51 protein-coding genes (1 of these 51 only partly in view) are annotated in these 55,938 nt (G+C 74.8%); 29 read left to right on the forward strand and 22 right to left on the reverse strand.

Features of this window, described 5'->3' with window-relative positions; genetic code table 11:
- Positions 1-197: 197 nt before the first annotated feature.
- The 3 genes from IE182_RS25925 to IE182_RS25935 are packed head-to-tail and all read left to right on the forward strand — an operon-like array spanning position 198 to position 2,867.
- Complete coding sequence (locus tag IE182_RS25925; RefSeq protein WP_190112358.1) at positions 198-1,262, forward strand: type III polyketide synthase; 1,065 nt, start codon at positions 198-200, stop codon at positions 1,260-1,262.
- A 46-nt stretch (positions 1,263-1,308) separates the two neighbouring features.
- A complete protein-coding gene (locus IE182_RS25930; protein WP_190112359.1) occupies positions 1,309-1,854 on the forward strand; it encodes an isoprenylcysteine carboxyl methyltransferase family protein in 546 nt (181 codons plus the stop codon).
- Positions 1,851-2,867 carry an NAD(P)/FAD-dependent oxidoreductase gene (locus tag IE182_RS25935; RefSeq protein WP_190112360.1) on the forward strand — a complete coding sequence of 339 codons (1,017 nt, stop codon included), beginning with the start codon at positions 1,851-1,853 and terminating at the stop codon, positions 2,865-2,867. Before IE182_RS25930 ends, IE182_RS25935 begins: the two co-directional genes overlap by 4 nt.
- Before the next feature lie 61 nt (positions 2,868-2,928).
- Here the strand turns inward: IE182_RS25935 and IE182_RS25940 are convergent, their stop codons facing one another.
- The 3 genes from IE182_RS25940 to IE182_RS25950 all read right to left on the reverse strand — a co-directional run bounded on the left by IE182_RS25940 (position 2,929) and on the right by IE182_RS25950 (position 8,442).
- Positions 2,929-5,400 (reverse strand): SpoIIE family protein phosphatase, encoded by a 2,472-nt coding sequence (locus tag IE182_RS25940; protein ID WP_190112361.1) that lies wholly within the window; start codon positions 5,398-5,400, stop codon positions 2,929-2,931.
- A gap of 633 nt (positions 5,401-6,033) precedes the next feature.
- Positions 6,034-6,219 carry a CsbD family protein gene (locus IE182_RS25945; protein ID WP_190112362.1) on the reverse strand — a complete coding sequence of 62 codons (186 nt, stop codon included), beginning with the start codon at positions 6,217-6,219 and terminating at the stop codon, positions 6,034-6,036.
- Between the two features lie 99 nt (positions 6,220-6,318).
- Positions 6,319-8,442 carry a catalase gene (locus IE182_RS25950; RefSeq protein ID WP_190112363.1) on the reverse strand — a complete coding sequence of 708 codons (2,124 nt, stop codon included), beginning with the start codon at positions 8,440-8,442 and terminating at the stop codon, positions 6,319-6,321.
- A gap of 440 nt (positions 8,443-8,882) precedes the next feature.
- On the opposite strand from IE182_RS25950, the gene IE182_RS25955 reads away from it, so the two are divergent.
- The 11 genes from IE182_RS25955 to IE182_RS26005 are packed head-to-tail and all read left to right on the forward strand — an operon-like array spanning position 8,883 to position 19,695.
- On the forward strand, positions 8,883-9,845 hold the full coding sequence (locus IE182_RS25955; protein WP_190112364.1) for a UDP-glucuronic acid decarboxylase family protein: 963 nt from the start codon (positions 8,883-8,885) through the stop codon (positions 9,843-9,845).
- 51 nt (positions 9,846-9,896) lie between these two features.
- Positions 9,897-11,552, forward strand: coding sequence for a carbamoyltransferase family protein (locus IE182_RS25960; protein ID WP_190112365.1), 1,656 nt, complete (start codon positions 9,897-9,899; stop codon positions 11,550-11,552).
- A complete protein-coding gene (locus IE182_RS25965; RefSeq protein WP_190112366.1) occupies positions 11,549-12,619 on the forward strand; it encodes a glycosyltransferase family 2 protein in 1,071 nt (356 codons plus the stop codon). The genes IE182_RS25960 and IE182_RS25965 overlap by 4 nt, the downstream gene beginning before the upstream one ends.
- Positions 12,616-13,173, forward strand: coding sequence for a D-glycero-alpha-D-manno-heptose-1,7-bisphosphate 7-phosphatase (locus IE182_RS25970; RefSeq protein WP_190112367.1), 558 nt, complete (start codon positions 12,616-12,618; stop codon positions 13,171-13,173). Before IE182_RS25965 ends, IE182_RS25970 begins: the two co-directional genes overlap by 4 nt.
- On the forward strand, positions 13,170-14,207 hold the full coding sequence (locus IE182_RS25975) for a glycosyltransferase family 9 protein (protein ID WP_190112368.1): 1,038 nt from the start codon (positions 13,170-13,172) through the stop codon (positions 14,205-14,207). The genes IE182_RS25970 and IE182_RS25975 overlap by 4 nt, the downstream gene beginning before the upstream one ends.
- Positions 14,204-15,166 carry a glycosyltransferase gene (locus IE182_RS25980; protein WP_190112369.1) on the forward strand — a complete coding sequence of 321 codons (963 nt, stop codon included), beginning with the start codon at positions 14,204-14,206 and terminating at the stop codon, positions 15,164-15,166. Before IE182_RS25975 ends, IE182_RS25980 begins: the two co-directional genes overlap by 4 nt.
- Positions 15,163-16,383, forward strand: a complete 1,221-nt coding sequence (locus IE182_RS25985; protein ID WP_190112370.1) for a glycosyltransferase — start codon at positions 15,163-15,165, stop codon at positions 16,381-16,383. Before IE182_RS25980 ends, IE182_RS25985 begins: the two co-directional genes overlap by 4 nt.
- Positions 16,380-16,982, forward strand: coding sequence for a D-sedoheptulose-7-phosphate isomerase (locus IE182_RS25990; RefSeq protein WP_190112371.1), 603 nt, complete (start codon positions 16,380-16,382; stop codon positions 16,980-16,982). The genes IE182_RS25985 and IE182_RS25990 overlap by 4 nt, the downstream gene beginning before the upstream one ends.
- A 28-nt stretch (positions 16,983-17,010) precedes the next feature.
- The gene (locus IE182_RS25995) at positions 17,011-18,441 is read left to right on the forward strand and encodes a PfkB family carbohydrate kinase (RefSeq protein WP_190112372.1); all 1,431 of its coding nucleotides are present in this window, start codon (positions 17,011-17,013) and stop codon (positions 18,439-18,441) included.
- Positions 18,438-19,418 carry a glycosyltransferase family 9 protein gene (locus tag IE182_RS26000; protein WP_190112373.1) on the forward strand — a complete coding sequence of 327 codons (981 nt, stop codon included), beginning with the start codon at positions 18,438-18,440 and terminating at the stop codon, positions 19,416-19,418. The genes IE182_RS25995 and IE182_RS26000 overlap by 4 nt, the downstream gene beginning before the upstream one ends.
- Before the next feature lie 49 nt (positions 19,419-19,467).
- A complete protein-coding gene (locus IE182_RS26005) occupies positions 19,468-19,695 on the forward strand; it encodes a DUF6480 family protein (protein WP_190112374.1) in 228 nt (75 codons plus the stop codon).
- Positions 19,696-19,705: 10 nt separating this feature from the next.
- Here the strand turns inward: IE182_RS26005 and IE182_RS26010 are convergent, their stop codons facing one another.
- From IE182_RS26010 to IE182_RS26020, 3 genes are all read right to left on the reverse strand, one after another.
- Positions 19,706-21,085, reverse strand: coding sequence for an MFS transporter (locus IE182_RS26010; RefSeq protein WP_373303617.1), 1,380 nt, complete (start codon positions 21,083-21,085; stop codon positions 19,706-19,708).
- A gap of 326 nt (positions 21,086-21,411) precedes the next feature.
- Positions 21,412-22,377 (reverse strand): SDR family NAD(P)-dependent oxidoreductase, encoded by a 966-nt coding sequence (locus tag IE182_RS26015; RefSeq protein WP_190112375.1) that lies wholly within the window; start codon positions 22,375-22,377, stop codon positions 21,412-21,414.
- 99 nt (positions 22,378-22,476) lie between these two features.
- A complete protein-coding gene (locus IE182_RS26020; protein ID WP_190112376.1) occupies positions 22,477-23,007 on the reverse strand; it encodes a DUF1360 domain-containing protein in 531 nt (176 codons plus the stop codon).
- A gap of 210 nt (positions 23,008-23,217) precedes the next feature.
- Here IE182_RS26020 and IE182_RS26025 point away from each other — a divergent pair, with 210 nt between their 5' ends.
- From IE182_RS26025 to IE182_RS26035, 3 genes are all read left to right on the forward strand, one after another.
- Complete coding sequence (locus tag IE182_RS26025; protein ID WP_190112377.1) at positions 23,218-23,799, forward strand: hemerythrin domain-containing protein; 582 nt, start codon at positions 23,218-23,220, stop codon at positions 23,797-23,799.
- Between the two features lie 51 nt (positions 23,800-23,850).
- Positions 23,851-24,270, forward strand: a complete 420-nt coding sequence (locus IE182_RS26030) for a CBS domain-containing protein (RefSeq protein ID WP_190112378.1) — start codon at positions 23,851-23,853, stop codon at positions 24,268-24,270.
- Between the two features lie 246 nt (positions 24,271-24,516).
- On the forward strand, positions 24,517-25,293 hold the full coding sequence (locus IE182_RS26035) for a SigB/SigF/SigG family RNA polymerase sigma factor (RefSeq protein ID WP_190112379.1): 777 nt from the start codon (positions 24,517-24,519) through the stop codon (positions 25,291-25,293).
- On the opposite strand, the gene IE182_RS26040 is transcribed toward IE182_RS26035, so the two are convergent.
- Entirely contained in the window at positions 25,277-26,464 is a 1,188-nt protein-coding gene (locus IE182_RS26040; RefSeq protein WP_190112380.1) for a PAS domain-containing protein, read from the reverse strand. The genes IE182_RS26035 and IE182_RS26040 overlap by 17 nt on opposite strands.
- A 165-nt stretch (positions 26,465-26,629) precedes the next feature.
- Positions 26,630-26,884, reverse strand: a complete 255-nt coding sequence (locus IE182_RS26045; protein ID WP_190112381.1) for a WhiB family transcriptional regulator — start codon at positions 26,882-26,884, stop codon at positions 26,630-26,632.
- 166 nt (positions 26,885-27,050) lie between these two features.
- On the opposite strand from IE182_RS26045, the gene IE182_RS26050 reads away from it, so the two are divergent.
- The 3 genes from IE182_RS26050 to IE182_RS26060 all read left to right on the forward strand — a co-directional run bounded on the left by IE182_RS26050 (position 27,051) and on the right by IE182_RS26060 (position 30,013).
- On the forward strand, positions 27,051-27,836 hold the full coding sequence (locus IE182_RS26050) for an ANTAR domain-containing response regulator (protein ID WP_229845099.1): 786 nt from the start codon (positions 27,051-27,053) through the stop codon (positions 27,834-27,836).
- A gap of 75 nt (positions 27,837-27,911) precedes the next feature.
- The gene (gene ctaD, locus IE182_RS26055) at positions 27,912-29,627 is read left to right on the forward strand and encodes an aa3-type cytochrome oxidase subunit I (protein WP_190112382.1); all 1,716 of its coding nucleotides are present in this window, start codon (positions 27,912-27,914) and stop codon (positions 29,625-29,627) included.
- Entirely contained in the window at positions 29,624-30,013 is a 390-nt protein-coding gene (locus IE182_RS26060) for a cytochrome c oxidase subunit 4 (protein WP_190112383.1), read from the forward strand. The genes ctaD and IE182_RS26060 overlap by 4 nt, the downstream gene beginning before the upstream one ends.
- Positions 30,014-30,019: 6 nt before the next feature.
- Here the strand turns inward: IE182_RS26060 and qcrB are convergent, their stop codons facing one another.
- Positions 30,020-31,663 (reverse strand): cytochrome bc1 complex cytochrome b subunit, encoded by a 1,644-nt coding sequence (gene qcrB, locus IE182_RS26065; RefSeq protein ID WP_190112384.1) that lies wholly within the window; start codon positions 31,661-31,663, stop codon positions 30,020-30,022.
- Positions 31,664-31,778: 115 nt separating this feature from the next.
- Here qcrB and IE182_RS32545 point away from each other — a divergent pair, with 115 nt between their 5' ends.
- The 3 genes from IE182_RS32545 (at position 31,779) to IE182_RS26075 (ending at position 34,049) form a co-directional block, all read left to right on the forward strand.
- A complete protein-coding gene (locus IE182_RS32545; RefSeq protein ID WP_268249639.1) occupies positions 31,779-31,913 on the forward strand; it encodes a hypothetical protein in 135 nt (44 codons plus the stop codon).
- A 117-nt stretch (positions 31,914-32,030) separates the two neighbouring features.
- The gene (locus IE182_RS26070) at positions 32,031-33,260 is read left to right on the forward strand and encodes an alginate lyase family protein (protein WP_373303618.1); all 1,230 of its coding nucleotides are present in this window, start codon (positions 32,031-32,033) and stop codon (positions 33,258-33,260) included.
- Positions 33,261-33,368: 108 nt separating this feature from the next.
- A complete protein-coding gene (locus IE182_RS26075) occupies positions 33,369-34,049 on the forward strand; it encodes a CBS domain-containing protein (RefSeq protein ID WP_190112446.1) in 681 nt (226 codons plus the stop codon).
- Between the two features lie 12 nt (positions 34,050-34,061).
- Here IE182_RS26075 and IE182_RS26080 read toward each other — a convergent pair whose 3' ends face one another.
- The 5 genes from IE182_RS26080 to IE182_RS26100 form a co-directional block, all read right to left on the reverse strand.
- Complete coding sequence (locus IE182_RS26080; RefSeq protein ID WP_229845100.1) at positions 34,062-35,333, reverse strand: globin domain-containing protein; 1,272 nt, start codon at positions 35,331-35,333, stop codon at positions 34,062-34,064.
- A 146-nt stretch (positions 35,334-35,479) separates the two neighbouring features.
- A complete protein-coding gene (locus tag IE182_RS26085) occupies positions 35,480-36,772 on the reverse strand; it encodes an MFS transporter (RefSeq protein WP_190112385.1) in 1,293 nt (430 codons plus the stop codon).
- 31 nt (positions 36,773-36,803) lie between these two features.
- Positions 36,804-37,325, reverse strand: a complete 522-nt coding sequence (locus tag IE182_RS26090) for a UCP032817 domain-containing protein (protein ID WP_190112386.1) — start codon at positions 37,323-37,325, stop codon at positions 36,804-36,806.
- A gap of 22 nt (positions 37,326-37,347) precedes the next feature.
- The gene (locus IE182_RS26095) at positions 37,348-38,586 is read right to left on the reverse strand and encodes a phenylacetate--CoA ligase family protein (RefSeq protein WP_190112387.1); all 1,239 of its coding nucleotides are present in this window, start codon (positions 38,584-38,586) and stop codon (positions 37,348-37,350) included.
- 139 nt (positions 38,587-38,725) lie between these two features.
- A complete protein-coding gene (locus tag IE182_RS26100; protein WP_190112388.1) occupies positions 38,726-38,875 on the reverse strand; it encodes a hypothetical protein in 150 nt (49 codons plus the stop codon).
- A gap of 302 nt (positions 38,876-39,177) precedes the next feature.
- Here IE182_RS26100 and IE182_RS26105 point away from each other — a divergent pair, with 302 nt between their 5' ends.
- On the forward strand, positions 39,178-39,948 hold the full coding sequence (locus tag IE182_RS26105; RefSeq protein WP_308432160.1) for an ATP-binding protein: 771 nt from the start codon (positions 39,178-39,180) through the stop codon (positions 39,946-39,948).
- Positions 39,949-40,353: 405 nt separating this feature from the next.
- Entirely contained in the window at positions 40,354-40,653 is a 300-nt protein-coding gene (locus IE182_RS26110; RefSeq protein ID WP_190112389.1) for a hypothetical protein, read from the forward strand.
- A 45-nt stretch (positions 40,654-40,698) separates the two neighbouring features.
- On the opposite strand, the gene IE182_RS26115 is transcribed toward IE182_RS26110, so the two are convergent.
- Positions 40,699-41,847 carry a baeRF3 domain-containing protein gene (locus IE182_RS26115; protein WP_190112390.1) on the reverse strand — a complete coding sequence of 383 codons (1,149 nt, stop codon included), beginning with the start codon at positions 41,845-41,847 and terminating at the stop codon, positions 40,699-40,701.
- Positions 41,848-42,091: 244 nt separating this feature from the next.
- On the opposite strand from IE182_RS26115, the gene IE182_RS26120 reads away from it, so the two are divergent.
- Both IE182_RS26120 and IE182_RS26125 read left to right on the forward strand, forming a co-directional pair.
- Positions 42,092-45,925, forward strand: a complete 3,834-nt coding sequence (locus tag IE182_RS26120; RefSeq protein WP_190112391.1) for an nSTAND1 domain-containing NTPase — start codon at positions 42,092-42,094, stop codon at positions 45,923-45,925.
- A 209-nt stretch (positions 45,926-46,134) separates the two neighbouring features.
- Positions 46,135-46,329 carry a hypothetical protein gene (locus IE182_RS26125; RefSeq protein WP_190112392.1) on the forward strand — a complete coding sequence of 65 codons (195 nt, stop codon included), beginning with the start codon at positions 46,135-46,137 and terminating at the stop codon, positions 46,327-46,329.
- A 35-nt stretch (positions 46,330-46,364) separates the two neighbouring features.
- Here IE182_RS26125 and IE182_RS26130 read toward each other — a convergent pair whose 3' ends face one another.
- Together IE182_RS26130 and IE182_RS26135 are read right to left on the reverse strand one after the other, a co-directional pair.
- Complete coding sequence (locus IE182_RS26130) at positions 46,365-47,888, reverse strand: M28 family metallopeptidase (RefSeq protein WP_229845102.1); 1,524 nt, start codon at positions 47,886-47,888, stop codon at positions 46,365-46,367.
- Positions 47,889-48,118: 230 nt separating this feature from the next.
- Complete coding sequence (locus tag IE182_RS26135; protein ID WP_190112393.1) at positions 48,119-48,907, reverse strand: VOC family protein; 789 nt, start codon at positions 48,905-48,907, stop codon at positions 48,119-48,121.
- Positions 48,908-49,047: 140 nt separating this feature from the next.
- Between IE182_RS26135 and polX the strand changes: the two genes are divergently transcribed.
- Positions 49,048-50,781, forward strand: coding sequence for a DNA polymerase/3'-5' exonuclease PolX (gene polX / locus IE182_RS26140; protein ID WP_190112394.1), 1,734 nt, complete (start codon positions 49,048-49,050; stop codon positions 50,779-50,781).
- Positions 50,782-50,794: 13 nt separating this feature from the next.
- On the opposite strand, the gene IE182_RS26145 is transcribed toward polX, so the two are convergent.
- From IE182_RS26145 to IE182_RS26165, 5 genes are all read right to left on the reverse strand, one after another.
- On the reverse strand, positions 50,795-51,676 hold the full coding sequence (locus IE182_RS26145) for a polyphosphate polymerase domain-containing protein (protein WP_190112395.1): 882 nt from the start codon (positions 51,674-51,676) through the stop codon (positions 50,795-50,797).
- A complete protein-coding gene (locus IE182_RS26150; protein WP_190112396.1) occupies positions 51,673-52,311 on the reverse strand; it encodes a DUF4956 domain-containing protein in 639 nt (212 codons plus the stop codon). Before IE182_RS26150 ends, IE182_RS26145 begins: the two co-directional genes overlap by 4 nt.
- A 169-nt stretch (positions 52,312-52,480) precedes the next feature.
- On the reverse strand, positions 52,481-53,185 hold the full coding sequence (locus tag IE182_RS26155) for a VC0807 family protein (RefSeq protein WP_190112397.1): 705 nt from the start codon (positions 53,183-53,185) through the stop codon (positions 52,481-52,483).
- A gap of 122 nt (positions 53,186-53,307) precedes the next feature.
- Positions 53,308-53,550: a hypothetical protein gene (locus IE182_RS26160; protein ID WP_190112398.1), complete on the reverse strand. Its 243-nt coding sequence runs from the start codon at positions 53,548-53,550 to the stop codon at positions 53,308-53,310.
- Positions 53,551-53,624: 74 nt separating this feature from the next.
- The gene (locus tag IE182_RS26165) at positions 53,625-54,287 is read right to left on the reverse strand and encodes a pyridoxamine 5'-phosphate oxidase family protein (protein WP_229845104.1); all 663 of its coding nucleotides are present in this window, start codon (positions 54,285-54,287) and stop codon (positions 53,625-53,627) included.
- Between the two features lie 305 nt (positions 54,288-54,592).
- On the opposite strand from IE182_RS26165, the gene IE182_RS26170 reads away from it, so the two are divergent.
- A protein-coding gene (locus tag IE182_RS26170; protein WP_190112399.1) for a terpene synthase family protein crosses the window boundary here: on the forward strand, positions 54,593-55,938 show its 5' portion. 901 nt of this gene lie beyond the right edge of the window; 1,346 of the gene's 2,247 nt are visible here — the first part of the coding sequence; its start codon is at positions 54,593-54,595; the stop codon falls past the right edge of the window.

Here is a 55,938-nt window from a genome sequence, read left to right on the forward strand (position 1 = left end):
CAACCACCACCGATGCCACACCGCGCTCAGGGGCGAGCCACCCATCACCCGCGTCAACAACCCTGCGGGTCAATACACCTAGGGCGTGTCCGATGGGTCGGCGCGGGCAGCGGAACACGCGAACGGCCCAACCTGTGCGGTGTGGTGGGACGGACGGGGAACACGGGAGAAAACCGACTCTCACGGCGGGAAGAGGCATGACGAGCCGGATCGCAGCCGTTCACGGTGTCCTCGCGCCGCACCGCCACGCCCAGCACGAGATCACCGACATGGTCGCCGGAATGTGTCTGCCGCCCGGGGCCGACCGGCGGGTCCTGGACCGCTTGCACCGCAGCGTCCGGGTCCGCTCCCGCCACCTGGTGCTGCCGCTGGAGCGGTACGCGCACCTGGACGGCTTCGGCGCGGCCAACGACGTCTTCGTCGAGGCCGCAACCGAGCTCGGCGCACGCGCGGTCCGGGGCGCACTGCGGGAGGCCGGGATCGGGCCCGCCGACGTCGACATGCTGATGTTCGCCTCCGTCACCGGCCTCGCCACCCCCTCCATCGACGCCCGGCTCGTCGGCCGGCTCGGCCTGCGGCCGGACGTCAAACGCCTGCCGGTCTTCGGCCTGGGCTGCGTGGCGGGGGCCGCCGGCATCGCCCGGGTGCACGACTACCTGCGCGGCTGGCCCGGGCACGTGGCCGTGCTGCTGTCGGTCGAACTGTGCTCGCTCACCTTCCAGCGCGCCGACGCCTCCACGGCCAACCTGATCGCCACCGGCCTGTTCGGCGACGGCGCCGCGGCCCTCGTCGCGTGCGGCGAACGATGGCGGGGCCGGCCCGCCGCCGGGCCCGCGGTCCTGGCCACCCGCAGCCACCTCTACCCGGACACCGAGCGCACCATGGGCTGGGACATCGGCAGCTCCGGCTTCCAGGTCGTCCTCGACCGGAGCGTCCCCGAGGTGGTGCGCCGTCACCTGGCCGCCGACGTCCACGGCTTCCTGGGCGAACACGGCCTCAAGCCCAAGGACGTGACGGCCTGGGTCTGCCACCCCGGCGGGCCCCGGGTCCTGCGGACGGTGGCCGAGGTCCTCGGACTGACCGGAGGCGCCCTCGACGTCACCTGGCGCTCGCTGGCGGAGGTCGGCAACCTCTCCTCGGCGTCGGTCCTGCACGTGCTGCGGGACACCCTGGCCGGGCGCCGGCCCCCGCCGGGCTCGCCCGGACTGCTGCTGGCGATGGGCCCGGGCTTCTGCTCCGAACTCGTCCTGCTGCGCTGGTAGGCGGCCGCTCCATGACCGCACGCCCGACCGAGCCCCCGGGGGACGCATGACCTGGTACGCGATGCTGGTGCTGGCCGTCGCGGCCGAGCGCGCCGCCGAGCTCGTCGTGGCGCTGCGCAACGCCCGCTGGAGCCGTGCCCGCGGCGGGGTGGAGTCCGGCGGCGGCCACTATCCGCCCATGGTCGCGCTGCACACCGGCCTGCTCGCCGGCTGCCTGCTCGAAGCGGGCCTCGGCGAACGGCCGTTCCTGCCCGCGCTCGGATGGCCGATGCTGGGCGTGCTCCTGTGCGCCCAGGCGCTGCGCTGGTGGTGCGTGCACGCCCTGGGGCGGCAGTGGAACACCCGGGTCATCGTCGTCCCCGGCCTGCCCCTGGCAACCGGCGGGCCCTACCGGTGGCTGCGCCACCCCAACTACGTCGCCGTGGTGGCCGAGGGGCTCGCCCTGCCCCTCGTGCACACCGCCTGGGTGACCGCCCTGGTCTTCACCGGCCTCAACGCGGCGCTGCTGGCCGTGCGCGTCCGCTGCGAGGAGGCGGCCCTGGACGCGGCCCGGGCCGACGGGCCGGCGGTGCCCGCGCGGGTGCGGCCGTGATCGACGTACTGGTGGCGGGCGGCGGCCCGGCGGGCCTGGCGGCCGCCGCCCACGCGGCGCTGGCGGGCATGGAGGCCGTCGTCGTCGAGCCGCGCGAGCGCCCGGTGGACAAGGCGTGCGGCGAGGGCGTCATGCCCGGCGGGGTGGCGGCGCTGCGCGCGCTCGGCGCCGAGGTCACCGGGCGTCCCCTGCGCGGCATCCGCTACGTGGAGGGCGGGCGCAGCGTCGAGGCGGGGTTCCGCGGGCACGGCGGGCTGGGCGTGCGCCGCACCGAGCTGCATGCGGCCCTGCACCGGCGGGCGGCGGAGCTGGGGGTGCGGACCGTACCGGGCAGGGTCGCCTCGGTCCGGCAGGACGCGGACGGCGTCCGTGCCGCCGGACTGAGGGCCCGGTGGCTGATCGCCGCGGACGGCCTGCACTCCCCCGTCCGCCGCTCCCTCGGCCTGGAGCCGGCGCCCGGCCCCGGGCCCGCCCGCTACGGGCTGCGCCGGCACTACGGGGTCCGCCCGTGGAGCGACTGCGTCGAGGTCCACTGGTCGCCGCACGGGGAGGCGTACGTGACGCCGGTCGGCGACCGGCTGGTGGGGGTGGCCGTGCTGGGCCACGGGGGCGCCGGGTACGACGACCTGCTGGCGGCGTTCCCGGGCCTGACGCCGCTGCTGCGGGGGCCGGTGGCGTCCGCCGTGCGCGGTGCCGGACCGCTGCGCCGGCGGGTCCGGCGGCGGGTGGCCGGCCGGGTGCTGCTCGTGGGCGACGCGGCGGGCTACGTGGACGCACTCACCGGGGAGGGCATCGCCCTCGCGCTGGTCACGGCCGAAGCGGCCGTGCGGGCCCTGGCCTCGGGCCGCCCGCAGGACTACGAGGCGGCGTGGCGCCGCCTGACCCGCACGCACCGGCTGCTGACGGAGGGGCTGCTGCGCGCGCGGGAACACCCGCGCACCGCCGGCCTGATCGTCCCGGCGGCGTGCCGGCTGCCCCGGTTGTTCGCGGCGGCGGTGCACGCCTTGCAGTGACGGGCCCGGGCCGCGTCCCTTCCGGACTCCTGCGGCCCGGGGCCGCGGGGCCACCGGGCGCTCACGGGCCCAGGTCGCCCAGGAGGCCGGGGAAGGCCGGCGGGGTGGCGGCCATGGACTGTTCGGTCCAGACCGTCTTCCCCTCGCGCCCGTAGCGGGTGCCCCAGCGCTCGGTGAGCTGGGCGATCAGGAACAGCCCGCGGCCGCCCTCGTCGGTGCTGCGGGCGCGGCGCAGGTGGGGCGAGGTGCTGCTGGTGTCGGAGACCTCGCAGATGAGGCAGGGGCCGCGGATGAGCCGCAGGGTGACCGGCCCGCCGGCGTAGCGGTAGGCGTTGGTGACGAGCTCGCTGACGATCAGTTCGGTGGTGAAGGTCATCTCGTCCAGCCCCCACGCGCTCAGCTGCTCGGTCAGCAGCTTGCGGGCGCGGGAGGCGGCGCCGGCCTCGGCGGGCAGCGTCCAGGTGGCCACCCGTTCGGCCTCCAGGACGCGGGTGCGGGCCAGCAGCAGGGCGACGTCGTCGGTGGGGCGGGCGGGCAGCAGGGTGTCCACCACCCGCTTGGCGGTCTCCGCCAGGGGGCGGGCGGTGTCGGACAGTTCCTCGCCCAGGAGGGCCAGGGCCTCGTCGACGTCGTGGCCGGTGGACTGGATGAGCCCGTTGGTGAAGAGGGCCAGCAGACTGCCCTCCGCCAGGTCGAGCTCGGTGGCCTCGAAGGGGAGTCCGCCGAGGCCGAGGGGCGGCCCGGCGGGCAGTTCCGGGAAGCTCACCCGGCCGTCGGGGGTGACGACGGCGGGCGGCGGGTGGCCTGCGCGGGCCAGGCAGCAGCTTCGGGACACCGGGTCGTACACGGCGTACAGGCAGCTGGCGCCGGTGACCTGGTCGTTGGGGAAGTCCCGGCTGTTGGCCTCCTGTTCGGCGGCGAGCCGGTGGACGAGGTCGTCGAGGTGGGAGAGGACCTCTTCGGGTTCGAGGTCGAGGTCGGCGAGGGTGTGCACGGCGGTGCGCAGCCGGCCCATGGTGGCGGCCGCGTCGACGCCGTGGCCGATCACGTCGCCGACGACGAGGGCGACGCGGGCGCCGGAGAGCGGGATGACGTCGAACCAGTCGCCGCCGACGCCCGCCACGGCTCCTGCGGGGATGTACCGGTGGGCGACGTCGACGGCGGGCAGGTCGGGGAGTTCGGCGGGGAGCAGCCGGCACTGCAGGTTCAGCGCCGCCTGGTGCTCGCGGGTGTAGCGGCGGGCGTTGTCGATGCACACGGCCGCGCGGGCGGCGAACTCCCCGGCGAGGGTGAGGTCGTCCTCCTCGAAGGGTTCCGGGCACCGGGCCCGCCACAGGGTGACGAGTCCGAGGACCAGGCCCCGGGCGGCGAGGGGCACCATCATCACCGAGTGGACGCCGATGGCCTGGGCCTGCCGGGCCTTCTCGTGCGCCACGGCCGAGAGGCCGGTGATCCCCTCGACCCGGGAGACAAGGACGGGCCGCACGTCGGCCATGCACCGGCCCTGGGGCGTCTCCGGGCCGAAGTCGATCAGCTCGCCCTCCGGGTACTGCACCTGTCCGGACCCGGCGACGACGGACTTGGTGGCGGCCCTGCGCACGGGCCCGAAGGCGTCCTGGGAGGGTTCCTCGCCCCGGCTGACGGGTTCCAGGAGGTCGACGGAGACGCAGTCGGCGAGGGCGGGGACGACGACCTCGGCCAGTTCGCGCGCGGTCGTGGCCACGTCCAGGGTGGTGCCGATGCGGGCGCCGGCGTCGTCGAGGAGGGCGAGCCGGACGCGGGCCCGGTGGCGTTCGGTGACGTCTTCGACCAACTGGGTGACGCCGAGCACTTCTCCGGCCGAGTCCTCCATGCGGAAGGCGGACACGGAGACGTACCGCTCGTGCGTGGGATCGCTGAGCAGCCGGCAGGGCTGCTCGGTGAAGATCATGGGGCGTCCGGTGGCCAGCACCTCCCGCAGCCGCTCGTCGATGGTCCGTGCGTCCTCGGGCACGAGGAAGTCGCCGATGCAGTGCCCGCGGATCTCCTCGGCGGGGACGCCGCCGATGCGGGCGATGGGCCGGTTGACGCGCAGCACGGTGAGGTCGGGGGCGTGCACGGCGAGGCCGATCGGGGAGCGCCGGAAGAGTCCGTCGAGGACGGAGCGGTCGGTCTCCCACTGGATGAGGTCGGCGGCGGGGGCGGCGACGAGGAACCATTCGCACTCCGGGGCCGAGCGGGTGACGCAGCGGGCCCGCACGCCCACCAGGATGTGCCGGCCGTCGCGGGCGAGGGCGGGCACGACGCCGAACCAGCCGCGGGCCGCCCGGCAGGCCGCCGCCGCGTCCGCGACGTGCGCGCGGTCGCCGGGGGGCACCAGGACGTCGGCGGCGAAGCGCCCGATCACCTCGTCGGCCCGGTAGCCCAGCAGCTTCTCGGCCCGCTCTCCCCAGCCGACGACCACTCCGCGGTGGTCCAGTACCGCGGAGGCCGCGCCGGTCACCGAGAAGGGGTCCTCGGGGCTCTCCCGGAAGAACGTCACCGGTCCGTTCATCACACCGCCTTCCTTCCGGCAGCCTGCCACGCCCGGGCCGGGGCCACATGTCGACGGCGGTGCCGCGGGCGCCGTGCGGCACCCGGCCGGCGGCCCGCCTGCCGGCGCACCGGGCAGGAGCCCAACACGCGCCGTGCACACGGGTCTTGCGCAGACCCTCCGGCCGATGCCCTGCCCGGGCCCGAGACGTGCGGCCGATGCCCTGCCCGGGCCCGAGACGTGCCCGAGGGGTCGGTGCAGCCCCCGGGAGCCGGCGCTGGGGGCAGGCTTCCGGCGGTGGCGGGGAGCGTCTCCCGCGGCCGGGCGGGGCGGGGCCGGGTCATCCCCGGGCCTCGCCTTCGGGCTTCGGCCCCGGCGTCCGCCGCGGGCGGACGCACCACGGGCCCCGGACGCGGCGTGCGCCCGGGGCCGGGCCCTGGGGCGTGTCCGACCGCAGCACCGGACGCCGCGGGGGCCGCACCGGCCCATCGGACACCCCTAGGGGTGTTGTCCGGGCAAGTTGGTGACACAGCCGGCGGGTGTTCGGCCCCGTGGGCCCCGCCCTTCGGGCGTACGGCGCTCCTGTGCGGACACGGCTCACGGCCGTGCGCGCGCGGTGCGGGCCGGAGCCGGCCGCACCGCGGCGGGCGGCGGCTAGCGGCCGCGCTTGCGCTTGAGGGCGTCCCGGCCCTTGTCCGCGGCCTCGCGGACGTCACCCTTGGCCTTCTCGGCGCGTCCCTCGGCCTCCATGCTCCGGTCGCCGGTGGCCTTGCCGGTGGTCTCCTTGAGCCGGCCCTTGGCCTGCTCGGCCTTCGCCTTGGCCTTGTTCTTGGCACTCATACCAGGGCACTCGCTTTCGATAGAGGTGAGATGGATCCCCCGTCGTGTTCAAGTCTTGCGCGCAGCCCCACGGGCTGCATGTCCGTGCGGTCGCACGGCTCAGTTGAGCAGGCCCGGCCGCCGGGGGAAGCGGTGCAGCTCCAGGGCGGTGACGAGGGCGTCGGCGATGTCCTGCGGCGATGCGGTGCCGTTGCTGGTGAGGACGCCGAACTCCGGCGCGGCCTCGCCGAGGACGACGTCCTCGGGCAGCCTGGCCTCCGCGAGCAGGCGGATGCCCTCCCCGAGGACCGCGAGGGGCTTGCCGTGGCGGTACGCCTCCTCGACGAACCGCACGGCCGCCGGGTCCGCCGCCAGCACGGCGACCGCCTCCTTGCCGTCCGGGACGAGCACGGCGTCGTAGAGGACGGAGGCCATGGTCGGCAGCGCGCGGTCCACGGTGAGGCTGCCGCCGTCGGCGCTGCGGACGCTGCCGTCCAGGGCGGCGAGCACCTCGACGATCGCGCCCTGGGCGGTGAGCCGCTCCCGCACGGCGTCCACCTGGCCGGCGTCCGTGCCGTCGGCGACGAGGACGGCGACCTTGCGGGTGCGGATGCCCTCGCCGTGCAGGTTCTCCTGGCTGAGGGCGGGCGAGGAGGCGGTGTTGACGCCCGGCACCGAGGGCGGGGCGGCCACGCCGACGCCCTCGGCGACCATCGCCGCGAGGTCGGCGTTCACATGGGCGAGGTTGCCGACCATGCGCTCGCGCACGGCGACGGAGCCGACCTTGCCGAGCTCGAAGCGGAACGCCTCGACGATGTGGCGCCGCTCCCAGTCCGCCATGCTGTTCCAGAACAGCGCGGCCTGGCTGTAGTGGTCCTGGAAGCTCTCGCTGCGCACCCGGATCTTCTCGCCGTCGACGCGCTCGGCGTAGTGCCGGAAGACGCCCGCTCCGCCGCCCGCGCCGGCGTGGGCCGGGCAGCCGCCGCCCAGGGAGTTGGGGAAGTAGTTGGTGCCCGGGTGGATGACCTGCTGGCCGAAGCCGTCGCGGTGGTTGTGGTGCACGTCGGCGACGGGCCGGTTGACCGGCAGCTGGCTGAAGTTCGGGCCGCCGAGGCGGATCAGCTGGGTGTCCAGGTAGGAGAAGTTGCGGCCCTGGAGCAGCGGGTCGTTGGTGAAGTCGATGCCGGGCACGACGTTCGCGGTGTGGAAGGCGACCTGCTCGGTCTCGGCGAAGAAGTTCTGCGGGTTGCGGTCGAGGACGAGCCGGCCGACCGGCCGGACCGGCACCTGCTCCTCGGGGATGATCTTCGTGGCGTCGAGCAGGTCGAAGTCGAAGGAGAACTCGTCGCTCTCGGGAACGAGCTGCACACCGAGCTCCCATTCGGGGTACTCCCCGGCCTCGATGGCCTCCCACAGGTCCCGCCGGTGGTAGTCGGGGTCCCGTCCGGCGGTGATCTGCGCCTCGTCCCACACCTGGGAGTGCACGCCCAGCTTCGGCTTCCAGTGGAACTTCACGAACGTGCCGCGCCCCTCGGCGGTGACGAACCGGAAGGTGTGCACGCCGAAGCCCTGCATCATCCGGAAGCTGCGCGGGATGGCCCGGTCGGACATCGCCCACATGAGCATGTGGGTGGTCTCCGGCTGCAGGGAGGCGAAGTCCCAGAACGTGTCGTGCGCGGTGCCGCCGGTGGGCATCTCGTGCTGCGGCTCCATCTTCACCGCGTGCACGAAGTCGGGGAACTTGATGGCGTCCTGGATGAAGAACACCGGGATGTTGTTGCCGACCAGGTCGTAATTGCCCTCGCGCGTGTAGAACTTGGTGGCGAAGCCGCGCACGTCGCGCACCGTGTCGGCGGAGCCGCGCGGGCCCTGCACGGTGGAGAAGCGCACGAAGACGGGCGTGCGCCGGCCGGCCTCGGAGAGGAACTCGGCGCAGGTGTACTCGGTGAGCGGCTCGTACGCCTCGAAGTAGCCGTAGGCGCCGGCGCCGCGGGCGTGGACGACGCGCTCGGGGATGCGCTCGTGGTCGAAGTGGGTGAGCTTCTCCCGGTTGTGGAAGTCCTCCAGGAGGGTGGGGCCGCGCGTGCCGGCCCGCAGCGCGTTGTCGGTGTCGTCGACCCGCACGCCCTGGTCGGTGGTGAGCGCGTCGTGCTCGGGTGCGGCGCGGAACCGGTCGAGTTGCCGGTCCTTCTCGTCCTGCGCCGCCGGGTCGCCCCGGCCTGCTGACTGGTGGTGGGCGGACACGCGTGCACTTCCTTCCGCATGGGGAGCACTCGGGGGAGGGACGGCGTCCGTCGGCAGGCGCCGCTGGCCTCCCCAGGCTCACCCGGGTTCCCGGGACGGGCAAGCCGAAACCGGGCGGCGCCCGGTGACGTTCCCCGCCCGGACCGCTTCGAGTGGAGGCACGGACGGCTCTGTGCGACGCTGCTGCTTGAGTCGTTTCGACCACGGATGGTCATGGTGCGGCCCGCCACCGGGCCCGGCACGAGAGGTGCCGGCGCACCCCCTGCCGCGTCCGCGGCGGCAGTCGCCCCCAAGACGCCGAGTGCACGGAGGCGGTTGCCGCTCTCCCGCGGCACCACGCCTTTTCCCCTCCCGCAGCCGGTCTCCGGCCCCCGCGCACCGGACGCCCGGCGTCATCCGTCACCCCCGGCCGGGGCCCGCCCACGCGAAGGAGTGTGATCATGGACGAACGACGCTGGAAGCGTGCGGTGGTCACCGGAGGGGCCGGCTTCATCGGATCGCACCTGTGCGAGCGTCTGCTGGCCGAGGGGTGCGAGGTGGCCTGCGTCGACAACCTGGCCACGGGGTCCCGGGCCAACGTCGCGCACCTGGAAGCGCACCCGGGCTTCCGCTTCGTCGAGGGCGACGTCTCGCGCCCCGACACCCTGGCCGGCATACCCGGGCGGGTCGGCCTGGTGCTCCACCTGGCGTGCCCGGCCTCGCCCGCCGACTACCTCCGGCTGCCGATCGAGACGCTCGACGTGGGCAGCATCGGCACCCGCGCCGCCCTGGAGCTGGCGCACCGCGACGACGCGCGCTTCCTGCTGGCCTCGACCTCCGAGGTGTACGGGGACCCGTTGGAGCACCCCCAGCACGAGCAGTACTGGGGCAACGTCAATCCGATCGGGCCGCGGAGCGTCTACGACGAGTCCAAGCGGTTCGCCGAGGCGCTCGTCACCGCCTTCCGGCGCACCCACGGCACCGACACCTCGATCGTGCGCATCTTCAACACCTACGGCCCCCGGATGCGCGCGGGCGACGGCCGCGCCGTGCCCACGTTCATCCGGCAGGCCCTGGACGGCGAGCCGCTGACGGTGGCGGGCGACGGCAGCCAGACCCGGTCGCTGACCTACGTCGACGACACGATCGACGGCATCGTCGCGCTCGCCGCGAGCGGGCGTCCGGGCCCGGTGAACATCGGCGGCGGGGAGGAGACGACGATGCTCGACCTGGCCCGGCGCATCGTCGACCTGACCGGCTCGGCCTCCACCGTCCGCTTCGTCGACCGGCCGGCCGACGACCCCGCCAGGCGCCGCCCCGACACCACCAAGGCCCACCGTGAGCTGGGCTGGGAGCCGCACGTCGGCTGCGAGGAGGGCCTCAAACGGACCGTGGAGTGGTTCGCGCGCTCCGCCCTCCCCTGATTCCTGTGGTGTGGCGGTTCTACGGGTCCCCGACGGAACACGGAGCACGGCATGCGCATCCTCGGTATCAACGCCCTCTTCCACGATCCGGCGGCCGCGCTGGTCGTCGACGGGCGGATCGTCGCGGCCGCGGAGGAGGAACGGTTCTCCCGGCGGAAGCACGGCAAACGCCCCGTGCCGTTCGCGGCCTGGGAACTGCCGCGGCTGTCGGCCGCGTGGTGCCTGCAGCACGCGGGCCTCACGCCCGCCGACCTGGACGCCGTCGGGTACTCCTACGACCCCTCGCTGGCCCGCCCGGCGCCGGAGATGGGCCTCGACGACCCGTGGGACCACCTGCGGCAGACCTACGCCCGCGAGGCGCCCGGCTTCCTGGCCGAGGCACTGCCCGGCCTGGACCCGGCCAAGGTCCGCTTCGTCCCCCACCACGTGGCGCACGCGGCGTCCGCGGGCCTGGCGAGCCCGCACCCCGACAGCGCGGTGCTGGTGCTCGACGGGCGCGGGGAGTGCGCCTCCCACCTGGCGGGCCGGTACGCGGGCGCCACACTGGACGTGCTCGCCACCCAGGTCCTGCCCCAGTCGCTGGGCCTGGTGTACGAGGAGCTGACGGAGCATCTGGGGTTCCTGCGCAGCAGCGACGAGTACAAGGTGATGGCGCTGGCCGCGTACGGCAAACCGCGCTTCCTGACCGAGCTGCGGGAGCACATGCACGCCACGGGCGACGGCGGTTTCCACGCGCACGCGGTGCCGTGGGCGGCGCTGACGGAGCCGCGCGGGGCGGGGCAGGAGTGGACCCAGGACCACGCCGACCTGGCCGCGAGCACCCAGGCGTGCCTGGAGGAGCTGCTGCTGGACCTGGTGCGGTGGCTGCACGGGCGGACCGGGGCCGAGTCGTTGGCCATGGCCGGCGGGGTGGCGCTCAACTGCGTGGCCAATGCGCGGATCGCGGTCGAGGGCCCCTTCCGCCGGGTGTGGGTGCAGCCCGCCGCCGGTGACGCGGGCACGGCCCTGGGGGCGGCGCTGCACCTGGCCGCGGCCCACGGCCGGCCCGCCGCCCCGATGGAGGGCGCCGACCTGGGCCGGGGCTGGTCGGACGAGGAGCTGCGCGGCCGGCTGGAGCAGGCCCGGGTGCCCTACGAGCGGCCACCGGACATCGCGGTGACGGTGGCGGAGGAACTGGCCCGCGACGGCATCGTCGCCTGGTTCCAGGGCCGCAGCGAGTTCGGGCCCCGGGCGCTGGGCCACCGGTCGCTGCTGGCCCACCCGGGCCGCGCGGAGAACCTGGAGCGCCTCAACCACGTCAAGGGGCGGGAGGAGTTCCGGCCGGTGGCGCCGATGGTGCTCGCCGACCGGGCGGCGGAGGTCTTCGAAGGGCCGCTGCCGAGCCCGTACATGCTGTTCGTGCACGGCGTGGTCCGGCCCTGGCGCGAACGGATCCCGGCCGTCGTCCATGTGGACGGCACCGCCCGCATCCAGACCGTGGACCCGGCGCGGGAGCCGCTCGTGGCCCGCATGCTGGCCGCGTTCGAGCAGCGCACGGGGCTGCCGGTGGTCGTCAACACCAGCCTGAACACGGCCGGCCGGCCGATGGTCGACGATCCGCGGGACGCCCTGGAGTGCTTCGGCTCCGCCCCGGTGGACCTGCTGGCCATCGGCCCGTACGCGGTCCGCCGCGGCCGTGCCTACGCCGGGGGGAAGGAGACGCCATGAGCACGATGGACCCCCTGGACTACGCGGTCGTCATCCCCACCGTCGGCCGCCCCTGCCTCGCCGACTGCCTCCGGGCGCTGGCCGCGGCGGCGGGACCGGCGCCCCGCGAGGTGGTCGTCGTCGACGACCGGCCGGGGCCGCGTCACACCCGTGCCCCGCTGCCGCTGGGCGCGCTCGGCGAGCTGCGCACCCGGGCCCGGGCGGTGAGCACCGGCGGGCGGGGCCCCGCCGCCGCGCGCAACGCCGGGTGGCGTGCGGTGGGCGCCCCCTGGGTGGTCTTCCTCGACGACGACGTGCGGGTCGGCCCGGTGTGGCGGGCCGAGCTGACCGCCGAACTCGCCTGGGCGGCGCCCGACGTGGGCGGGGTGCAGGGCGTCATCGAGGTGCCGCTGCCGGCCGGGCGCAGGCCCACGGACTGGGAGCGCAACACCGCCGGCCTGGCGGGGGCCCGCTGGGCGACCGCCGACATGGCCTACCGGCGCCCTGTCCTGGCGGCCGTCTCCGGCTTCGACGAACGCTTCCCCCGGGCCTTCCGGGAGGACGCCGACCTGGCACTGCGGGTCCTGGCCGCCGGCTGGCGGCTGGAGTGCGGCACCCGCACCACCCGGCACCCGGTGCGGCCGGCCGGCCCCTGGGTGTCGCTGCGCACCCAGGCGGGCAACGCCGACGACGCGCTGATGGTGCGTCTGCACGGCCGCGACTGGTGGCGGCGGGCCGGCGCACCGCGCGGCCGGCTGCGCGCACATGCGGCGGTCACCGCCGCCGGGGCCGCCGCGGTGGTCCTCGCCGCGACCGGGCACCGGGGCACGGGCACGGCAGCGGCCCTGGGGTGGGCGCTGGGCACCGCCGAGTTCGCGTGGGCCCGTATCGCGCCCGGGCCGCGCACCGGGCCGGAGGTGGCGGTCATGCTCGCCACCAGCGTCGTCGTTCCGCCGCTGGCGGTCTGCCACCGGCTGCGCGGCCTGTGGCGGCACCGCGGGGCCCGGCCCCTGCCCGACGCCTCGCGCCCGCTCCGCATCGTGCCGGTCCCCGTGCGGTCGCCCCTCAGGAAGGGACCGGTGCCGTGACCTGCGGCCGGCCGCCCGCCCTCGTGCTGTTCGACCGGGACGGCACGCTGGTCGAGGACGTCCCCTACAACGGCGATCCGGGCCTCGTGGTCCCAGTAACCGGCGCCCGTTCCGCCCTGGCGCTGCTGCGGCGGTACGGGGTGCGCACGGGTGTGGTCACCAACCAGTCGGGGGTGGCCCGGGGCCTGCTGACGATGGCCCAGGTGCGCCGGGTCAACGAGCGTGTGGATCGGCTGCTGGGGCCGTTCGACGTGTGGGCGGTGTGCCCGCACGGGCCGGAGGACGGCTGCGGCTGCCGCAAGCCCGCGCCGGGCCTGATCCTGGCCGCCGGCCGGCTGCTGGGCGTCGATCCGGCGCGGTGCGCGGTCGTGGGCGACATCGGCAGCGACATGGCGGCGGCCGGGGCGGCGGGCGCCGTGGGGGTGCTCGTGCCGACGCCGATGACGCGCCCCGAGGAGGTGGCGTGCGCCCCCTGTACGGCCCGCGACCTGCCCGGCGCGGTGCGGACCCTGCTCGGCCTCGGCGTCGCCGTACCGGACGGCGGTGCGCGGTGAGGGCGCTGGTGGCCCGCCTCGACAGCTTCGGCGACGTCCTGCTCGCCGGGCCGGCGGTCCGCGCCGTCGCCGCGCGCGCCGCGCACACGATGCTGCTGTGCGGGCCGCGCGGCGCCCCGGCCGCGCGGATGCTGCCGGGCGTCGACGAGGTGATCGTGTGGGACGCGCCGTGGGTGGGCTTCGACCCGCCGCCCGTGGACCGGGCCGACGTGGGCTCCCTCGTCGAGCGCGTGGCCCGGGCGGCACCGGACGTGGCCCTCGTGCTCACCTCGTACCACCAGAGCCCGCTGCCCGCGGCGCTGCTCCTGCGGATGGCGGGGGTGGCGCGGCTGGCCGCCGACAGCGCCGACCACCCGGGCTCGCTGCTGGACGTGCGGCACCGCCGCGGCCCGCGCCGGCACGAGGTGCAGGCCGCCCTCGACCTCGCGCAGGCGGCGGGGTTCCCGCTGCCCGAGGGCGACGACGGCCGGCTGGCGGTGCGGGACGCGCCCGCGCCCGACGGGCTGGTGGGCGAGGGCGGGTACGTGGTCGTCCACCCGGGCGCGGCGGTGCCCGCCCGGCGCTGGGGCGGCGAGCGGTGCGCGGCGGCCGTACGGGTCCTGGCGCGGGCCGGCTACCGGGTCGTGGTCACCGGGGGGCCGGGCGAGCGGGAGCTGACGGCCGCGGTGGCGGGCCGGGTCGCGCTCGACCTGGGCGGGCGCACCGGGCCGGCCGAGCTGGCCGGGGTGCTCGCGCGGGCGGCCGCCGTCGTCGTCGGCAACACCGGGCCCGCCCACCTGGCGGCCGCCGTGGGCACGCCGGTGGTGTCCTTGTTCGCCCCGGTGGTGCCCGCCGAGCGGTGGGCGCCGTACGGGGTGCCGCACGTGCTGCTCGGCGACGAGCGGGCGCCCTGCGCCGGCAGCCGCGCCCGGATCTGCCCGGTGGCCGGCCACCCCTGCCTGAGCGGGGTGCGGCCCGAGGACGTGCTGGCCGCCGTGGAGAAGCTCACCGGCCGCTCCCCCGGTCTCGACCCCTGCCCGGAGGCGACGTCATGAGGATCCTGCTGTGGCACGTGCACGGTTCGTGGACGACGGCGTTCGTCCAGGGGCCGCACACCTATGTGGTGCCGGTGACGCCCGGCAGGGGGCCCGACGGGCTGGGTCGCGCCGCCACCTTCGACTGGCCGGAGTCGGTGGTGGAGCTGTCCCCGGAGCAGCTGCGCGCCACGGACGTCGACCTGGTCGTGCTGCAGCGGCCGCACGAGGCGGAGCTGGCGCGGCAGTGGCTCGGCCGGCGGCCCGGGCACGACGTGCCCGCCGTCTACCTGGAGCACAACGCGCCCGGCGGCCCCGTCCCGGACGCCCGGCACCCCGCCGCGGACCGGCCGGAACTGACGATCGTGCACGTCACGCACTTCAACCGGCTGATGTGGGACTGCGGTGCCACCCCCGCCACCGTCATCGAGCACGGCATCGTCGACCCGGGGCCGCTGTGGACCGGCCGGCTGCCGCGGGCCGCGGTGGTGGTCAACGAGCCGCTGCGGCGCGGCCGGACCACCGGCACGGACCTGCTGCCGTACTTCAGCGGGGCCGCGCCGCTGGACGTGTTCGGCATGGGTACCGAGGGCCTGGCCGGGCGGCTGGGCATCCCGGCGGAGCGCTGCCACGGGCAGGAGCTCGTCCAGAGCGCCCTGCACCGGGAGATGGCCGAACGCCGCGTCTATCTGCACCCGGTGCGCTGGACGTCCCTGGGGCTGTCCCTGCTGGAGGCCATGCACCTGGGCATGCCCGTGGTGGCCCTGGCCACCACCGAGGTGGCCGAGGCGGTGCCCGCCCGCGCGGGGGTGGTCTCCCACCGCCCCGACGTGCTGCACGACGCCGTCCGCGGCTTCCTGGCCGATCCCGCCCGGGCCCGCGAGACGGGCCGGGCGGCCCGGGCCGCGGCCCTCGCCCGCTACGGGCTGCAGAGATTCCTGGACGACTGGGAGTGCCTGATCAAGGAGGTCACCCGATGAGGATCGCCATGGTGTCCGAGCACGCGAGCCCGCTGGCCGCGCTCGGTGGCCCCGACGCGGGAGGCCAGAACGTCTACGTCGCCCGCCTGGCGGAGCTGCTGGCCGGCCGGGGGCACGAGGTGACCGTCCACACCCGCAGGGACGACGCCTGGGTACCGGACCGGGTGCCGCTGCCCTCCGGGGCGGTCGTCGAGCACGTACGGGCCGGGCCGGAGCGGGCGGTGCCCAAGGACGAGCTGCTCGGCCACATGCCGCGCTTCGCGGAGCACCTCGCGCGGGCGTGGCGGCACGAGCGCCCCGACGTGGTGCACGCCCACTTCTGGATGTCCGGCCTGGCCTCGCTGGGCGGTGCCCGGGGCCTGGGCGTGCCCGTCGTGCAGACCTACCACGCGCTGGGCACCGTCAAGCGGCGTCACCAGGGGCCGGCCGACACCAGTCCGCCCGAACGCCTGGGCGTCGAGCGGGAGATCGGGGCGGTGTGCGCCCGGGTGCTGGCCACCTGCTCCGACGAGGTCCGCGAGCTCGGCCGCATGGGCATCGCCGCGGACCGCTGCTCGGTGGTGCCCTGCGGGGTGGACACCGCGCATTTCGCGGCCCGCGGCCGCATCGCCCTGACGCCCGGCCGCCGGGCCCGCCACCGGTTGCTGACGGTGGGCCGCCTGGTGCCCCGCAAGGGCGTGGACCTCGCCCTGCAGGCGCTGCGCGCCCTTCCGGACGCCGAACTGGTGGTGGCCGGCGGCCCGCCGGCCGACGGGCTCGCCGGCGATGCGGAGGCCGTGCGGCTGCTCACCCTCGCCCGCCGGCTGCGGGTCGCCGACCGGCTGGTGCTGCTGGGGTGCGTGCCCCACGCGGACATGCCCGCGCTGCTGCGCAGTGCCGACGTGGTGCTGTGCACGCCGGTGTACGAGCCGTTCGGCATCGTGCCGCTGGAGGCCATGGCCTGCGGCGTGCCGGTGGTGGCCACGGACGTCGGCGGGCACCGGGACACCGTCGCGGACGGGGAGACCGGGGTGCTGGTGCCGCCGGGCCTGCCCGGGCCGCTCGCCGAGGCGGTGCGCGCCCTGCTGGACTCGCCCGGGCGGCTGGAGTCCTACGGCCGGGCCGGGCGGATGCGTGTGGTCACCCACTTCACCTGGGACCGGGTGGCGGACGGCGTCGAACGCGTCTACGACCAGGTCACCGACCGCTGTCCCGTCCCGTCAGGAGCCCCGCGATGACCGTCACCCGCACCACGGGGGCCGCACCGGGGACGGGCGGCGACCACTGCGGCCGGCTGCTGGCCGCCCTGGAGGAGTTCCGCGGGGAGAAGGCGGCCACGGCGCAGCGGTGGGGAGCGCGCCTGGCGGTCGCCCTCTCCTCGGGGGGCCGGCTGCTGGCCGCCGGCAACGGCGGCAGCGCCGCCCAGGCCCAGCACCTGACGGCCGAGCTGGTCGGCCGCTACCGCACGGACCGGGCGCCCTTCTCCGCCCTCGCCCTGCACACCGACACCTCCAGCTGTACGGCCATCGTCAACGACTACGGGGCGGACGAGCTGTTCGCCCGTCAGGTACGGGCGCACGCCCGGCCCGGGGACGTGCTGATCCTGCTGTCGACGAGCGGGGCGAGCCCCAATCTGCTGCGGGCGGCCACGGCGGGGCGCGAGGCCGCTGCAGCCGTGTGGTCGCTGACCGGTCCCGCGCCCAACCCGCTCGCGGAGGCGGGCGACGAGCGGCTGTGCGTGGAGGCCGCCACCACGGCCACCGTCCAGGAGCTGCACCTGGTGGCGGTGCACCTGATGTGCGACGCCTTCGACACGACGCTCGGCTGCGGTCCGTGACCGGACACCGCCCGGGAAGGGAAGCCTCATGAGTACCGGGACTCCGCTGCTGGTCGTCGGCGACGCGCTGCTCGACCGGGACCTGGTCGGCACGGCGGAACGGCTCGCGCCGGACGCACCGGTGCCCGTGCTGGACGGCTGCCGGGAGCTGCTGCGGCCCGGGGGCGCGGCGCTGGCGGCGTTCCTGGCGGCGCGGGCGGGCCGGGCCGTGACGCTCGTCGCCCCGCTGGGCGACGACACGGCGAGCCGGCAGGTGCGGGCCCTGCTCGAACCGCTGGTGACGATCGTCGCCCTGCCCCTGGACGGAGCGCTGGCGGAGAAGACCCGGGTGATGGCGGGCGGCCGGCCGGTGGTGCGGCTGGACCGGGGCGAGGGCCGGGCGGCCGGCGGCACCGAGCGGGCCCGCCGGGCCCTGGCCGAGGCGCCCGCCGTGCTGGTGGCCGACTACGCGCGGGGCACCGCCGAGGTGCTCCGGGAGGTGCTCGCCGCGCTCGCTCCGCACACGGCGCTGGTGTGGGACCCGCACCCGCGCGGCCGCCCGCCCGTGCCGGGGGCGCGCCTGGTGACGCCCACGGGTGAGGAGGCCCGCCGGTTCGCCGGGGGCGGCACGGACGACGGCGAGTCGCTCGGCGCGGTGGCGCGGACCGCGGCGGAGCTGGTGCGGCGCTGGCGGGCGGTGTGCGTGGCGGTGACCCTGGGCCGGCGCGGTGCCCTGCTCTCCCAGGGCGAGGGGCCCATGCTCGTTCCCGCGGCCGCGCAGCACAGCGGTGACGCGTGCGGGGCCGGGGACTGCTTCGCCGCGACGGCGGCCGGGCTGCTGGGCGACGGCGCGCTGCCGGCGGAGGCCGTGCAGGAGGCCGTGGCGGCCGCGACCCGGTACGTGGCCGAAGGCGGGGCCCGCGCCGTCACGGCCGGCCCGTCCTGCGCGGACGTTCCCGCCGGCGCCCCCGCGGCGGACGCCCTGCAGCTGGCGCGGCGCGTGCGGGCGGCGGGCGGCACGGTGGTGGCCGCAGGCGGCTGCTTCGACCTGCTGCACGCCGGGCACGTGAGCCTGCTGCAGCAGGCCCGGGGCATCGGCGACTGTCTGATCGTGTGCCTGAACTCCGACGCCTCGGTGCGCCGGCGCAAGGGCGCCGGCCGGCCGCTGTCCACCCTGCCGGACCGGATCCGGGTGCTGCAGGCCCTGCAGTGCGTGGACGCCGTCGCGGTCTTCGACGAGGACACGCCCGAGCCGCTGCTGTCCCGGCTGCGCCCGCACCTGTGGGTCAAGGGCGGCGACTACGCGGTGGAGCAGTTGCCGGAAGCCGCCCGGCTCGCGGCGTGGGGCGGCCAGGCCGTGCTGCTGCCCTACCTCGACGGCCGCTCCAGCACCCTGCTGGCCGAGCGGGCCGCGGACAGCCTCGCCGCCGCCCGGCAGACGCAGGCTCCGGCCGGCGCACCCCGCCCGGGGCGACGGTGACGGCGGCGGTCCCGGCCCGGCCCCGGGTGCTGGTGCTGCGGGCGCTCGGTCTGGGCGATCTGCTCGCCGGCGTTCCGGCGCTGCGGGCGCTGCGCAGGGCGTTCCCGGGCCATGAGCTGGTGCTGGCCGCGCCCGCCGCCCTGGCGGCCGTGGTGGCGGCGTCGGGCGCCGTGGACACCCTGCTGCCGGCGGCCGCCCCGGGGCGTGCGGTGCCGCGGAGCCTGGCGTGGCGGGGCCCGCCGCCGGAGGTCGCCGTGGACCTGCACGGCAACGGGCCGCCCAGTCACCGGCTGCTGTCGGACCTGCGGCCCGGACGGCTGCTGGCCTTCGCCCACCCCGGCACGCCCGAGGTGTCCGGGCCCCGGTGGCTGGCGGAGGAGCACGAGCGGGAGCGCTGGTGCCGGCTGCTGCGGGCGTACGGCATTCCGGCCGACGCCACGGACCTGGCGCTGCCCGCGCCCGAGGACGCCTCGCCCGCTCCGGGTGCCGTGGTGCTGCATCCGGGTGCGGGATCGCCCGCGCGGTGCTGGCCGGCCGGTCGGTACGCCGCGGTGGCGCGGCGGCTGCTGGAGCGGGGGCGGCCGGTGGCGGTCACCGGCGGGCCGGGCGAGGAGGAGCTCGTGGCGCAGGTGGCCGTGCCCGGCGCGCGCACGTTCCCGGGGGGCCTGGACGTCGGGGAGCTGTCCGCCCTGGTGGCCGGGGCCGCGGCCGTGGTCAGCGGGGACACGGGCGTGGCCCACCTGGCCGTGGCCCACGCCACCCGCAGCGTCACCCTCTTCGGCCCCGTGGCCCCGGCCCTGTGGGGGCCGCCGCCGTCCGCGCGCCACACGGCGCTGTGGCATCCCGGCCCGCCGGGCGATCCGCACGGCCGGCAGCCCGACCCGCGGCTGCTGCGCATCCGTCCGGAGGACGTCCTCGGGGCCCTGGAGAGACCGGAAGGACCAGGGCGAAAAACAGGACGAAACCAAAGAAGATGAAAGTGAAGAAACGGGAAGAATAGGACTCGACAGGAAGGAAGGTGTCCTCATGACCAGTGCCGGCCCCGATCCGGGCGCACCGCTCACCCCCGGGCAGCCGGGCGGCGGGGGTGTGCCGCCGGGCGAGACGCCGCCCGGCGAGGACAGCACCGCGGGCGCGGGCCCGCTGGAGACCTACAACCCGACGCGCGGCTGGGGGAAGGGCCCGGTCATCGTGATCGGGGTGTGCGTGGTGCTGATGTTCGTGCTCTTCATCGTCTGGGCGGCGATCGTGTGACCGCCCCCGCTCAGGCCGCGGTCCCGTAGGCCGGCTCGGGCACGAGGACCGTGGCGGGGCGGGAGGCGGTGCGACGGCGCCGGTGGGCGAGGGCACCCGCGCCGATCACGCCGGCGATGACGGCGCCGCCGAGGATCAGGGCGCCGCGCTCGCCCGCGCCCTGGACCAGCAGGCCCAGCAGCGGCGGCCCGGCCAGGCCCCAGGCGGTGCTCACGCTGCGCCACACACCGAGGACGCGGCCGCGCATGTGGGCGGGCGGGTCGGTCTGCAGCACGGTGGTGGTGGCGGTGTCGGAGACCGACTCCACGACGGCCATCGGGACGACCATGACCAGCAGCATCAGCAGCACGGGGCTGAAGCCGGCCACGATCTGCAGCAAGCCGCCGGCCGCGGCCAGCAGTGCCACCAGCCGCACGGTCGGCCTGCGCAGCCGCCCGGCGAGGACGGCGCCGGCGATGCCGCCGGCCGCCAGGAGGGCCGAGACCAGGCCGTAGGCGCCGGCGCCGCCGTGCAGCGGACCGGTGACCAGGGTGGCCAGGGTGAGCTGGTAGTTGCGGCCCAGGACGGCGCTCACCGCGGCGATCACGGCGAGGGCGACGAGGCTGCGGCGGCTGAAGAAGAACGCCAGCCCGCCGCCGCCCTTGCCGGCGGCGTCGCCCCGCGGCCGGGCCGCGGCGGCCGCGGCTTCTGCGCGTGCGTGCGGCTGCAGGCGCAGGAAGGGGATGACGGCGGTCACGAACAGGAACGAGACGCCGTTGACGGCGTAGGCGCCGGCGGTGCCGATGGTGGCGATGCCGACCGCCGCGAGGGCGGTGCCGGCGAGCCGGCCCACGCTGTGCACGACGGAGCCCAGGGCGATCGCGGAGGGCACGTCCTTCTCGGGGACCAGGTCGTTGCCGAGCAGGGCCGTGGCCGGGCCGTCGACGGTGGCGATCAGGCCGGTGATGCCGGCGAGGACCATCAGCAGCGGCACGTTCAGCATGCCGAAGGCCACGAGCAGGGCGGTGGCGAAGGCCACCAGGGCCAGCAGGGCCTGGCTGACGGCCGCGGTGAGCTTGCGCGGCAGGCGGTCGACGACGGCGCCGCCGAGCAGCCCGAACAGCAGGCCGGGGGCGGCCTGGACGGACAGGGACAGACCCGTGGTGGCGGCCGAGCCGGTCAGCTGCAGGACGAGCAGGTTCTGCACGGTGAGCTGCATCCACGTGCCGAGGTTCGACACGAGGTTGGCGGCGGACCACCAGCGCATGCTGCGGCTGCGCAGGCAGCGCCACGGGGAGCGGTCCCCGGCCCCGGCCGGTGTGCGGCGGCCGGACAGGCCGCGCACGAGCCGCGCGGGGGCGGACGGCGTGGCGGAGACGGGCAGGGCAGGGGCGGCGGAGGAAGGGCGCAAGGTCCGGTCCGGGGGTCGGGGAATCGGCGGCAGGCCGGCACGCGCCGTCGCACGCTCCACCCGCGGGGGCGGTCTGCGGCTTCCGGGCGTCGAAGACCCCGCCGGGTTCGTCACCGCGGGCGGGGGCCGGGAGGACGCCGTGGCCCGACGCTCCTGGGTGGGGTCGCGCCGACGTCCTGACCATCCTCACAAGCGCTTCCCGGCGCTGAGAAGTTCGTGCGCTGTGCGGTCGGTCACCCCGCCGCGGCACCCCTTGCCGGCACCGGGCGGCGCGGTGGCGGGGTGCCGCGGGTCACACGGTGCGCGGCCGGGGACGTCCCCGGCACTCAGCCGGTCTGCTGGTTGAACCGGTGGGCGGCGCGGTCGTTGCGCCGGGTGATCCGCCGGAGCAGAGCCGAGTCGACGGTGCGGGCGGCCTGCCGGCCCGGCACGTTGTGACGGGGCGCGTCGCCGTTGCCCGGCAGCAGCCGGGCGGTCAGGGTCAGCAGCCGGCCGGTGGTGGCGGGGGCCACCCCGGCGAACCGCACGGCCGCCTTGGCGACGGGGCTGAGGATCACTTCCGGGCGGCGCCGCTCGGCCGCCCTGACGACGGCGATCGCCGCCCGCTCGGCGTCCATGGACAGCACCGGCAGGCCCGCCGCGGCGGCGAACCAGGCGTACTCCCGGTCGACTTGTCCGCTGAAGCGCGCCGCGGTGTGGGAGCCGGTGCGCATGAGGCCGGGCAGGACCGTCGTGACGCTGATGCCGTCCCCGGCCAGCTCGGCGCGCAGCCCTTCGGACAGCCCGGCGGCGGCGAACTTGGCGCCCACGTAGGGCAGCAGGTGGGGGGCGGCGACGCGGCCGCCGAGCGAGCTGACGTTGACGATCCGGCCCCGGGAGGCCCGTAGCTCCGGCGCCGCGGCCAGCACGAGGCGCAGGGGGGCGAAGTACATCGTCTCCATGGCGCTGCGGAAGTCCTCCTCCGTCATGGAGGCCAGGGGTCCCACCTGGATCTCGCCCGCGTTGTTGACGAGGACGTCCAGGCCGCCGCCGAACGCCTCCTTCGTCGCCTCCAGGAGCCGCTGCGGGGCCCGCGCGTCGGTGACGTCGCAGGCCAGTGAGCGCACGTGGGCCACGCCCTCGTCGCGCAGCAGCCGTTCGGCCCGGCCGAGCTCGTCGCCGTCGCGGGCGCAGAGCATCACCCGGCACCCCCGGCGGCCCAGCTCGCGGGCGATCAGCAGGCCCAGGCCGCGGGAGGAGCCGGTCACGAGCGCGGTGCCGCCGTCGAGGCGGTGGGGGGACGAGCGGGCCATGGGGGCACCTCCTGACGTCCCTGTCAGTGTCACCCGGCACACGGACCCCCGCCGCTCGGACCCGTGCCGCCTTCCGCCTTGACGCCCGGTGGCCGGCCGCTACTCGCCGACGGCCTGCTGCAGGCGCACGCGCACGAAGTGCAGGAGGTCCGCGCCGGTGATGGCGGTCATGGTGGCGGTCGCCAGCCGGGTCGTGCGGGGCGCGAAGACCATGCCGGCCGCGAGGCCGGTGGCGACCCACAGCCCGGTGCAGAACGGGCAGGTCAGCAGCTCTCCCACCACCTTGCGGGCACCGCGTCCACGGGCCTCCTCGGCGAGCTCGGCGGGGCCGGAGGTGCCCCGGAAGCGGGCGAAGGGGGCCCGCAGGGGGCTGGTCACGGGGTCCTTGGTCACCAGGCGGGAGAGCCGGTGGGTCGCCCCGGCGCACAGCAGCACGTCCCAGGGGGTGGGGTCGGGCAGCGGGCGGCGGGCGAGCCGGGCCGCGACCGACAGGGCGGCGACGCCCGCGGCGTAGACGCCCATCGCTCCGGCGTAGGCGCCCATGGGCTGGTCCGCGCCGGCCGTGTAGGCGCCCCGCTCCTCGCCGAGGGTCCGCCGGAGCCGGTCCTGGGGCTCCTCGGGACTGGACATCGCTGCCTCCAGGGACGAGGGGCGGTGGAGGGCCCCGGCACGTGGGTGCTCCGCGCCCACCGTGGCACACCGCGGCCCCGGGCGCCCGCCGGCGCTGCTCCATCCGGCCGGGGACCTCCCGGTCGCGGGCGCGCGGCCCGTCGGCAGGTGTCGGCCGGACGGCCCCGGGTACCCGGCCCGGACCTGACCGACGATGTGAGGAGACATGACATGGCGCCCTCGGAGACGACGGGACAGCAGGCGGAGAGCAACGACGTCGTGGTGCTGCTGCAGAAGCAGCACGAGGAGATCCGCACCCTTCTCGACGAGGTCCTCGCGCACACCGGTGAGCAGCGCAAGCACTCCTTCCGGTTGCTGGTCCACCTGATGGCCGTGCACGAGACGGCCGAGGAGGAGATCGTCCACCCCTACGCCCGGAAGGCCGTCGACGGCGGCGGGGCCGTGGTGGCCGACCGGCTCAAGGAGGAGGAGGCCGCTCAGCGGGCGCTGAAGCGGCTGGAGAAGCTGGACCCGGACGACCCGGCGTTCGTGGAGGAGTTCACGGCCCTGCGCGAGGCCGTGCTCGCCCATGCCGGGGCCGAGGAGAGGCAGGAGTTCGCGCGGCTGCGGGAGGAGGGCGACCCGGCCCGGCTGCAGCTGCTGGCCAAGGCGGTGCGCGCCGCGGAGGCCGTCGCCCCCACCCGGCCCCACCCGGGCACCGGGACGGGAGCCGGCAACCTGCTGCTCGGCCCGCCGGCCGCCGTGGCGGACCGTACCCGTGACGCGGTGCGCCGCGTCTTCCGCGGGGAGTGAGCGCCGGTGCACGGAACGGCGACGGACCGGGACCCGGAAGGGGAGGAGACGATGGACCGACTGGTCAAGGACGTGATGAGCGCCGAGGTCGCGACGGTGCTGCCGGAGACCTCGCTGGCCGAGGTCGCGCAGCTGATGCGCGATCAGGACATCGGCGAGGTGGTGGTCGCGAGCGACGACTTCGTGGTCGGGGTGATCACCGACCGGGACATCACGGTGCGCGCGGTCGCCGACGGGGCGGATCCGCTGGCGCTGAGCGCGGGTTCGGTGTGCACGCCGAACCCGGTGGTGATCGGCCCGTACCAGCCCGCCGGGCAGGCCGTCGCGCTGATGCGGCAGTACGCCGTGCGGCGGCTGCCGGTCGTGCTGGAGGACCGGGCCGTGGGCGTCGTGAGCCTGGGGGACCTCGCCCTGGAGCGGGACCCGCACTCGGCCCTGGCGGACATCAGCCGGGCGGCTCCCGACCGCTGACGCCTCCGTGAGCCGCATGCGGGTGCGCGCCCTGCCGGCGGGCACCCGCGTGCGGGAGGGGGGACCGGGTACGGGTGGGGGCGTTTGGGCCCGCGGTGGCCGGGCACCCGCACCATGTGCTTCGGACCGGAGGCACGCCGCAGCAGCAGGATCCCCTGCCCTGGTCGCGCGGCGGTGCCCCGGCATCCGCAGGCGTCATCACCGGGCCGGGGCAGGTCCCACCCTCTGAGGAGCCCTGTGACGCCCATGCGCCCTTCCCGTCATCCGCACGACGATGCCCCCGACACCGCCGACATGTTCCGCCGCATCGCCCGGCTGCCGAAGGGGCCGGAGCAGGACGAGCTGCGCCGCCGGGCCGTGACGGCCTGGATGCCGATGGCCGAGCGCCTGGCCGTGCAGTTCCGCAACCGCGGCGAGTCCGCCGAGGACCTGCAGCAGGTCGCGGCCCTGGGCCTGGTCAAGGCCGTCCACCGCTACGACCCCGACCGCGGGACCGCGTTCGCCAGCTTCGCCGTACCCACCGTGGTCGGCGAGATCAAGCGGCACTTCCGCGACCACCTGTGGGGCGTGCACGTCCCCCGGCGGGTGCAGGAGCTGCGCAACCGGGTCCGGCGCGTGCGCAACGAGCTGCCGCCCGGCCCGGACGGGCGGGGCCCGGACGTCCGGGAGATCGCCGAACGGGCCCTGCTCAGCGAGGAGGAGGTGCGCATCGGCCTGGCCGCCATCGACAGCTACGCCACGCTGTCGCTCGACGCCGAGCGGCCCGGTTCCGAGGGGCGCAGCATGGTCGACGTGCTGGGCGCCGCCGACCCGGGCATGGACCTGGTCGTGGACCGGGAGACGGTCAAGCCGCGGCTGCGGCGCCTGCCGGAGCGCGAGCGGGAGATCCTCTACCTGCGCTACTTCCGCGACATGACGCAGCGCCAGATCGCCGAGCGGCTGGGCATCTCCCAGATGCACGTCTCGCGGCTGCTCAGCCGGACCTGCACGAAACTGCGCACCGAGATCATGGCCGGGAGCTGAGGGGCGGGCCCAGGGCCAGCCCCGTGTGCCGCGCCACCCGCTCCAGGACCCCCGCCTCCGGCATGGAGAACGGTCCGGGCCCGCCCGGCTCGCCCGTGCGGAAGAGCGTCAGGACCGCGGCCGGCTCCGCGTCGGCGCGGCGGCGGACCGGCAGGCAGACCAGCGACGCCACGGCGGCCCGTGCGATCAGTGCGGTGCCCTCCTCGTCGTGGCCGAAGCAGGCGGCGTCCTCGGGCCGCACCCGGACGGTGACCACTCCCCCGGCCGCGGCCTCGACCACCACCGGGCAGGAGGCCGGGTCCTGGGCGAGGACGGCGGCGGCCGCGCCGTCGCCGCCGGCCGCCGCGGGGGCGGCCACCGCGACCCGCCGCAGTGTCCCGTCCCCGGCCACGAGGTCGGCGATCGCCCAGTCGGCGATCGGGCCGCGCAGGGCCCGCGTCACGGCCTCCAGGACGGCCTCGGGCTCCCGGGTCCCGGCGGTCAGCAGCGCGGCCGTCACCTCGTCGAGGGTGTCCAGCAGCAGCGTCTCGCGGGTGGCCTCGGACAGGGCCCGCCGTGCGTCGTCGCAGGCGCCGTGGGCGGCGGCGGCCGGGCGGGGCGGCGGGGCGCCGTGGCCGGGGGCCTGGAAGACGGTCAGGACGGCGTGGTGCGTCTCGCCCGGCGGGCGCAGCGCGACCAGCGTCAGCTGCCGGCGGTCGCCCGGGGCGCCGTCGGCCGGCACCAGGTCCACGACGATGCTGCGGTCGCCGTCCCCGCGGGCGACGGCGGCGGCCTGGGTGCGCAGCGCCGGCCGGTCGGCCGGCTGCAGGAACGCGCCGAGGGAACGGCCGGTGGCGTATCCCGCGCCGACGCCCAGCAGCCGTGCCGCGCCCTGGTTGAGCCGGCGTATCGCCCCGTCGCGGTCCAGCAGCGCCACCGGCAGGGGCAGTCGCTGGAAGAGGGCGCGCAGCAGCTGTTCCTCCTGCCGGTCCGCGCCCGCGCGGGTGCGGCGGGCCAGCTCGTCGTGGCGGGGTCCCAGCACGTCGGCGGCGTAGCGCAGTTCGGTGAGCGCGGCGTCCAGGGCCCGCAGGCGCCGGTCCGGCGGCAGCCCGCGGACGCCTTCGAGCTCCCGGACCCTCGCCCGGAAGTCCGCCAGTTCCTCGCCGAACCCGTCCCGCCCACCACCGGTCATGGGGGGCACGATAGTGCGCCCCCGCCCCCGGCACGGCGGGCCGCCGCCGGCCGCGGGGCCGGTTCGCGGAGGCCGGCCGGGCTCGCCACCGGGGCGGCGTGCGCGGCCGTCGGTCCGGACCGGTGCCGGTACCGGTGACGACGCCTCAGGGGCGGCTCGCGCCGCTCAAGGGCGGCCGTGCGCGCGGGCGTACTCCGCCCGGCGCAGTATGCGGCGGCGTTCGTCCTCGCACGTCCCGCCCCACACGCCGGAGTTCTGGCCCGTGCGCAGGGCGAAGTCCAGGCACTGGGCCCGCACCGGGCAGCGGTGGCACACCTTCTTGGCCTCCTCCTGTTGCTGCACCGCGGGGCCCACGTTGCCCACGGGGAAGAACAGTTCCGGGTCCTCGCGGGTGCACGCCGCGTATCGCAGCCATTCCATCTGCCCTCTCCTCCCTTCCTTCTCGTTCGCCTCTCGGGTGTCATACGTCTGCGTCCGTTGCCCGGCGCGGGTACCCGCGGGCCGCGGCGGGAAACGGAGGCGCACGGCGTCGGGGTGCTGCGCGGAACGGCCGTTTCCGCTGCCCGCCGGCGGGCAGGTGCCCTGCATGGAAGCCATCGCCGAGACTCAGGCGGGGGCCCTGTCGGTGGGCGCGGAGCTGCTCGGCGACATGGCGGACACCCCCTGGGGGCAGCGGATCGCCCGGCTGACCGAGCTGGTCCCCCGTCTCGTACCGGGCGTGTGCGGCGCGACGACCACGGTGTGGGACGGCAGTGCCGAGCCGCCGACCACGGCGACCCACCCCGACCTCGCCGACCTCGTCACCGTGCAGTTGCGGGCGGCGGACGGCCCCATCCCCACCGCGCTGGGCACCCATGAGCCCGTGCACGCGGACGACCTGCTCACCGACGAGCGCTGGCCCCGCTACCGGGCCAGCGCGCTGGGCACCGGCATCCGGGCCAGTGCGACGCTGCCCTTCCGCCGCGAGGGGGTGAGCGTCACCGTCACCCTCTACCGGCTGCGCCCGGGCGGGCTGGCGCACGCCGCGCAGGGGCCGTCGGCCCTGCTCGGCCAGCTGCTGACCGACACGGTCGCCCGGGACAACCGCTACCGCCGGGCGCTGGCGACCGTCGACCAGCTCGACGCGGCCCTGCACTCGCGGGCCGTGATCGACCAGGCGTGCGGCATCGTCATGCACGTCCTGGGGTGCGAGGCGGACGCCGCCTTCGGCGTGCTGCGCCGCATCTCCCAGCGCACCAACCGCAAACTCGCCGACCTGGCGCGCACGGTCGTCGACAGCCGGGGGCGGGACCTGGCCGGGCCGGGCACCGACGCGGGCGCCCCGGCGCGGGCGTACGACCGAATGGCGCAGGCGGGGTTTGCCGGGCGGTGAGGACGGCTAGACACGAGGCGCCCGCTGACGAACGGCAGGTCTCGGCACAGACTTCGCCCGGCACACGGAGAAGCGATGCCGCAGCTGAAGGACCGGACGCCGGCCGCAGGGACCTCCGAGAGCACGGACAGCCCGCCCACCAGGCTGGGCGCCCGGCTCCTGGGCTACCTCACCACCACCGACCACAAGGTCATCGGGAACATGTACCTGGTGACCGCGTTCGCCTTCTTCCTGCTGGGCGGACTCCTGGCGATGCTGATGCGCGCGGAGCTGGCCCGGCCGGGGCTGCAGATCCTCAGCAACGGCCAGTACAACCAGCTGTTCACCATCCACGGCACGGTGATGATGCTGCTGTTCGCGACCCCGATGTTCGCGGGCTTCGCCAACGCCGTCATGCCGCTGCAGATCGGCGCGCCCGACGTCGCCTTCCCCCGGCTGAACGCGCTGACGTACTGGCTGTTCCTCTTCGGCGCGCTCACCGTGGTCTCCGGCTTCCTCACCCCCGAGGGCGCGGCGTCCTTCGGCTGGTTCGCCTACGCGCCGCTGAACAGCGCGGTGCGTTCGCCGGGAGCGGGCGGTGACCTGTGGGCGATGGGCCTGGTGGTCGCGGGGATGAGCACCACACTGGGATCGGTCAACTTCGTCGCCACCATCGTCACGCTGCGCGCCCCGGGCATGACGATGTTCCGGATGCCGGTCTTCACCTGGAACATCCTCTTCACCTCCATCCTCGCGCTGCTCGCCTTTCCCGTGCTGACGGCGGCGCTCCTGGCCCTGGAGGCGGACCGGAAGTTCGGGGCGCACGTCTTCGACGCGGCCAACGGCGGGGCGATCCTCTGGCAGCACCTGTTCTGGTTCTTCGGCCATCCCGAGGTCTACATCGTCGCGCTGCCCTTCTTCGGCGTGATCACCGAGATCATCCCGGTCTTCAGCCGGAAGCCGCTCTTCGGCTACGCCGGGATGGTCGGGGCGACGATCGCCATCACCATGCTGTCGGCCAGTGTCTGGGCCCACCACATGTTCGCCACCGGTGCCGTGCTGCTGCCCTTCTTCTCGCTGCTGTCCTTCCTGATCGCCGTTCCCACGGGGGTGAAGTTCTTCAACTGGATCGGCACGATGTGGAAGGGCGCCGTGTCCTTCGAGACCCCGATGCTGTGGGCGATCGGCTTCCTCGTGACGTTCCTGCTCGGCGGCCTGAGCGGGGTCCTCATCGCCTCCCCGCCCCTGGACTTCCAGGTGACCGACTCCTACTTCATCGTGGCCCACCTGCACTACGTGCTGTTCGGCACGGTCGTCTTCGCGATGTTCGGCGGCTTCTACTTCTGGTGGCCCAAGTGGACGGGGCGCCTGCTCGACGAGCGCCTGGGGAAGGTGCACTTCTTCACGCTGTTCACCGGCTTCCAGCTCACCTTCCTGGTGCAGCACTGGCTCGGGGAGGGCGGCCTGCCGCGGCGCTACTCCGACTACCTCGCCGCGGACGGCTTCACCACGCTGAACACCCTCTCCTCCATCGGGTCGTTCCTGCTGGGCCTGTCCACCCTCCCGTTCCTCTACAACGTCTGGCGCACCGCGCGGTACGCGCCCCGGGTGCGGACCGACGACCCCTGGGGCTTCGGGCGCTCGCTCGAATGGGCGACGTCGTGCCCGCCGCCCCGGCACAACTTCGTGGCCCTGCCCCAGGTGCGCTCCGACTCCCCCGCGTTCGACCTGCACCATCCCGAGGCGGCGGCCCTGCCCACGGCGTCAGCGGCCGGGCCCGTCGCCGGCCCGCACGGCGGGAGCGGCGCATGAAGACCGAGGCGTGGCTGTTCGGCGGGGTCGCCGGTTTCTTCCTGCTCACCGACGCCGGTTACGCGTGGTGGTCCGGGCGGGAGCCGGCCGGCACGACCGCCCTCGCGGTGTCCTTCCTGATGGCCTCGGTGGTGTCGTTCTTCTTCACCGTGAACTACCGCCGCCGCGGCCTGCGGCCGGAGGACCGCAAGGACTCCGCGATCGCCGACCGTGCGGGGCGGCTCGACTTCTTCCCGCCGCACAGCGCCTACCCGGCGCTCACCGCGCTCGGCGTCGCCCTGCTCGCCGTGGGCGTCGTCTACGGGCTGTGGCTGTTCATCATGGCCGTCGGGATCCTGGGGGCGGGGGTGACGGGCATGGTCTTCGAGTTCGTGGACCGCGAGTAGCCCGCGTCAGTCCTTCGTCTCGGTGGCCTTCTCCAGCACCGGCTCCTGGAGCCGGCTGGCGATCTGGCGCCGCTGCTCGGCGGTGGCGGGCATGTCCACACGGTCGCGGTAGTACCAGGAGCTGAGCGCCACCCGCAGCCGGCTGCGGCGCGGCACCCGGCCCTCGGGAGAGGGCAGCGGCGCGGGGACCTCGCGCACCAGCAGCCGGTAGCCCTCCTGCGCCGTCAGCGGCTGGTGACCCTCGCCGAGCCCCCCGGAGACGTTCTGCTCCACCTCACCGGTCTCCTCGCCCTCCGTCAGGCGACGGCGGTCGCGTGCCTGGAGCGCCAGGCACAGCCGCTTGGCGGCCCAGAACGCCAGCACGGGCCCGACGACGACGAGCACCCGCAGGGTCCAGGTCAGGCTGTTGACGGAGAGCCGGAAGCTGTAGGCGATCACGTCGTTCCCGCCGGCCAGCAGCAGCAGCCCGTAGCAGACGACGGCCGCCACCCCGAGCCCGGTGCGGGTGGGGCGGTCGCGGGGACGGTCGCACAGGTGGTGCTCGGTGCGGTCGCCGGTGACCCACTTCTCGAACCAGGGGTAGGCGTACAGGATCAGGAACAGGATCCCGGGCAGCACCACGGCCGGCAGCAGCACGTTCCACATCAGGGTGTGCCCGGCCACCACGTTCTCCCAGGGCGGCATCAGGCGCAGGGCCCCTTCGAGGAAGCCGACGTACCAGTCCGGCTGGGAGCCGGTGGCGACCTGGTCGGCCCGGTACGGGCCGTAGTTCCACACCGGGTTGATCTGGCCGAGCGCGCCGAGGAGGACGAGCGCGCCGGACACCATCATCATCAGGCCGGCGGACTTGGCGGTGAAGTGCGGGAACATCGGCAGTCCCACGGCGTTGCGGTTCGTCCGGCCCCGGGAGCTCCAGTGGGTGTGCTTGAGGTAGACCACCAGGTAGAGGTGGAGGGCGACCAGCGCCAGCAGCACGCCCGGCACGAACAGCACGTGCACGATGTACAGGCGGGGGATGACGACGTCGCCGGGGAACGGGCCGCGCCAGATGAAGGAGCTCAGGTAGGTACCGACGAGGGGGATGGACATCACGATGCTGTTCGCGGTCCGCATCCCGGTCCCGGACAGCAGGTCGTCCGGCAGGGAGTAGCCGCAGAAGCCCTCCAGCAGGGCGAGGAGGAACAGCGTCACGCCGACCGTCCAGTTCACCTCGCGCGGCCTGCGGAAGGCGCCGGTGAAGAAGATGCGCAGCATGTGGGCGCCGATCGCGGCGACGAAGACCAGCGCCGCCCAGTGGTGCACCTGCCGGATGAGCAGGCCGCCGCGCACGTCGAAGCTGAGACCGAGCGTGGTCGCGTACGCCTGGGACATCCGCAGGCCCCGCAGCGGTGCGAAGGAGCCCTCGTAGACGGTCTCGGCCATGCTCGGGTCGAAGAAGAGGGTCAGGTACGTGCCGGTGACGACGAGGACGACGAGGCTGTAGAGGGCGAGTTCGCCCAGGAAGTAGGACCAGTGGTCGGGGAACGCCTTGCGCATCAGCTGTCCGGCGGTCTCCGCGGCCGGCAGCCGCCGGTCCAGGGCCTCGAAACCGGCCACCGCCGCCGCGCGGACCGCCTCCTTGGCCCTCTCCTTCCGTTTCCGGAACAGCATCCGTCACGCTCCTCGTCGTCCGGCGCGGCCGGGGCCCGCCGCGCCGCACCGCGGCTGATGGGTAACCGGCCCCCGCTCCGGCTAATCGCCGCCCGGCCGAGGATTAGGCAGAACAGTGGAGTGCCTGCGCAGTGACGTCGAGGCCGGCACGCGCCTTCCGGACGCCGTCGAAGCGGCGCTGCGGACGGCCCGGGTGCGCCCGGACACCGATCGGCGCAACACGCCGGGCGCGAGCCGCCTCCAGGAGTGAGGCTTGGCAGGTACGCACCGGAGGTGTGACGTGCCCGCAGCCCGGCGAAGGGCCACCGGCCGGGCGGCAGCGTGCCGCACCGGCGTCCGGCCCTGGACATACCCGACCGCTCTCTTCCTGACCGTCCTGGTCACCGTCCTGCTCCTGCCCCTGCTACCGGACGCGGCCGCCGTGCCCGCCGGCACGACGGCCCGGCCCGCGGCGACGCGGCCGGCGCCCGGCCCGGGGCGGCGGGCGGTGGCCGGGCGGCGCTTCACCCATCCCGGCGTCCTGCTCAGCCGTGCCCAGCTCGACGCGGTCCGGGAACGGGCCGCCGGCGGGGCCGAGCCGTGGCGCTCTGCCTACCGGGCGATGCGCACCGACCGCTACGGGTCGCTCTCCTACACGCCCAGGCCCACCGCGGTCGTCCGGTGCCCGCCGGGTTCCCGCCCCGGGCGGGGATGCGTGGAGGAGCGGCAGGACGCGCTCGCCGCCTACACGCACGCGCTGCTGTGGTACATCACCGGGGACCGCGCGCACGCCGACAAGGCCGTACAGATCATGGACGCCTGGTCCGCGGTGGTCGACGACCACACCGAGGGCAACGCCGCCCTGCAGGCGGCGTGGGCCGGCAGCTCCTGGGCCCGGGCCGGCGAGATCGTCCGCTCCACGTACGACGACTGGCCGCGCAGCCGCGTGCGGCGGTTCGCGACGATGCTGCGCACCGTCTACCTGCCCCGGGTCACGGCGGACGTCGCGGACTACAACGGGAACTGGGACCTGACGATGACGGACGCCGCGATGGGCATCGCCGTGTTCCTCGACGACGCCGACGCCTTCGACGAGGCCGTCGTCCGCTTCCGGGCCCGTGTCCCGGCGTACTTCTACGTGCGCGACGACGGGCCGCTGCCCCAGCGGCCGCCGCACAGCCGCATCGGCAGCGCGTCCGACCTCAGGACGTACTGGTTCGACCAGCGCAGGTTCGTGGACGGCATCGCCCAGGAGACCTGCCGCAACTTCCGGCACGTCGGCTACGCCCTCGCGGCCACGGGCCACATCGCGGAGACCGCCTGGCACCAGGGTCTCGACCTGTACGCCGAGGCCGGCGAGCGGCTGCGCGCGGCGCTGACCTTCCACGCCGGGTACCAGCTGGGCGACACCGTGCCCTCCTGGCTGTGCGGCGGGAGGCTGAGCACGGCGATGGGCGCGGACACGGAAGTGCTCCTCAACCACTTCGTCCACCGCGACGGGGCCGCGCTGCCCGACGCCCGGCAGGTCGCCGAACGGCAGCGGCGGCACGGGGACATGGGCACCGACGACCTCTTCGTCGCCTGGGAGACGCTGACCCACGCCGGCAACCCCGGGTGACGATCGGCCACCTCCGTCCGCCGGGTGATCGGCGTGTGCAAGGCTGGAGGCACCCGGGGAGCCACAGCGCCGCGCCCGGCTCCCGGTGCACGGAAAGGACGGGGCATGTTGCAGCACAGAACCGTTGGCGACCTGATGACCCACTCGGTCGTCCGGGTCCAGCGCGGCACGCTGTTCACGGAGATCGTGCACGTGCTGCACGAGCACGACATCACCGCGGTGCCGGTGGTGGACGCCGAGGACCGGCCGGTGGGAGTGGTCTCCGAGGCCGACCTGCTGGCGAAGGCGTCCCGGCAGCCGGACCCGGCCGGCCTGTTCGAGCTGGACCCCGCGGGCCCGCTGGCGGGCCCGAAGCACGCGGCGACGACCGCCGAGGGCCTGATGACCAGTCCGGCCATCTGCGCCCGGCCCGAGTGGAGCGTGGTGGAGGCCGCCCGCGCGATGGAGGAGCACCGCGTCAAGCGGCTGCCGGTGATCGACGACACGGGCCGCCTGGTGGGGCTGGTCAGCCGCGGTGACCTGCTGCGCGTCTTCCTGCGCACCGACCGCGCCATCCGCGAGGAGATCATCGAGGACGTCCTGGTGCGCACGCTGCGCGAGCCGCCGTCGGCCGTCGGCGTCGAGGTGACCAACGGCCAGGTGCGGCTGAGCGGCTCGGTGCGGCGCCGCAGCCTCGTGCCCGTACTCGTCCAGCTCTGTCAGAGCGTGGACGGCGTCGTCAGCGTCGACCACCACTTGAGCGCGGAGGCCGAGGACACCGAGGCCGGCGACGCCGCCCGGGGCGAGTGAGGGCGGGGGCCGTCATCCGCTGCGTTCGCCCGCGTCGGGCACCGGGTCGTGGTGGATGTGCCCGGCGGGTACGCCCAGCTCCCGCAGGCGGCGCACCGTGGCGTGCACCATCCCCGGCGGGCCGCTGACGAAGGCCCGGTGGTCCGTCCAGTCGCCGTGGCGGGCGAGGGCGTCGGCCACGGTGCCGTTGCCCGTCCCCGGGCCGGATCCCTCGTCCAGCACCGGCACCACGCGCAGCCACGGCCGGCGGCGCTCCATGGCGGTCAGCCACTCGGCGTCGTAGAGGTCGGCGCCGTGCCGGGCGCCCAGGAAGAGGTGGACGGTCCGCTGTCCGGTCCGGCGGACGGCCAGCTCCTCCAGCAGGGCCTTGACCGGGGCCAGCCCGGTGCCGCCCGCCACCAGCAGCAGGTCGTGGTCCCCTTCGTCGTCCAGCGTCATCGTCCCGGCGGCCGGGCCGAGCCGCAGGGCGTCCCCGGTGCCCGTGCGGGAGACGAGCGCCTCGCTCACCCCGCCGGTGCCGGTCCGCCGGACGTGGAACTCCAGGACGTTGTCGGGCCGGGGTGCGCACGCGAGGGAGTACTGCCGCCAGGCGTGCGGGAGCAGCGGCGACTCCAGTGCCCCGTACTGGCCGGGGCGGTAGGGGTAGGGCTCGTGGGTCCTGACGCGCAGCACCGCGAGGTCGGGGCGGCGCAGTTCGTGCCCGACCACCACCGCGTGCCAGTACGGCGGCTCGGTGAGGGCGGCGTCCGCGCCGGCGACCATGGCGGCGACGGCGGAGCGCAGCATGCGCAGCCAGGCCCGCTCCAGCTCGACGGTCCACTGCCGGCCCGCCTGGCGGCGCAACGCCTCGCGCAGGGACGTTTCGAAGGCTTCGTAGTGCACCGGCCGGACCCCGAGCTTGCGGTGGTCGCGGCCCAGCCGGGTGAAGGTGTCGGTCACCTCGTCCGGCCGGTCCAGATGGTCCGTCAGGTACTGGAACATCCGGGCCAGGTGTTCCTGCTGGAAGGCCATGGATTCCGGGAAGAGCGACCGCAGGTAGGGCCAGCGGCGGAACATGACGTCGTAGAGGTGGGTGATGAGCTCGTCGAAGGGTGTGACGAGGTGGAGCCGGCCCAGGATCAGCTGCCGGTCGGTCTCGTCCGTGCCGGGGCCGTCCGCCGGGCTCCGGCCGGCCGCGGCGCCGGACGAGGGGGAGGGGCCCGGTGCGAGCAGCTGCCGGCGCAGCCGCATCGCGTCGTGGCGGGCGAGCAGCGCGTAGTAGTCGTTGCCCCGGGGGGTGTTCACGGGCGGGTTCTCCTTGTACTCCGTACGCGTGGGCGCTCGGGGGCCCTCAGGGGCAGAGCGCACGGCAGTATTTCACCCGTGAAACATGCCCGATGGGCCCGGGATGACAGGGCCGTTCGGCCCTGGCGCACATGCCGGACGGGGCGTCAGGAGGCCCGGCCCGCCCGGGTGGTGAGCGCGAGGACGGGCAGGATCGCGAGGGCGAGGAGACCGCCGCCCACCGCCAGCGCGGGGTAGCCGCCGGAGGCCACGACCAGGCCGGACGCCATGCCGCCGGTGGCGCCGGCGACGGCTATGCCGACGTCGACCAGCCCCTGGGTGGCGGCGCGGGTGGCGAGCGGCACGGCGTCGGTGATGACGGCGGTGCCGCTGACGAGGCCGAAGTTCCAGCCGATGCCGAGCAGGACGAGCGCCGCGGCGAGGGCGGGCGTGGAGTGCGGCGGTGCGAGGGCCGCCAGGAGGCCCGCGGCGAGGAGCGTCAGGCCGGAGGCGGCCGCGACCCGTAGCCGGCCGATGCGGTCGACGAGGAGGCCGGAGAGCGGCGAGGGCAGGTACATCGAGCCCACGTGCAGGGCGATGACGAGGCCGGCGGCCTCGGTGCTGTGGCCGTGGGCCGTCATGTGGACGGGCGTCATCGTCATGATGGCGATCATCACGAGCTGGCTGAGGACCATGACCGCGGTGCCGGTGGCGAGCCCCCGGGTGTCGGCGCGCGGGGCGGGCGTCGCCGCAGGGGCGCCGGGGGCCGGGGTGCCCGGCGCCGCGCCGGCCGGCTGCTGGGCGGCGAGCTCGCGGGCCAGTCGCAGGGGGTCGGGGTGCAGCAGGCAGCCGATGACGGCCGCGGCCGCGGCGTAGGCCACCACGGCGAGCAGGAACGGGCCGACGAGGCGGGGCAGGTTCCAGGCGTGGGCGACGTCGCCGGTGGGGCCGACGAGGGTGGGGCCGACGACCGCGCCGAGCGTGGTGGCGAAGAGCACGGTGCTCAGGGCGCGGCCGCGGCGGGCGGGCGGTGCCAGGTCCGCGCCGGCGTAGCGGGCCAGCAGGGTGGTCGCGGTGCCGGCGCCGTAGACGAGCAGGGAGGTGAAGAGCAGGACGACGCTGTCGGCCGCCCCGGCCACGACGACGCCGGCGCTGCCGAGGGCGGCGACGGCGTACCCGAGGGCGAGGCCGGGCCGGCGGCCCCAGCGCTGGCTGATGCGGCCGATGCCCACCGCGCCGAGCGCGGCGCCGCCGGTGAACAGGGCGGCGGGCGCTCCGGCGAGGCGGGTGGAGTCCAGCATCTCCTCGGCGAGCAGCGCGCCGACGGTGATGCCGGCGGCCAGGCCCACGCCGCTGAGCACTTGCGCGATCACCAGGACGGTGAGGATGCGCTTCTGTTCGGGGACCTCGCCGTCCGCGGTGGCGGCGGGCGCGGCCGGAGCGCCGGAGCGCGTGCTCATGCGGCCCTTCCTTCGGCTGGTGGGCGGCGGGTTACGCCGCACCGAGCGGTTCGAGCGGTTCGAGTGCTGCGATGTCCTGCAGCGACATGTCCATCTGCTCGTGCAGGAAGCGCACGATGGTCCAGTGGGGCAGCGCGCCTTCGTCGAAGGGGCCGAACGCGCGCACGTAGAGCGGTATCCAGCGCAGAGCCTCCTCCAGCGCCTGCTCCCGGCCCGGCTCCTGCTGGTAGTCCTCGTAGGCGATGCTGCGGTGGTGGATGAAGAAGCGGCCGGGCAGCCGCTCCTCGCACAGGGCGCGGTACTCGCGGGTCTGCAGGATGAGGTAGTGCCATATCTCGTCGATGTCCTGCTCGACGGGCAGGAACAGGCCGGCGAGCCGGTCCTGGTGGCGGGAGACGAGGTAGAGGTAGCGGAGGCATTCGGTGACCTGGCGCTCGACGCGGTCCGGCGTCTCGCCGGTCTTGTCGGCGAAGTGCGTCACCACCTCGGCGTGGAGGCTGTCGCCGAGCAGCGCCTTGAGGTCGTCGGCGGAGACCTTCGGCTGTGTGGTCATGGTGTTCGTCCCGTCCGGAGGGTCAGAGGTCGTCGGCGAGCCAGGCGTACTTGCCGGATTTCCCGATGGGTATGCGGGTGCGGTGCCGCAGGGAGCACGAGCGGCCCGTCAGCTCCTCCACGGACTGCTCCAGTGCGGTGGCGGCGGGCCCGTCGAGCGGCTGGTCGTCGAACGTCACGTACTGCAGCTCGGCCTGCGTCTCGCCCGTGACGTGCAGCTGGTGCAGGAAGACGCGGGAGGAGGCGCCGGTGACGCGGTCGTCGAGGTCGCCCTGGGAGACGGGGCCGTGGGGCGTGGCGAGCAGTTCCCGCTCGCGGCCGCAGAAGCGGGAGATCCGGGTGGGGTCCGGCGTGCCGTCGACGGTGCGGGCGCAGTCCCCCGAGCGGTAGCGGATCAGCGGCATGTGGGGATTGCGGACGCTGGTGACGATGAGGCTGTAGATCTCGCTGCCCGGGACGACGGGGACGAGCTCGACGCTCATCTCGTCGAGGTACGGCCGGTAGCGGCCGTCGCGGTCGCTGTAGTAGAGGTAGCCCAGTTCGGTGCTGCCGAAGAGGTCGACGATGGGGCAGGCGAAGTGTTCCTGCAGGAAGCGGCGGACGTTGACCGGGGTGTACTCGTAGGCGTGGATGATGCTCGCGGGCTGCGGGAACGCGTCCTGGAGCCCCCACGCGCGGACCTTCCGCACCAGGTGCGCGAGGTGGTAACCGGAGCAGTCCAGGTGGTAGGCGCCCTGCGGGTGTTCGTCGCGGGCGGCGCGGATCTCGGCGAGCATGCGCTCGACGTCGTCGCGCTCCCACAGCGCGGGGTCGAGCCGCAGGTTGAGGTAGCTGGTGCGGTCGTCGAGCCGCCGGTCCTCGGGGCCCGGGACCGCGGCCGGCTCGGCGCCGCGCTTCTTCGCGTTGACCCGGGCGACATGTTCGGTGGCCAGCACGGTCGTCAGCGACAGGCGCCGGCAGCCCTCGTGCCAGGTGTGGGCGATGTCGGGGTGCTCGCTCCACAGCCGGTAGTAGGAGTTCAGCAGGAAGTACGGGGGGCGGATGATCTGCATGCGGGCGTGGTTGGTACCCGTGGAGAGCACGAACTCCGCCTCGCCGGCCGCCAGTGCCGCGGCCAGGTCCGGGGTCATCCAGTTGTCCGGGAAGCCGCGGGCGATCTCGGGTTTTTCGAGTATGGGGAAGTGGCCCCGCTCGACCGACGTGCGGTAGATCGGGATGTCCCTGATCCGGTCGACGACTTCGGCCGTCGGCTGGCCCTCCATGTGCCACCCCTTCAGGTGTGCTCGGTGAACGGAAGCCCCGTGCAAGGAAGCCGGTGCGCTGTGCCGCGCAGCGGGCCGCGGTGGCGTGGGGTCCGCCACCGCGGCCCTCCGGCCGGCTCAGGGGTTGATCAAGGACGGGTCAGGAGATACAACCGGTCTTGACCACGCTGATGCAGCCGGACTTGGACACGCTGATGCAGCCGTTCTTGGCGGCCTCGCGGGCCGAGTTGGCGGCCACCCAGCCCCGCCAGACGTCGTCCTGAGCCATCTTCTTGATCAGCTTCTCCATTGCGAACCTCCAGAAAGTGATGGGTTCTTCACGGCGGCGGCCCTGCGTGCGCACCTCGGCCGACGGTAAAGCGGTCACCAAGAGAGTGTCAACGACTGGCAATGCCACGCTGTCTCAAAGTGATCCCTCGATGGCGCGTTCGACCGGATCCGGCACGATCACGCGTCGGGGGATCAGAACCGGCGGGCCCGTACAGACGTCCTCAAGGCTGTCCCGGCCGGTCCGGCGGGGGCTCCCGAGGGCCGGCCCGGCGGCTCGTGCGAGGCTCGGGGCAGTCGGGTCGGAGCAGGGACGGTGGAGCAGTGGCGGACATCAGCGGGCCGGCCGCGCCGAAGACACAGGCCGGCAAGGCCGTACGAGCGGGGGCGCCGGAAGGCGGCAGCGCCGCGCCACGCGGACTGATGGACCTGCGCGGACGGCACGAGGACGTACCGGCCGTCCTCTCCTACCCCCCGGGCGCCGTCGTGGTCGTCTCCGGCCTGCCCGGCAGCGGCAAGAGCACCCTGCTGCGCCGCTGGTCGCGGGCCGCCGCGGACGGCGCGGCCCCGGCGGGGCCCGGGCGGACGCCCGCCACCCCTTCCGCCGTGGACCCGCGGGCGGTGCACGTCGCGTGCGAGGCGGTGATGCCCGCGCGCCTGCCCTACGCGGTGTACCGGCCCTGGGCGCGCCTGGAGCACTTCCGCTGGCTGCGCGCCGAGGTGCGCGGCGGCGGTCCGCTCCTGGTGCACGACTGCGGCAGCCGGGCGTGGATGCGCCGGTGGCTGGCCCGTACCGCCGGACGGCAGGGGCGCGAGCTGCACCTGATACTGCTGGACGTGGGCGCGCAGGAGGCCCTGGCGGGCCAGGCGGCCCGCGGCCGGTGGGCGTCGCGGCGGGTGTTCGCCCGGCACCGGCGCGGACTCGACCGGCTCCTGCACGCCCTCTCCGAGGGGAGCGGGCCCCGTCCGGTGACGCCGGTTCCGCAGCCGGTCGAGTCCGTGCCCGTTCCGGAGGCGGTGGCGGAGGCGGCCTCGGTGGTCCTGCTCGACCGAACGTCCCGCGAACGCGTGGCGGCGCTGACGTTCGGCCCGTGACGGCCCCCGTGCGGCACTACCGCGCGAGGACCTTCTTGTGACCGGCGTCCAGCACCGATGGCGGCGGAGGCGACCGCGACGACGACGTGGCACCAGGGACCGGGCAGGTAGTTCGCGCGGACTGGAGGCCGCGAGCATGCGGGTGTTCGCAGCCTCCTACGCCCGCAGCCTCACCGATCCCCGCCTGGCGGAGGTCTTCCTGCACGGTGCCCGGCCCGTGGAGCGGCTCGTGCCCGGGGAGGGCCGGACTCCGCCGCCGCGTGCGCGTGCCCGTACCGGCGTGCGGAACGTGCGGCCGCCAACCGGAATGCATCCCGTGGCCCCGGGCGGCGGGCGTCACCGGCGGCGGGCCCGGGTAGGGAACCGCCCCACCGGGAACCGCCACGAACAGAAAGCGGGCAGCACATGGCCATCGTCGTCACGTTCGAACTCGAAGGCGCCACGCAGGATGTCTACGACGCGTGCATCGACCGCATCACCGGCGGCCGCGGCTTCAGCGCCGTCGCCGACCTGCCGAAGGAGGCGGCCGGGCTGATCGCCCACGTGTCCGGGCCGGTCGAAGGCGGCTGGCGGGTCACCGACGTCTGGGAGTCGGCCGAGGCGTTCGAATCCTTCGCCGCCGTCCTCGCCCCGATCGTCTCCGACCTCGGCTTCGGGCACGTCCAGCCGCAGGTCACCCCCGCCCACAACGTCGTGATCCACTGACCTCCTCCGGGCCGCCGGGGGCGAGGCCCCGGCGGCCCGGAGCGGCTAGTACCGCAGGACGGCGGCCACGCGTTCCTCCCCCACGAGGGTGTCGTCGGGGAGGAACTCGATGTCGGCACCGTTGTTGAGGGCGGTCTCGACGATCTCGTCCACGACGTCCTCGCGGATGGTGGGGTCCGCCGCCAGGGGCTCGGTGGGCGTCTCGACCCGCACGGGGTGACCGCCGTTGCCGTCGACGCGGGCGGTGACCTGGTAGTGGTCCTCGACCGCGAGGAGCGCGACCCGGCCCTGGCGGACGGTCTGCCAGATCTCGTCCAGCCCCGAGGTGAAGCGCCGTGCGCCGCGCGCGTCGTCGAGGCGGCGCAGCACTTCGCCGCGGCGTGACGTGCGGCGTTCGGCGAAGGCGGGGTGCAGCAGGTCGAGGATCGCGTGCGCGGACTTGCCGGCCGCGCCGCCGTTCTCGACACGGGCGGCGATCGCCCCCGGGCTGGGGAACTGCTTCTCGAACAGGGCGATCTGTTCCCGCAGGCCCACCACGTACAGCGGCCGGGGCCGGCGCTCCAGCACGGGGGCGAGCACCCCGGCGACCGCGCGCATGTACTGGCGCTCGCGCTCCACGTGCGACTCCTCGCGCGCGGACAGGGAGTGGCTGCCGACCTTGTCGAAGTTGCGGCCGGGCAGCGCGTCCTCGTGGTCGGGGAGCTCGGGCAGCACCGGGAAGCCCTCCCCCGTGACCTCCGTGAGGGTGTCCCCCGAACCGTCCCACAGCCGGGTGGCGCTCTGGGACAGCACCAGCGCCCAGTAGGGCTCGCCCAGCAGACGGGCGGCCACCAGGTTCCGGGTGAGGAAGGTGTCGGCGACGACCACACGCTGCGGCACCGAGCGGGGCAGGTACCAGAGCTGGTGCTCGCCGGGGGCGGCCAGGACGAGCAGCCCGTCGGCCGCATGGGCGAGGTCGACCTCCGCGGCCGCCGCGTCGAGCCGGCCCTCGACGTCCATCCGGGCCGCGCGGGTGACCCTGGTGTCCTCGGCCAGCCGCCGTTTCGCCTCCGCGACCGTGTTGCGCAGCCGGACCGAGTCCTCGGCGCTGTACGGGGAGCGCCGGTTGATGGGCAGCTGCAGGGACACCGCCGGATACTCGCGCGGGCGGCGCAGGTCACGGAGTGTCGCCTCGGTCAGGTCACCGATATCCATCGTCATCCTCCTCCGGGCCCGGTCCCCGGGCCGTATTCAGATGACCAGAGCCCGGGCCGTTCGGCCAGTCGTGCGCGGCCGCACGGAGCAACGCGTCACCGCCCGTGACGGCGCGGGGGCGAGGTCACTCGAAGGACCGGTTTCGGGTGCGGCGTGCACGGATCGCGGCCGCCGGGCGGACCGGAGGGGACAACCTGGGGCAAGAAACGCGTCCGTTGGCACAAAGGCACGAAGGACAGCACCGATGCACCCACACGGCGACGACGGCGACAGCGGCGGTTCCCCCGCCTCCACGGTGGCGCCCGGGGAGCGGTTGCGCCGGCTCCGCCAGGCGCGCGGCATGTCGCTGGCCGGGCTGTCCGACCTGGTCCACTACACCAAGGGCTACCTCAGCCGGGTGGAGACGGGCGAGAAGCCGATGACCGAGGAGGTCGCGCGGCGCTGCGAAGGGGTGCTGCGCGCGGGTGGCGAGCTGACCCGGCTGGTGTCGCAGGCCGCGGACGGCCGGCGCGGCGGGCGGGGCGCTCCGCTGGAGGTCTGCCCCTACCGCGGCCTGGCGGCGTTCGGCGCGGCGGAGGCGGACTGGTTCTTCGGGCGCGAGCGGGCGACGGCGGCGCTGGTGCACCTCCTCACGGAGCGGCTGGACGGCTCCGGGCCGACCGCCGTCGTCGCCGCCTCGGGCACGGGCAAGTCCTCGCTGCTGCAGGCGGGCCTGGTGCCCGCGCTGCACCGCGGGGTGCTGCCGGTGAAGGGGTCGAGCCGCTGGCCGGTGCTCACCCTGCGGCCCGGGGACCGGCCGGTGGCCGAGCTGCTGGCGCGCGTCGCGCAGACCTGCGGCGCCGCCCACGGCGACCTGCGGCAGGCGCTCGACCGGGGACCGGGCGCGTTCGCCCGCGCCGTCCACGCGGCGCTCAACGCAGGCGGCGCCGGCGGGGGCCCGGACCCGGTACGACTCGTGCTCGTCGTCGATCAGTTCGAGGAGCTGTTCACCCTGTGCGCGGACGCGCACGAGCAGACGGTGTTCGTGCGCGCCGTGCACGCGCTGGCCACCGGCCCCGCCTTCCCCGGCGGCCGGGACGGTTCCGCGGCGCTGGTGGTCCTCGGCGTGCGGGCCGACTTCTACGGCCGCTGCCTGGCCTTCACCGAGCTGGCGGCCGCCCTGCGCGACGGCCAGCTGCCGCTGGAGCCCCTGCGGGCGCAGGAGATCCGGGAAGCGGTCGTCCGCCCGGCCCACGCCGTGGGCCTGGAGCCGGAGCCCGGGCTCGTGGAGCTGCTCCTGCGCGACCTCGGCGCCGCCGACGGCGGCGAGGGGACCGGCGGCTACGGGCCCGGCGCGCTCCCCCTGCTGTCCCACGCGCTGCTGGCGACGTGGCAGCGCCGCACCGAGGGGGCTCTGACGGTCGAGGGGTACCAGCAGGCGGGAGGGATCGCCGGGGCGGTGGCGGCGACGGCGGAACGGGCGTACGCGCGGCTGTCGCCGGCCCGTCAGGAAGCCGCGCCGCACGCCCTGCTGCGGCTGGTGCGGGTCGACGAGGACGGCCGGGCCACCCGCGCCCGCGTCTCGCGCGAGCAGTTGTCCCAGGAGGCGGGCGCACGCTCCGGTGCGGTCCTTCAGGTGGTGGAGGAGTTCGCGCGCGCCCGGCTGCTCACCGTCGACGCCGACGGCATCACCCTGGCGCACGAGGCGGTGCTGCGCGCCTGGCCCCGGCTGCACGGGTGGATCGAGACGCACGCCGCCACGCTGCACGCCCGGCAGCAACTGGGCGCGGCCGCCCGGCAGTGGGACGCGGAGGGCCGTGACCCGGCGCTGTTGCCGCGGGGCAGCCGGCTCGTGGCCGCCCGGGAGCTGGCGGCACACCCCCTGGGCACGGTCAGCGCCGTCGAGCAGGCGTTCGTGGACGCGGCGACGGCCCACGCCGCCGCCGAGCTCGCGGCGGAACGGCGGCGCACCCGCCGGCTGCACCGGCTGCTGGCGGCCCTGGCCGTGCTCCTCGTGCTGACCGTGACCGGGGGCGCGGTGGCGCTCCACCAGGGGCGGCAGGCCGTGGCCGAACGGGGAGCGGCCCGCTCGGCCGGACTCGCCTTCCGCGCCACCGCGCTGAGCGCCTCCCGGCCGGAGGTGTCGATGCTGCTGGCGACCGCCGCCTGGCGGCAGGCGCACACCGCCGCTGCGGCCGGGGCGGTCCTCAGCTCCCAGGCCCAGTCCTACGCCGGGCGGCTGACGGGGCACCGGGGGCCGGTGCTCGCCGCGGCGTGGCAGCCGGGCGCCGGGCGGCTGCTGTCGGCCGGCGCCGACGGGACCGTACGGCAGTGGGACACGGCGGGCCGGCGGCAGGGACGCGTCGTCGCCCGGGGCCGCGCGGCCGTGCGGGCGCTGGCCGGCGCCCGGGAGGGCGGGCTCGCCGCCTGGGGCGACGACACGGGGGCGGTGTCGCTGTGGGACGCCGGCACCGGGCGCGTCTCCCGCGTGGCGGGCGGACACCGCGGCGCCGTCCGGGCGGTGGCCCTGTCCGGTCGCGGCGAGCTGCTGGCGTCGGCGGGTCGGGACGGGACGGTCCGGCTCGTGCGCCCGGGCGCCGCCGCGGATCCGGAGACCGCCGACGTCGGCCTCGGACCGCTGTACGCGGTGGCCGTCACCCGGGACGGGGGGCAGGTGGCCGCGGCCGGTCTGGACGGGCGGGTGTGGCTCAGGGACACGGGGACGGGACGGACGCGGGTCATCGGCACCACGGCCCACGGCCAGGTGCGCTCCCTGGCCTTCTCCCCCGACGGACGGCACCTGGCCGCCGGCGAGTGGCGGGACGACGTCGGGCTGTGGAACACCGCAACCGGTGAACGGGAGGCGGCCCTGGAGGGCATGCAGGACTCCGTGCTGGCCGTCGCGTTCTCCCCCGACGGCACGCGCCTGGCGGCGGCGGGCCAGGACGACACCGCGTGCGTGTGGGACCTCGCGGGCCGGCGCCGGACCGCCGTGCTGGCCAGTCATCTCGGGCCCGTGCACGGCATCGCCTTCTCCCCCGACGGCCGGTCGCTGGCGACGGCCGGCGAGGACGGCACCCTGCGGTTGTGGACGCCGCGTGCCGCGGCCGGGGCGGTGCCGTCCGGCTCCGCCTGGCTGGACGCGGCCCTCAGCCCGGACCGTTCGCTGCTGGCCGTCGCGGGCCAGGACGGCACCCTGCGGCTGTGGGACGCCCGGCACCGCACGGTGCGGCACACGGTACGGGTGTCCGCGGAGCCGGTGCGCGCGGTGGCGTTCAGCCGTGACGGTGCGCTGTTCGCGGCGGGTGACGGGCGCGGTGGCGCCACCGTGTGGCGCACCGCCGCACCGGACCGTCCCGTGCAGCGCTGGCAGGCCCACGGCCGGGCGGTCACCTCGCTGGCGTTCCGCCCCGGGGACCCGTCCTCGGTCGCCACGGCCAGTGAGGACGGCACGGTGCGGCTGTGGCGCGTGACGGGGACGGCGGTCCGTCCGGAGCTGCGGATCTCCGGTCACGAGGACGCCGTCTACCGGGTGGTGTTCCTGGGCGGCGACAGGCTCGCCACGGGCAGTCAGGACAACACGGCCCGCATCTGGCGCGTATCCGACGGCCGCGAGCTGCACCGGCTGACCGAGCACGCCGACACGGTGCTGGGCCTGGCGGCGAACCCGGCGGGCACCCTGCTGGCCACCGCCAGCCGCGACTACACGGTCGGGCTGTGGGACGCGCGCGACGGGCGCAGGCTGCGGACCCTGGCCGGCCATACGGGGCCGGTCACCTCGGCGGCCTTCGATCCGGGCGGCACGCGGCTGGTGACGACGGGCCGCGACAACACCGTCCGGGTCTGGGACCCGCGCGACGGGCGGCTGCTGTTCACCCTGACCGGGCACACCGGGCGGGTGCGGGCCGCGGCCTTCCTCGCCGCGGGGGGCCCGGTGGTGTCCGTCGGCGAGGACGGCACCGTGCGCTGGTGGAGCCTGGGGGTGCGTGCGGTGCTGGCCGACGCGTGCCGGGCGGTGGGCGACGTGGGCCGGGGCACCTGGCGCCGGCTGCTGCCGGACGTTCCCTACGCGCCGGGCTGTCACCCCGAGGGGTCATAGCGCGGCACGGGACGTCCTGCGCCCGCCCTGACGCCCTGTGACAGAAGGCCAGGTCAGCGGGGGTTGCCCGGCGCCTGCTGGGCCGGGGCAACGGACAACCCCTGGCTCGCGCCCTGTCATATGCCGAGACTCAGAACACCGGACGGCTTGATTCCGCACAGTCGGCCGTCCCGGCTCCCCCGGCCGACCTCGACGAAAGAAGCCCGGACATGAACGCCTGCGTGAACGCCTGCACGAACGCCGACATGAACACCGACCTGCCCGACGCCTTCGCGTTCGCCGTGACGGTGGCGGCCTGCATGACGCTGGTCCTCGTGGACCACGCCACTCCCGCGGCCCTCACCGAGTACGCCGCGGCCCTCACCGGCCTCTACACCGCCTGGCACAACCGCCCCCGGCCATGACGACCTCCCGACAACGGCCGGGGGCGGAGCTGGGGTCAGCCCTTGACCGGCTCGTTCAGGGAGCTCAGGTCGTGGGCGTAGATGCCGACCGCGTGGGCGATGACGTCGACGTTGGTGTCGAAGACCTTGAGGTCGAGGTTCTTCAGGGTGTCGCCCGCCCCGTGGTAGTTCGGGTCGTACGCGGTGCCCGCGGTGCCGCCGAACTTCGCCGCCTGCTCCTTGGTCTTGATGCCCTCGGCGCCGGTGAAGGTGCCGCCCGCCGGGATGCCGGCCTTGATGAACGGGCCGTAGTCGGACCGGCCGTCGAAGTCGGTGCCCTCGTGCGGCGAGCGACGGCCGTCGAGGTAGCCGTTGATCAGCCGCTCGATCTGTGCGGAGCCCTGCGGGCCAGGGCCCTCGCCCTGGTGGTCGGAGTCGTCGCCGTCGTAGACGAACTCGACGGGGTTCGGCGAGGCGATCATGTCGAAGTTCAGGTAGAGCGCGGTCTGCTTGCGCTGCTTCTCGCTGAGCTGCTTGACGTAGTGCTCGGAGCCGAGCAGACCGAGCTCCTCACCGGACCACCAGGCGAAGCGCACCTTGTTGGTGGGCTGCTGGCCATGGCCGCGCGTCTCGGCGGCGAGCTTGAGGGCGACCTCCAGCAGGCCGGCGGAGCCGGAGCCGTTGTCGTTGATGCCGGGGCCCGCGGGCACCGAGTCCAGGTGGCTGCCGAGCGCCACCACGTGGTCGGCGCTGCCGCCCCGGGTCTCGGCGATCACGTTGCGGGTCTGGCGCTTGATCGCTTCGGTGCTCACATCGAGGTTGACCTTGGTCTCGCCCTTGGCGACCTGCGCGGCCAGCGCCTCGCCGTCGGCCAGGGAGATGCCGCCGGCGGGGATGTGGGCGTTGGCCGGCTCACCGACCGATCCGTGGACCGGCTCGGTGCCGGAGTGGTTGTAGAGGATCAGGCCGATCGCGCCCGCCTTGGCGGCGACCTCTTCCTTCTGCTGGAAGGTGCAGTTGCCGCGCTTGACGAGCGCGATCTTGCCCTTGAAGTCGCCGGAGGCGTAGTCGTCCAGCTCGCAGCCGGGGGTCGCGTCCACGCGGGCGGCGGCGAGGGGTGCCACGAGCCCGCCCGCGGGCGAGGACTTGCTGAAGCCGTAGGCCGTCACCTTGACGTCGCGCGGCTCGGGCGAGACGACGGACAGCTTCTCGTGCTGCGTCTTGGACTCGTAGAAGTCGAAGTTCTGGTACGAGACGTCGTAACCGGCCTTCTTCAGCAGGCGGTAGACGTACTCGGTGGACGCCTTGTGGCCCGGCGTACCGGCGGCGCGGTTGCCGCCGTTGTCGTCGGCGATCTCCTGGAACGCCTCCAGGTGACGGTGGGCGCTCTTCCCGGAGGAAGCCTTGACCAGCTTCTTGGCGAGTCGCTCGGCCTTGCCGTGCTGCTGGGCCGAGGTCGCCGGCCGGGCGTCGGCGGGGGCCGCGGCGGCGAGCAGTACGGGGGCGGCGACGACGCTCGTGACGAGAGCCGATATCGCTCTGCGACGGAACTGGGCGCGCACGGAGGTCCTTTCCGGCACGGGCGGACCATCGTGATGCCCCCCGGCCTGCGGTCATCGCGATCGGACGGCGATCGCGCTGAACGGGACGGTAGCGAATCGGCGCAGGTCACGGGAGGGGTCGACGAACAGTTGACACAAGATCGACATCTTCCGCGCCGGCTCCGGCCACCGGTCCGGTACAGGACCGCATCTGATGGACCGTCGGTCGGCCCGGCCGCCGGCCCCCACCGGCGCACCGGGCCCAAGCCTCAGGGCGCAGCGCTCGTGATCACCGCGAAGGGGGCTCCGAACGGGTCGAGGAGCATGGCCAGGCGGCCGATCCCGGGGGCGTCGACGACGGGGATGATGACCGTCGCCCCGCTTTCGGTGGCCGTGGCCACCGTGCCGTCGCAGTCGGCCACCTCGATGTACGGATGCCATTCGGAGCGCGAGCCCGCCCGGAGGTTCTCGGCGGGCAGTTGCATGAGGCCGCCGTGCATGGTCTCCACTCCCCCGCCGGCCGGCCCGGCGATGGTGTAGACGAGCTCCTCCCCCATCGGCATGTCCCGCAGCTCCCAGGCGAAGACGGCACGGTAGAAGTCCTTGGCCGCGGCCGCGTCGGTGGTGTAGAGCTCGATCCAGCTGACCGCGCCGGGCGCGTTGACGAGGTCCAGGCCGTCGATGTCGCCGGGCTGCCACACGGCGAAGCGGGCCCCCGCGGGGTCGGTGAAGCCCGCCATGCGTCCGGCGGAGAAGACGTCGAACGGCGGGAAGCGGACCGTGCCGCCCGCCTGCTCCACGGCCTCGGCCGTGGCGGTGGCGTCCGTGGTGCGGAAGTACACCGTCCAGGCGGAGCTCGCCCCCTCCTCCGTCAGCGGCCCCACGGCCCCGACGGTTCTGCCGTCCAGGCGGAAGAACCCGTAGCCGCCCGCGTCCGGCCCCGCGGGATCGAACTCCCATCCGAAGACGCGGCGGTAGAACTCGGCGGCCCCGGCCACGTCGGGCGTGCCGAGGTCGAGCCAGTTCGGCCCGCCGGGGACGTGCGTGGATGTCAGCATGGTGCGGCTCCTCCGGCGGGTGCTGCCGCTTGCGGCAGGGGCGGTCGGACGGATCTCAGCATGGCAGGGGCCACTGACAGCCGCCCCCGGAGGCGGCCGGCCGGAGTGTGGCGGCGGCCGCCCCGTGGCAGGCTGGAGCCATGGCCCGGCCCAATGAGGAGGTCGAGGCGCTGCTGCAGGAGTACGCCGACCTCGTCGCGATCACCGGTGGTGACGCCTTCAAGGCGCGCGCCTACGAGAAGGCCGCCCGTGCCATCGGCGGTCATCCCGGCGACGTCTCGAAGCTCGACGCCAAGGGGCTGCGGGACATCCCCAACGTCGGGAAGTCGATCGCCGACAAGGTCGTGGAGTACCTGAGCACCGGCCGTGTCACCGCCGTCGAGGAGGCCAGGGCCGCCATCCCGGCCGGCGTGCGGGAACTCATCACCATTCCCACGCTCGGGCCCAAGAAGGCCATGACCCTCTACGAGGAGCTGCACGTGTCCTCCGTGGAGGGGCTCCTCGACGCCATCCACGAGGAGCGGCTGCGCGGGCTCAAGGGGTTCGGCGAGAAGACCGAGGCCAACATCCTCCACGGCATCGCCCTCATGCAGAAGGCCGGCAGCGGCCGCATCCTGCTCGGCGCCGCCACGGACGTCGCGGAACAGATCGTCGCCGACCTCTCCGGTGTCAAGGGCTGCGAGGGCTGCGCGTACGCCGGGTCGCTGCGGCGCATGCGGGAGACCATCGGCGACATCGACGTCCTCGTCGCCGCCGACCGCTCCGCCCCGTTCATGCAGGCGTTCGCCGGACTCCCCTACGCCGCCGAGATCATCGCGCACGGTCAGAAGAAGACCTCCCTCCGCACCACGAAGGGCCTGCAGGTCGATCTGAGGGTCCTGCCGCCCGCCTCGTGGGGGGCAGGGCTGCTGTACTTCACCGGTTCCAAGGCGCACAACATCCGCATCCGCGAGATCGCGGTGCGGCAGAAGCTCAAGCTCTCCGAGTACGGCCTGTTCGACGTCGACAGTGGCGTGAACATCGCGTCGGGCACGGAGGAGGAGGTCTACGCACGGCTCGGGCTGCCCTGGATCGCCCCGACCCTGCGGGAGGACCGGGGCGAGATCGCCGCCGGCCTGCGCGGCGAGCTGCCCGAACTGGTGGCCGAGGACGACATCCGCGGCGACCTGCACACCCATACGGACCTCACGGACGGGGTCGCCTCCCTGGAGGACATGGTCGAGGCCGCCGCCCGGCGCGGCTACGCGTACTACGCCGTCACCGACCACGCCCCCGACCTGTACATGCAGCGCATGACCGACGAGAAGATGCTCGCCCAGCGGGAGCGGGTCCGGGCACTGGACGGCAAGCACCGGAAGATGCGCCTGCTGCACGGCACCGAACTCAACATCGGGCCGGACGGCGGGCTGGACTGGCCCGACGACTTCCTCGCGGGCTTCGACCTGTGCGTGGCCTCCGTGCACTCCCACTTCCACCAGACGCGTGCGGAACTGACACGGCGTCTGGTCCGGGCCTGCGAGAACCCCTACGTGGGGATCATCGGCCACCCCACCACCCGCAGGATCGGCAAGCGCCCGGGCATCGACGCCGACTTCGACGCGGTCTTCGAGGCGTGTGCCAGAACAGGCACCGCCCTGGAGGTCAACGCCCATCCGGAGCGGCTCGACCTGTGCGACGAGGACATCCTGCGCGCCAAGCGCTACGGCGTGAAGTTCGCCGTGAACACCGACGCCCACTCCACCACGCACCTGCCCTACATGCGCTACGGCGTCGGCACCGCCCAGCGCGGCTGGCTGACGAAGGACGACGTGATCAACACCTGGCCCCTGCAGCGCCTGCGGCGCTTCCTGCGCCCGGGAGGGCACGGGAGCTGAGACGGGGTCCGCCTCAGCCGGCTCCGGTGAAGACCAGGCGTGCCGCCCTGCGCCAGCGGTTGGCGGGCAGGGACGGGTGCAGCGCGGCGAGCGCCCCGCAGTATTTGGTGAGGACGACCGGCCGCATGCCGTGGGCGTGCAGCAGCCGGTCCGCCGCGGTCAGGTGGCCGGTGCCCTTGGTCTCCACCAGCACCAGGCCCTCACGGGCCCGGACGGCACGGCCGGTGCGCAGGTCGGTGCAGACCAGGCCGGCGTCGCAGGTCATGCGCTCGCCGTCGGCCACGAGGGTCGCCCGGACGTAGTCGGTGCCGAGGGAGGGGTACAGGGTCTGCGGGGCGTCGATGCCGTAGGCGCGCTCCAGGGTGGCGGCCAGGAAGTCGCGGAACGGGGCGTCCTGCGGGGTGTCGTCGCCCATCAGGGGGCGACGGTGCTTGACGGTGTCACCCCGGCACCCCTTGAGCTTGATCTCGAACTGGCGCTCGCCGGTGTCCTGGTAGACGCGTTCACGGATCTTGAAGCGCAGCCGGCGGCCCTGGCGGTGGTCGTGGAAGGAGCGCAGGTCGGGGGTGTCGTAGTAGACGGAGTGGTAGCGGAAGGCGTTCCGCCGTTCGATGGTCAGGGCCCGGAACGGCCCGCCGGGCCGGTGCGGGTCGGTCAGCCGGGCGGCCAGCCGGGCGAACGTGGCGGCGGGCACGAGGTAGCTGCGGTCGAAGCGGGCCAGCAGTTCCGCGCGTGCGTTGACCTCGGCGAGCGGGACGGGCAGGGCGGCGGCCGCGGCACGCGTGATCGCCTGCACCGCCGGCGGGGCGAGGGCCTCCGGCGGCTCGGCCAGGGGCCGGGCGGCGGGGAGGGTTGCGGCCGGGACGGGGGCCGGGTCGGTGGCGGGGGCGCTCATACGGTCTCCCAGGCGGGCTTGCCCTGGTACGGGCGTTCGGCCTGGCCATTGTCCGCCGCCAGGGGCGTCGTTCCCGGGAGGGGCTCGCGGTAGCGCACGTCGACGACCGTCAGATCGCGGACGTAGTCGACCTCCATGACCGTCCAGTCGAGGGGCTCCCCGAGCCGCCGGGCGAGGTCCGCGCGCAGCGCGGCCGGGTCGGCGTGGACGGTGTCGAGCGTGACGAGCGTCCGGCGGGAGCGTGCCAGGAGCCTGGGGTGGTCGGCGCAGTAGACCACCAGCAGGAGGATGCCGCCGAGCGTGGCGGCCATGGGCAGGCTCAGCTGCGGCAGGCCGCAGACCAGCCCGAGGACCAGGGTGGTGAAGTAGTAGGCGACCTCTTCGTGCTGCACGGCGTCCGAACGGAGCCGGATGATCGACAGCACCCCGAAGAGGCCGAAGCCGAGGGTCAGGCCGCCGTTGCCGCCCGTCGCGGCGAGCGCCGCCACGACCGTGAACAGCGCGACGTTGAGGGCGAGGTAGGCGGGGACCAGGTCGCGGCGACGGTGCCGCGGGTAGTAGACGGCGAAGGTCAGCAGGCAGACCGCGACGAGGTCGAGGCACAGGTGAGCGGCAAGGTGTCGCACGGATTCCATCGCTTCCTCCTTCAGTGCGTCAACGCCTGGGGGACGCAGAGGAAACTCTCGGCGAACAGAGTCACCGGGCTGGGTTAATCATGCGAATCCTTGATGTGATCCCTCAGGACTTGACCAAATCCGGAGGGATCACGTCCAATTCGGCCTCCTTGTGGACCGAACGTGCCCGTTACGCGGCCGCGGCGGCCGCAGCGGCCTCCCGGGCGGCCATGGCGGCCTGACCCCGGGCGCGGGCCCGCTTGGAGTAGGTGATCGTCCAGGTGACGAGGACGACCGGGACGCCGTAGGCGAGGACGGAGTTCAGGCCGACCATGGTGCCGGTCGACAGGACGTAGGACAGTCCGATGCGGGTGCCGGCCTCGACGACGTACCCCACACCCCAGGCCGTGGTGATCGTGCGCATGACACGCCGGAAGCCGGGCTGTTCCGCCCAGAGCCCGTTCCAGCGCTCCAGGCCCTCCTTGGTGCCGTCGGTGCCGAACTTGCGGCCGAAGTAGAACATCAGCGGGCGCGGCAGGGCCAGCGACACCAGGCAGACCACGCCGAACAGACCGGTGACGGCGGACTCCTTGACCAGCAGGAGCCGCGTCGAGTGCGGGCCGACGACGGTGACGATCACGGTCAGCGCCATGAAGATCAGGGTGACCACGGCGAACTCGTCGATCCGCCGCTGCCAGATCAGGTGGATCACCGTGTCCAGCACCGGCCACGCGCCCGAGACCAGCAGCGCCGTGAACTCGCTCCAACCGGCGTCCCTGAGCTGTTGGTACGTCACCATGGGCAGGACGACGTTGAAGACGATCGAGACGGCCCACCCCAGGACGGTGGCTTTGTTCACGCCCTTGGACGGCGGCGCGGACGACTGAACGGACATCAGAATCCCCCAAGATCAAACATCAGAGCGAACGGGACCCTAGGGGGAAAACCAGCCATGTGGCAAACGAACGCCCCTGCCGCCGGCATCACGGGATACCGGCGGCAGGGGCGCCCTACCGCTCAGCCCTCGGACAGGGGTGTACGGAGGGAGATCTGACCGACCGTCTCCCGCGGCAGCTGGCCCTTGACGAGGGAGGCCGCCTTGCCGACCGACACGGCGTCGATCGGCGCCAGGTGGGTGACGCGGCTGGCGAGCGGGGCAGGGGCGGCGGCACCCTCACCGCCGGCCGCCCGGGCACTGCCGGCGGTCGAGGCCAGGCCGCAGGCCGCGAGGAGGACCGAACCCGCCGCGACGCGATTCATGAGGCGATTTTTCATGACCTGTCCAACGACCGTGCGCGGCGCCCGACACGACCGCGCCGGCGGCGCCGCAATCCTCAGTCGTACAGATGATCGGCGTATTGCGGCCCGTAGTACCGCTCCAGCTCCTCCAGCGTCTGCCCGGTCGGCTCCAGCGCCTGGGCGATGCGCGCCCGCGAGGGGACCGCCTCGGGATCCCACGTCTCCGGCTTCCACAGGCCGGAGCGGAGGAACGCCTTGGAGCAGTGGAAGAAGATCTCCTCGATCTCGACGAGGAGGGCGACCCGGGGGCGGTGCCCCTTCACGGCCAGCCGGTCGAAGAAGGGCGCGTCCTTCAGGAGCCGGGCGCGGCCGTTGATGCGCAGGCTGTCGCTGCGCCCGGGGATCAGGTACAGCAGGCCGACGTGCGGGTTGACGAGGACGTTGCGGAAGCCGTCGGCCCGCCGGTTGCCCGGCCGTTCCGGCACCACGACGGTGGTGTCGTCGAGGACGAGGGTGAACCCGGTCGGGTCGCCCTTGGGGGAGCCGTCGCAGCTGCCGTCCGCCCCGGCCGTCGAGACCACACAGAACGGCGACTGCGCCAGCCACTGCCGGTCCTGCTCCGCCAGCCGGGCGCGCACCTTGCCCGCCGCGCGCGCCGTCGGCGGCCCGCCGAGCAGCTCCGTCAGCTCCTCGTCCGACGTGATCTCCACCATCCCGTCGGCAAGCGTCCCGGCGGTCCGTATCCCAGCCGTCCCCATCGAGCAATCCCCTCCGTGCGGTGCGGGTTCGCGCGGCGCCGGGCCCGGGCCCGGCGAGGGCCGCGCGAGCATGCCGCCAGCTTATGCACCCGGCGCACACCATGATCACGGCTGTGTCCGACGCCTCACCCCCGACGACCGGACACCCCGTCAAGATCGTTAATCGGAACCGCTTCGATCTTCACCATATTGGGCGGAAATCCTACTTTCCACTCCCTTCCTCCGGAGCCGGCGCCCTAGCGTGCCGGGTGATCCGAGCCCCGCCGCCCATCCGCCCCGGCTCCCCGCGAAAGGCCGCGCACGCGATGCCGAACCCCTTCGAGCTCCCCCGCTTCTACACGCCGTATCCGGCACGCCTCAATCCTCACCTGGACAGCACCCGGGAACACACCAAGGCGTGGGCCAGGGAGATGGAGATGATCGAGGGCTCGGGCATCTGGGACGAGTCGGACTTCGATTCCCACGACTACGCTCTGCTGTGCTCCTACACCCACCCCGACGCCTCGGGGGTGCTGCTCGACCTGATCACCGACTGGTACGTGTGGGTGTTCTTCTTCGACGACGACTTCCTGGCCCGCTTCAAGCGCACCGGGGACATGCGCGGCGCGAAGGAGTACCTCGACCGGCTGCCGGCGTTCATGCCGCTGGAGTCGGCCGTGCCCGACGAGGAGCCCGTCAACCAGGTCGAGGCGGGCCTGGCCGACCTGTGGGCCCGTACCGTCCCCTCGATGTCCCCGGAATGGCGCCGACGCTTCCGCGAGAGCACCTGGCACCTGCTGGAGGAGTCCCTGTGGGAGCTGTCCAACATCAATGAGGGGCGGGTCGCCAACCCCGTCGAGTACATCGAGATGCGCCGCAAAGTCGGCGGCGCCCCCTGGTCGGCCCATCTCGTCGAGCTCGCGGCCGGGGCCGAGGTCCCCGACCGCATCGCCGCGAGCCGGCCGATGCGGGTCCTCAAGGACACCTTCTCGGACGGCGTCCACCTGCGCAACGACCTGTTCTCCTACGAGCGCGAGACGCAGAACGAGGGCGAGCTCGCCAACGCCGTCCTCGTGCTGGAGCGGTTCCTGGGCTGCACCACCCAGGAGGCCGCCGACGCCGTCAACGACCTCCTCACCTCGCGGCTGCAGCAGTTCGAGCACACCGTTCTGACCGAGCTGGAGCCGCTCTTCGCCGAGCACGCCCTGGACACCCCCGCGCGCGCCGACGTCCTCGCGTACGTCAAGGGTCTGCAGGACTGGCAGTCCGGCGGCCACGAATGGCACATGCGCTCCAGCCGCTACATGAACGGCGCCACCCGCGGCGACTCCCCCGCGGCCGGCGCCCTGCTGGGCGGCCCGCTGGGTCTGGGAACGTCGGCGGCGCGGCTGGTCCCCTCCATCCTGGCGTCCCTGCCCGCCCGGCTGCGCAGCTACACGCACGTCCCGTTCGAGCAGGTGGGCCACCTGCCGCTGCCCGACTTCGCCATGCCCTTCCCGACCCGGCTGAGCCCCCACCTGAACGGCTCGCGCCGGCGGAACCTCGACTGGGGGCACCGCATGGGCTTCCTCGCGCCCGAGCCGGGCGACCCCCTCGCCGGCTGCTGGGACGAGGGCAAGCTCCGGGACTACGACTTCGCCCTGTGCGCCGCCGGCATCCATCCCGGGGCCAC

The organism is Streptomyces cinnamoneus, from assembly GCF_014650495.1.
In the GTDB taxonomy this organism is placed as follows: Bacteria; Actinomycetota; Actinomycetes; order Streptomycetales; family Streptomycetaceae; genus Streptomyces; species Streptomyces cinnamoneus.

What these genes read in the sequence shown, in the direction of transcription:
- IE182_RS25925 (WP_190112358.1), top strand. Translation starts at nt 198, where the DNA reads ATGACGAGCCGGATCGCAGCCGTTCACGGTGTCCTCGCGCCGCACCGC.
- IE182_RS25930 (WP_190112359.1), top strand. Translation starts at nt 1,309, where the DNA reads ATGACCTGGTACGCGATGCTGGTGCTGGCCGTCGCGGCCGAGCGCGCC.
- IE182_RS25940 (WP_190112361.1), bottom strand. Translation starts at nt 5,400, where the DNA reads ATGAACGGACCGGTGACGTTCTTCCGGGAGAGCCCCGAGGACCCCTTC.
- IE182_RS25945 (WP_190112362.1), bottom strand. Translation starts at nt 6,219, where the DNA reads ATGAGTGCCAAGAACAAGGCCAAGGCGAAGGCCGAGCAGGCCAAGGGC.
- IE182_RS25955 (WP_190112364.1), top strand. Translation starts at nt 8,883, where the DNA reads ATGGACGAACGACGCTGGAAGCGTGCGGTGGTCACCGGAGGGGCCGGC.
- IE182_RS25960 (WP_190112365.1), top strand. Translation starts at nt 9,897, where the DNA reads ATGCGCATCCTCGGTATCAACGCCCTCTTCCACGATCCGGCGGCCGCG.
- IE182_RS25965 (WP_190112366.1), top strand. Translation starts at nt 11,549, where the DNA reads ATGAGCACGATGGACCCCCTGGACTACGCGGTCGTCATCCCCACCGTC.
- IE182_RS25980 (WP_190112369.1), top strand. Translation starts at nt 14,204, where the DNA reads ATGAGGATCCTGCTGTGGCACGTGCACGGTTCGTGGACGACGGCGTTC.
- IE182_RS25985 (WP_190112370.1), top strand. Translation starts at nt 15,163, where the DNA reads ATGAGGATCGCCATGGTGTCCGAGCACGCGAGCCCGCTGGCCGCGCTC.
- IE182_RS25990 (WP_190112371.1), top strand. Translation starts at nt 16,380, where the DNA reads ATGACCGTCACCCGCACCACGGGGGCCGCACCGGGGACGGGCGGCGAC.
- IE182_RS25995 (WP_190112372.1), top strand. Translation starts at nt 17,011, where the DNA reads ATGAGTACCGGGACTCCGCTGCTGGTCGTCGGCGACGCGCTGCTCGAC.
- IE182_RS26005 (WP_190112374.1), top strand. Translation starts at nt 19,468, where the DNA reads ATGACCAGTGCCGGCCCCGATCCGGGCGCACCGCTCACCCCCGGGCAG.
- IE182_RS26015 (WP_190112375.1), bottom strand. Translation starts at nt 22,377, where the DNA reads ATGGCCCGCTCGTCCCCCCACCGCCTCGACGGCGGCACCGCGCTCGTG.
- IE182_RS26020 (WP_190112376.1), bottom strand. Translation starts at nt 23,007, where the DNA reads ATGTCCAGTCCCGAGGAGCCCCAGGACCGGCTCCGGCGGACCCTCGGC.
- IE182_RS26025 (WP_190112377.1), top strand. Translation starts at nt 23,218, where the DNA reads ATGGCGCCCTCGGAGACGACGGGACAGCAGGCGGAGAGCAACGACGTC.
- IE182_RS26030 (WP_190112378.1), top strand. Translation starts at nt 23,851, where the DNA reads ATGGACCGACTGGTCAAGGACGTGATGAGCGCCGAGGTCGCGACGGTG.
- IE182_RS26035 (WP_190112379.1), top strand. Translation starts at nt 24,517, where the DNA reads ATGCGCCCTTCCCGTCATCCGCACGACGATGCCCCCGACACCGCCGAC.
- IE182_RS26040 (WP_190112380.1), bottom strand. Translation starts at nt 26,464, where the DNA reads ATGACCGGTGGTGGGCGGGACGGGTTCGGCGAGGAACTGGCGGACTTC.
- IE182_RS26045 (WP_190112381.1), bottom strand. Translation starts at nt 26,884, where the DNA reads ATGGAATGGCTGCGATACGCGGCGTGCACCCGCGAGGACCCGGAACTG.
- IE182_RS26050 (WP_229845099.1), top strand. Translation starts at nt 27,051, where the DNA reads ATGGAAGCCATCGCCGAGACTCAGGCGGGGGCCCTGTCGGTGGGCGCG.
- ctaD (WP_190112382.1), top strand. Translation starts at nt 27,912, where the DNA reads ATGCCGCAGCTGAAGGACCGGACGCCGGCCGCAGGGACCTCCGAGAGC.
- IE182_RS26060 (WP_190112383.1), top strand. Translation starts at nt 29,624, where the DNA reads ATGAAGACCGAGGCGTGGCTGTTCGGCGGGGTCGCCGGTTTCTTCCTG.
- qcrB (WP_190112384.1), bottom strand. Translation starts at nt 31,663, where the DNA reads ATGCTGTTCCGGAAACGGAAGGAGAGGGCCAAGGAGGCGGTCCGCGCG.
- IE182_RS26085 (WP_190112385.1), bottom strand. Translation starts at nt 36,772, where the DNA reads ATGAGCACGCGCTCCGGCGCTCCGGCCGCGCCCGCCGCCACCGCGGAC.
- IE182_RS26090 (WP_190112386.1), bottom strand. Translation starts at nt 37,325, where the DNA reads ATGACCACACAGCCGAAGGTCTCCGCCGACGACCTCAAGGCGCTGCTC.
- IE182_RS26095 (WP_190112387.1), bottom strand. Translation starts at nt 38,586, where the DNA reads ATGGAGGGCCAGCCGACGGCCGAAGTCGTCGACCGGATCAGGGACATC.
- IE182_RS26100 (WP_190112388.1), bottom strand. Translation starts at nt 38,875, where the DNA reads ATGGAGAAGCTGATCAAGAAGATGGCTCAGGACGACGTCTGGCGGGGC.
- IE182_RS26110 (WP_190112389.1), top strand. Translation starts at nt 40,354, where the DNA reads ATGGCCATCGTCGTCACGTTCGAACTCGAAGGCGCCACGCAGGATGTC.
- IE182_RS26115 (WP_190112390.1), bottom strand. Translation starts at nt 41,847, where the DNA reads ATGGATATCGGTGACCTGACCGAGGCGACACTCCGTGACCTGCGCCGC.
- IE182_RS26120 (WP_190112391.1), top strand. Translation starts at nt 42,092, where the DNA reads ATGCACCCACACGGCGACGACGGCGACAGCGGCGGTTCCCCCGCCTCC.
- IE182_RS26125 (WP_190112392.1), top strand. Translation starts at nt 46,135, where the DNA reads ATGAACGCCTGCGTGAACGCCTGCACGAACGCCGACATGAACACCGAC.
- IE182_RS26135 (WP_190112393.1), bottom strand. Translation starts at nt 48,907, where the DNA reads ATGCTGACATCCACGCACGTCCCCGGCGGGCCGAACTGGCTCGACCTC.
- polX (WP_190112394.1), top strand. Translation starts at nt 49,048, where the DNA reads ATGGCCCGGCCCAATGAGGAGGTCGAGGCGCTGCTGCAGGAGTACGCC.
- IE182_RS26145 (WP_190112395.1), bottom strand. Translation starts at nt 51,676, where the DNA reads ATGAGCGCCCCCGCCACCGACCCGGCCCCCGTCCCGGCCGCAACCCTC.
- IE182_RS26150 (WP_190112396.1), bottom strand. Translation starts at nt 52,311, where the DNA reads ATGGAATCCGTGCGACACCTTGCCGCTCACCTGTGCCTCGACCTCGTC.
- IE182_RS26155 (WP_190112397.1), bottom strand. Translation starts at nt 53,185, where the DNA reads ATGTCCGTTCAGTCGTCCGCGCCGCCGTCCAAGGGCGTGAACAAAGCC.
- IE182_RS26160 (WP_190112398.1), bottom strand. Translation starts at nt 53,550, where the DNA reads ATGAATCGCGTCGCGGCGGGTTCGGTCCTCCTCGCGGCCTGCGGCCTG.
- IE182_RS26165 (WP_229845104.1), bottom strand. Translation starts at nt 54,287, where the DNA reads ATGGGGACGGCTGGGATACGGACCGCCGGGACGCTTGCCGACGGGATG.